Origin of the sequence: Mesobacillus maritimus (assembly GCF_019749255.1) — a bacterium.
Taxonomy (GTDB): Bacteria; Bacillota; Bacilli; order Bacillales; family Cytobacillaceae; genus Mesobacillus_B; species Mesobacillus_B maritimus_A.
In genome coordinates, this window is the sequence record NZ_JACWFH010000007.1 from 1 (window position 1) to 57,249 (window position 57,249).

The 57,249-nt window shown below is 39.4% G+C and carries 55 protein-coding genes, 18 tRNA genes, 1 rRNA gene, 1 pseudogene and 1 riboswitch (1 of these 76 only partly in view); of the genes and pseudogenes, 53 read left to right on the plus strand and 22 right to left on the minus strand.

The genetic code is table 11. The features are described from left to right. The first annotated feature begins 81 nt into the window (after positions 1-81). From rrf to H0185_RS03280, 19 genes are all read left to right on the plus strand, one after another. Positions 82-197: ribosomal RNA gene (gene rrf / locus H0185_RS03190) — 5S ribosomal RNA — on the plus strand. 36 nt (positions 198-233) lie between these two features. Next, positions 234-308, plus strand: a tRNA-Glu gene (locus H0185_RS03195). A gap of 41 nt (positions 309-349) precedes the next feature. Further along, positions 350-425: transfer RNA gene (locus H0185_RS03200), tRNA-Val, on the plus strand. A gap of 38 nt (positions 426-463) precedes the next feature. Further along, positions 464-539, plus strand: a tRNA-Thr gene (locus H0185_RS03205). Between the two features lie 29 nt (positions 540-568). Next, positions 569-641 (plus strand) — tRNA-Lys (locus tag H0185_RS03210). A 40-nt stretch (positions 642-681) separates the two neighbouring features. Continuing rightward, positions 682-763: transfer RNA gene (locus tag H0185_RS03215), tRNA-Leu, on the plus strand. Positions 764-796: 33 nt separating this feature from the next. Next, positions 797-871: transfer RNA gene (locus tag H0185_RS03220), tRNA-Gly, on the plus strand. Positions 872-890: 19 nt separating this feature from the next. Further along, a tRNA-Arg gene (locus H0185_RS03225) sits at positions 891-967 on the plus strand. A gap of 14 nt (positions 968-981) precedes the next feature. Next, positions 982-1,057, plus strand: a tRNA-Ala gene (locus H0185_RS03230). 19 nt (positions 1,058-1,076) lie between these two features. Beyond that, positions 1,077-1,150: transfer RNA gene (locus H0185_RS03235), tRNA-Met, on the plus strand. A gap of 8 nt (positions 1,151-1,158) precedes the next feature. After that, positions 1,159-1,251, plus strand: a tRNA-Ser gene (locus H0185_RS03240). Between the two features lie 19 nt (positions 1,252-1,270). Next, positions 1,271-1,347: transfer RNA gene (locus tag H0185_RS03245), tRNA-Met, on the plus strand. Positions 1,348-1,367: 20 nt separating this feature from the next. Further along, a tRNA-Asp gene (locus H0185_RS03250) sits at positions 1,368-1,444 on the plus strand. A 152-nt stretch (positions 1,445-1,596) separates the two neighbouring features. Next, positions 1,597-1,669 (plus strand) — tRNA-Phe (locus tag H0185_RS03255). 15 nt (positions 1,670-1,684) lie between these two features. After that, a tRNA-Tyr gene (locus H0185_RS03260) sits at positions 1,685-1,768 on the plus strand. 21 nt (positions 1,769-1,789) lie between these two features. Next, positions 1,790-1,865 (plus strand) — tRNA-His (locus tag H0185_RS03265). A gap of 14 nt (positions 1,866-1,879) precedes the next feature. Then, positions 1,880-1,954 (plus strand) — tRNA-Gln (locus tag H0185_RS03270). A gap of 18 nt (positions 1,955-1,972) precedes the next feature. After that, positions 1,973-2,046, plus strand: a tRNA-Gly gene (locus H0185_RS03275). A gap of 7 nt (positions 2,047-2,053) precedes the next feature. Beyond that, positions 2,054-2,127: transfer RNA gene (locus H0185_RS03280), tRNA-Ile, on the plus strand. Between the two features lie 106 nt (positions 2,128-2,233). Here the strand turns inward: H0185_RS03280 and H0185_RS03285 are convergent. Further along, the gene (locus H0185_RS03285) at positions 2,234-2,785 is read right to left on the minus strand and encodes a CBO0543 family protein (protein ID WP_221871165.1); all 552 of its coding nucleotides are present in this window, start codon (positions 2,783-2,785) and stop codon (positions 2,234-2,236) included. Positions 2,786-2,931: 146 nt separating this feature from the next. Continuing rightward, positions 2,932-3,129: riboswitch (cobalamin riboswitch) on the plus strand. Between the two features lie 168 nt (positions 3,130-3,297). Here H0185_RS03285 and H0185_RS03290 point away from each other — a divergent pair. The 5 genes from H0185_RS03290 (at position 3,298) to H0185_RS03310 (ending at position 10,495) form a co-directional block, all read left to right on the plus strand. Beyond that, positions 3,298-4,278 (plus strand): ABC transporter substrate-binding protein, encoded by a 981-nt coding sequence (locus H0185_RS03290; protein ID WP_221871166.1) that lies wholly within the window; start codon positions 3,298-3,300, stop codon positions 4,276-4,278. A gap of 37 nt (positions 4,279-4,315) precedes the next feature. Beyond that, positions 4,316-5,299 carry a FecCD family ABC transporter permease gene (locus tag H0185_RS03295; protein ID WP_425515810.1) on the plus strand — a complete coding sequence of 328 codons (984 nt, stop codon included), beginning with the start codon at positions 4,316-4,318 and terminating at the stop codon, positions 5,297-5,299. A 2-nt stretch (positions 5,300-5,301) separates the two neighbouring features. Further along, positions 5,302-6,762 (plus strand): heme ABC transporter ATP-binding protein, encoded by a 1,461-nt coding sequence (locus H0185_RS03300; RefSeq protein ID WP_221871170.1) that lies wholly within the window; start codon positions 5,302-5,304, stop codon positions 6,760-6,762. Between the two features lie 110 nt (positions 6,763-6,872). Next, complete coding sequence (locus H0185_RS03305; protein ID WP_221871172.1) at positions 6,873-7,466, plus strand: cob(I)yrinic acid a,c-diamide adenosyltransferase; 594 nt, start codon at positions 6,873-6,875, stop codon at positions 7,464-7,466. Between the two features lie 296 nt (positions 7,467-7,762). Beyond that, complete coding sequence (locus tag H0185_RS03310; RefSeq protein ID WP_221871173.1) at positions 7,763-10,495, plus strand: PAS domain S-box protein; 2,733 nt, start codon at positions 7,763-7,765, stop codon at positions 10,493-10,495. A 129-nt stretch (positions 10,496-10,624) separates the two neighbouring features. Here H0185_RS03310 and H0185_RS03315 read toward each other — a convergent pair whose 3' ends face one another. Then, positions 10,625-11,206, minus strand: a complete 582-nt coding sequence (locus H0185_RS03315; protein ID WP_221871174.1) for a hypothetical protein — start codon at positions 11,204-11,206, stop codon at positions 10,625-10,627. A gap of 112 nt (positions 11,207-11,318) precedes the next feature. Here H0185_RS03315 and H0185_RS03320 point away from each other — a divergent pair, with 112 nt between their 5' ends. Then, positions 11,319-11,861, plus strand: coding sequence for an HD domain-containing protein (locus H0185_RS03320; protein ID WP_221871176.1), 543 nt, complete (start codon positions 11,319-11,321; stop codon positions 11,859-11,861). A 25-nt stretch (positions 11,862-11,886) separates the two neighbouring features. Then, positions 11,887-12,912 carry an ADP-ribosylglycohydrolase family protein gene (locus H0185_RS03325; RefSeq protein ID WP_221871178.1) on the plus strand — a complete coding sequence of 342 codons (1,026 nt, stop codon included), beginning with the start codon at positions 11,887-11,889 and terminating at the stop codon, positions 12,910-12,912. Positions 12,913-12,986: 74 nt separating this feature from the next. Here the strand turns inward: H0185_RS03325 and H0185_RS03330 are convergent, their stop codons facing one another. The 6 genes from H0185_RS03330 to H0185_RS03355 form a co-directional block, all read right to left on the minus strand. After that, positions 12,987-13,427, minus strand: a complete 441-nt coding sequence (locus H0185_RS03330; RefSeq protein ID WP_221871180.1) for a hypothetical protein — start codon at positions 13,425-13,427, stop codon at positions 12,987-12,989. An 11-nt stretch (positions 13,428-13,438) separates the two neighbouring features. Continuing rightward, entirely contained in the window at positions 13,439-13,792 is a 354-nt protein-coding gene (locus H0185_RS03335) for an ASCH domain-containing protein (protein WP_221871182.1), read from the minus strand. 238 nt (positions 13,793-14,030) lie between these two features. Next, positions 14,031-14,879 (minus strand): manganese catalase, encoded by an 849-nt coding sequence (locus H0185_RS03340; RefSeq protein ID WP_221871184.1) that lies wholly within the window; start codon positions 14,877-14,879, stop codon positions 14,031-14,033. A gap of 156 nt (positions 14,880-15,035) precedes the next feature. Continuing rightward, entirely contained in the window at positions 15,036-15,332 is a 297-nt protein-coding gene (locus H0185_RS03345) for a YetF domain-containing protein (RefSeq protein WP_221871186.1), read from the minus strand. 249 nt (positions 15,333-15,581) lie between these two features. After that, complete coding sequence (locus tag H0185_RS03350) at positions 15,582-15,929, minus strand: spore coat protein (RefSeq protein ID WP_221871188.1); 348 nt, start codon at positions 15,927-15,929, stop codon at positions 15,582-15,584. 17 nt (positions 15,930-15,946) lie between these two features. Then, complete coding sequence (locus H0185_RS03355) at positions 15,947-16,225, minus strand: ferritin-like domain-containing protein (RefSeq protein ID WP_221871870.1); 279 nt, start codon at positions 16,223-16,225, stop codon at positions 15,947-15,949. A gap of 344 nt (positions 16,226-16,569) precedes the next feature. Between H0185_RS03355 and H0185_RS03360 the strand changes: the two genes are divergently transcribed. The 4 genes from H0185_RS03360 (at position 16,570) to H0185_RS03375 (ending at position 19,275) form a co-directional block, all read left to right on the plus strand. Further along, positions 16,570-16,854 (plus strand): YhdT family protein, encoded by a 285-nt coding sequence (locus H0185_RS03360; RefSeq protein WP_221871190.1) that lies wholly within the window; start codon positions 16,570-16,572, stop codon positions 16,852-16,854. Continuing rightward, positions 16,851-18,296, plus strand: a complete 1,446-nt coding sequence (gene panF / locus H0185_RS03365; protein ID WP_221871192.1) for a sodium/pantothenate symporter — start codon at positions 16,851-16,853, stop codon at positions 18,294-18,296. The genes H0185_RS03360 and panF overlap by 4 nt, the downstream gene beginning before the upstream one ends. A gap of 91 nt (positions 18,297-18,387) precedes the next feature. Then, on the plus strand, positions 18,388-18,765 hold the full coding sequence (locus tag H0185_RS03370) for a MazG-like family protein (protein WP_221871194.1): 378 nt from the start codon (positions 18,388-18,390) through the stop codon (positions 18,763-18,765). 78 nt (positions 18,766-18,843) lie between these two features. Next, positions 18,844-19,275 carry a DMT family transporter gene (locus tag H0185_RS03375; RefSeq protein ID WP_221871195.1) on the plus strand — a complete coding sequence of 144 codons (432 nt, stop codon included), beginning with the start codon at positions 18,844-18,846 and terminating at the stop codon, positions 19,273-19,275. A gap of 43 nt (positions 19,276-19,318) precedes the next feature. Here the strand turns inward: H0185_RS03375 and H0185_RS03380 are convergent, their stop codons facing one another. Both H0185_RS03380 and H0185_RS03385 read right to left on the minus strand, forming a co-directional pair. Further along, on the minus strand, positions 19,319-19,495 hold the full coding sequence (locus H0185_RS03380; RefSeq protein WP_221871197.1) for an H-type small acid-soluble spore protein: 177 nt from the start codon (positions 19,493-19,495) through the stop codon (positions 19,319-19,321). Positions 19,496-19,548: 53 nt separating this feature from the next. Continuing rightward, on the minus strand, positions 19,549-20,910 hold the full coding sequence (locus tag H0185_RS03385) for an FAD-dependent oxidoreductase (protein ID WP_221871199.1): 1,362 nt from the start codon (positions 20,908-20,910) through the stop codon (positions 19,549-19,551). 402 nt (positions 20,911-21,312) lie between these two features. Between H0185_RS03385 and H0185_RS03390 the strand changes: the two genes are divergently transcribed. The 6 genes from H0185_RS03390 (at position 21,313) to H0185_RS03415 (ending at position 29,717) form a co-directional block, all read left to right on the plus strand. Further along, positions 21,313-23,019, plus strand: coding sequence for a PucR family transcriptional regulator (locus H0185_RS03390; protein ID WP_221871201.1), 1,707 nt, complete (start codon positions 21,313-21,315; stop codon positions 23,017-23,019). 269 nt (positions 23,020-23,288) lie between these two features. Next, positions 23,289-24,479, plus strand: coding sequence for a M24 family metallopeptidase (locus H0185_RS03395; RefSeq protein ID WP_221871203.1), 1,191 nt, complete (start codon positions 23,289-23,291; stop codon positions 24,477-24,479). Positions 24,480-24,572: 93 nt separating this feature from the next. Beyond that, positions 24,573-25,757 (plus strand): cystathionine gamma-synthase family protein, encoded by a 1,185-nt coding sequence (locus H0185_RS03400; RefSeq protein WP_221871872.1) that lies wholly within the window; start codon positions 24,573-24,575, stop codon positions 25,755-25,757. A 231-nt stretch (positions 25,758-25,988) separates the two neighbouring features. Further along, the gene (locus H0185_RS03405; protein ID WP_425515808.1) at positions 25,989-27,200 is read left to right on the plus strand and encodes a M20 metallopeptidase family protein; all 1,212 of its coding nucleotides are present in this window, start codon (positions 25,989-25,991) and stop codon (positions 27,198-27,200) included. A gap of 13 nt (positions 27,201-27,213) precedes the next feature. Then, positions 27,214-28,269 (plus strand): homoserine dehydrogenase, encoded by a 1,056-nt coding sequence (locus H0185_RS03410; protein ID WP_221871205.1) that lies wholly within the window; start codon positions 27,214-27,216, stop codon positions 28,267-28,269. Positions 28,270-28,283: 14 nt separating this feature from the next. Then, a complete protein-coding gene (locus H0185_RS03415) occupies positions 28,284-29,717 on the plus strand; it encodes an aldehyde dehydrogenase family protein (protein WP_221871207.1) in 1,434 nt (477 codons plus the stop codon). A 31-nt stretch (positions 29,718-29,748) separates the two neighbouring features. On the opposite strand, the gene H0185_RS03420 is transcribed toward H0185_RS03415, so the two are convergent. Together H0185_RS03420 and H0185_RS03425 are read right to left on the minus strand one after the other, a co-directional pair. Beyond that, positions 29,749-30,054, minus strand: a complete 306-nt coding sequence (locus tag H0185_RS03420; RefSeq protein WP_221871209.1) for a spore coat protein — start codon at positions 30,052-30,054, stop codon at positions 29,749-29,751. Next, on the minus strand, positions 30,051-30,257 hold the full coding sequence (locus tag H0185_RS03425; RefSeq protein ID WP_221871211.1) for a hypothetical protein: 207 nt from the start codon (positions 30,255-30,257) through the stop codon (positions 30,051-30,053). Before H0185_RS03425 ends, H0185_RS03420 begins: the two co-directional genes overlap by 4 nt. A gap of 152 nt (positions 30,258-30,409) precedes the next feature. Here H0185_RS03425 and H0185_RS03430 point away from each other — a divergent pair, with 152 nt between their 5' ends. The 4 genes from H0185_RS03430 to H0185_RS03445 all read left to right on the plus strand — a co-directional run bounded on the left by H0185_RS03430 (position 30,410) and on the right by H0185_RS03445 (position 32,454). Further along, positions 30,410-30,619, plus strand: coding sequence for a spore coat protein (locus H0185_RS03430; protein ID WP_221871213.1), 210 nt, complete (start codon positions 30,410-30,412; stop codon positions 30,617-30,619). Between the two features lie 16 nt (positions 30,620-30,635). Next, positions 30,636-30,995 (plus strand): spore coat protein, encoded by a 360-nt coding sequence (locus tag H0185_RS03435; protein ID WP_221871214.1) that lies wholly within the window; start codon positions 30,636-30,638, stop codon positions 30,993-30,995. 20 nt (positions 30,996-31,015) lie between these two features. Then, positions 31,016-32,155 (plus strand): zinc-dependent alcohol dehydrogenase, encoded by a 1,140-nt coding sequence (locus tag H0185_RS03440; RefSeq protein WP_221871216.1) that lies wholly within the window; start codon positions 31,016-31,018, stop codon positions 32,153-32,155. A gap of 191 nt (positions 32,156-32,346) precedes the next feature. Further along, entirely contained in the window at positions 32,347-32,454 is a 108-nt protein-coding gene (locus tag H0185_RS03445) for a YjcZ family sporulation protein (protein ID WP_221871218.1), read from the plus strand. 65 nt (positions 32,455-32,519) lie between these two features. Here the strand turns inward: H0185_RS03445 and H0185_RS03450 are convergent, their stop codons facing one another. Next, positions 32,520-33,215, minus strand: a complete 696-nt coding sequence (locus tag H0185_RS03450; protein ID WP_221871220.1) for a YetF domain-containing protein — start codon at positions 33,213-33,215, stop codon at positions 32,520-32,522. A gap of 150 nt (positions 33,216-33,365) precedes the next feature. Further along, entirely contained in the window at positions 33,366-34,214 is an 849-nt protein-coding gene (locus tag H0185_RS03455; RefSeq protein WP_221871222.1) for an STAS domain-containing protein, read from the minus strand. A gap of 373 nt (positions 34,215-34,587) precedes the next feature. Between H0185_RS03455 and H0185_RS03460 the strand changes: the two genes are divergently transcribed. After that, on the plus strand, positions 34,588-35,154 hold the full coding sequence (locus tag H0185_RS03460; RefSeq protein ID WP_221871224.1) for a TetR/AcrR family transcriptional regulator: 567 nt from the start codon (positions 34,588-34,590) through the stop codon (positions 35,152-35,154). A gap of 102 nt (positions 35,155-35,256) precedes the next feature. Next, positions 35,257-37,746 (plus strand): annotated as a pseudogene (locus H0185_RS03465) (cytochrome P450); the annotation flags it as partial. Positions 37,747-38,047: 301 nt separating this feature from the next. Here the strand turns inward: H0185_RS03465 and H0185_RS03470 are convergent. Together H0185_RS03470 and H0185_RS03475 are read right to left on the minus strand one after the other, a co-directional pair. Beyond that, positions 38,048-39,256 (minus strand): dicarboxylate/amino acid:cation symporter, encoded by a 1,209-nt coding sequence (locus tag H0185_RS03470; RefSeq protein ID WP_343223072.1) that lies wholly within the window; start codon positions 39,254-39,256, stop codon positions 38,048-38,050. An 11-nt stretch (positions 39,257-39,267) separates the two neighbouring features. Continuing rightward, positions 39,268-40,485, minus strand: coding sequence for a threonine synthase (locus H0185_RS03475; RefSeq protein WP_221871228.1), 1,218 nt, complete (start codon positions 40,483-40,485; stop codon positions 39,268-39,270). A gap of 359 nt (positions 40,486-40,844) precedes the next feature. Between H0185_RS03475 and H0185_RS03480 the strand changes: the two genes are divergently transcribed. The 4 genes from H0185_RS03480 to H0185_RS03495 all read left to right on the plus strand — a co-directional run bounded on the left by H0185_RS03480 (position 40,845) and on the right by H0185_RS03495 (position 46,630). Next, a complete protein-coding gene (locus tag H0185_RS03480; RefSeq protein ID WP_221871231.1) occupies positions 40,845-42,695 on the plus strand; it encodes an assimilatory sulfite reductase (NADPH) flavoprotein subunit in 1,851 nt (616 codons plus the stop codon). A 25-nt stretch (positions 42,696-42,720) separates the two neighbouring features. Then, a complete protein-coding gene (gene cysI / locus H0185_RS03485) occupies positions 42,721-44,439 on the plus strand; it encodes an assimilatory sulfite reductase (NADPH) hemoprotein subunit (protein WP_221871232.1) in 1,719 nt (572 codons plus the stop codon). A 508-nt stretch (positions 44,440-44,947) separates the two neighbouring features. Then, positions 44,948-45,550 (plus strand): hypothetical protein, encoded by a 603-nt coding sequence (locus tag H0185_RS03490; RefSeq protein ID WP_221871234.1) that lies wholly within the window; start codon positions 44,948-44,950, stop codon positions 45,548-45,550. Positions 45,551-45,571: 21 nt separating this feature from the next. Further along, a complete protein-coding gene (locus H0185_RS03495) occupies positions 45,572-46,630 on the plus strand; it encodes an alpha/beta fold hydrolase (protein WP_221871236.1) in 1,059 nt (352 codons plus the stop codon). A gap of 106 nt (positions 46,631-46,736) precedes the next feature. Here H0185_RS03495 and H0185_RS03500 read toward each other — a convergent pair whose 3' ends face one another. Next, a complete protein-coding gene (locus H0185_RS03500; RefSeq protein WP_281427573.1) occupies positions 46,737-46,892 on the minus strand; it encodes an aspartyl-phosphate phosphatase Spo0E family protein in 156 nt (51 codons plus the stop codon). A 412-nt stretch (positions 46,893-47,304) separates the two neighbouring features. On the opposite strand from H0185_RS03500, the gene H0185_RS03505 reads away from it, so the two are divergent. The 4 genes from H0185_RS03505 to H0185_RS03520 all read left to right on the plus strand — a co-directional run bounded on the left by H0185_RS03505 (position 47,305) and on the right by H0185_RS03520 (position 48,309). After that, positions 47,305-47,493, plus strand: a complete 189-nt coding sequence (locus H0185_RS03505; RefSeq protein ID WP_221871239.1) for a DUF2187 family protein — start codon at positions 47,305-47,307, stop codon at positions 47,491-47,493. 107 nt (positions 47,494-47,600) lie between these two features. After that, on the plus strand, positions 47,601-47,753 hold the full coding sequence (locus tag H0185_RS03510; protein ID WP_221871241.1) for a hypothetical protein: 153 nt from the start codon (positions 47,601-47,603) through the stop codon (positions 47,751-47,753). 48 nt (positions 47,754-47,801) lie between these two features. Continuing rightward, a complete protein-coding gene (locus tag H0185_RS03515; RefSeq protein ID WP_221871936.1) occupies positions 47,802-47,981 on the plus strand; it encodes a hypothetical protein in 180 nt (59 codons plus the stop codon). 127 nt (positions 47,982-48,108) lie between these two features. Then, entirely contained in the window at positions 48,109-48,309 is a 201-nt protein-coding gene (locus tag H0185_RS03520) for a hypothetical protein (RefSeq protein ID WP_221871243.1), read from the plus strand. Between the two features lie 224 nt (positions 48,310-48,533). Here the strand turns inward: H0185_RS03520 and H0185_RS03525 are convergent, their stop codons facing one another. Beyond that, positions 48,534-49,028 carry an HIT family protein gene (locus H0185_RS03525; RefSeq protein WP_221871245.1) on the minus strand — a complete coding sequence of 165 codons (495 nt, stop codon included), beginning with the start codon at positions 49,026-49,028 and terminating at the stop codon, positions 48,534-48,536. A 137-nt stretch (positions 49,029-49,165) separates the two neighbouring features. After that, positions 49,166-50,776, minus strand: coding sequence for a phosphotransferase (locus H0185_RS03530; RefSeq protein ID WP_221871247.1), 1,611 nt, complete (start codon positions 50,774-50,776; stop codon positions 49,166-49,168). Between the two features lie 260 nt (positions 50,777-51,036). Here H0185_RS03530 and H0185_RS03535 point away from each other — a divergent pair, with 260 nt between their 5' ends. Next, positions 51,037-52,086: an ATP synthase beta subunit C-terminal domain-containing protein gene (locus tag H0185_RS03535; protein WP_221871249.1), complete on the plus strand. Its 1,050-nt coding sequence runs from the start codon at positions 51,037-51,039 to the stop codon at positions 52,084-52,086. Positions 52,087-52,173: 87 nt separating this feature from the next. Here the strand turns inward: H0185_RS03535 and H0185_RS03540 are convergent, their stop codons facing one another. From H0185_RS03540 to H0185_RS03550, 3 genes are read right to left on the minus strand one after another with little or no spacing between them, the layout of a single operon-like run. Beyond that, positions 52,174-53,541 (minus strand): aldehyde dehydrogenase, encoded by a 1,368-nt coding sequence (locus tag H0185_RS03540; protein WP_221871251.1) that lies wholly within the window; start codon positions 53,539-53,541, stop codon positions 52,174-52,176. Between the two features lie 52 nt (positions 53,542-53,593). Then, positions 53,594-54,793, minus strand: coding sequence for an iron-containing alcohol dehydrogenase (locus tag H0185_RS03545; protein WP_221871253.1), 1,200 nt, complete (start codon positions 54,791-54,793; stop codon positions 53,594-53,596). 32 nt (positions 54,794-54,825) lie between these two features. Further along, positions 54,826-55,443, minus strand: coding sequence for a TetR/AcrR family transcriptional regulator (locus tag H0185_RS03550; protein WP_221871256.1), 618 nt, complete (start codon positions 55,441-55,443; stop codon positions 54,826-54,828). A 185-nt stretch (positions 55,444-55,628) separates the two neighbouring features. Between H0185_RS03550 and pdhA the strand changes: the two genes are divergently transcribed. Together pdhA and H0185_RS03560 are read left to right on the plus strand one after the other, a co-directional pair. Next, positions 55,629-56,696 carry a pyruvate dehydrogenase (acetyl-transferring) E1 component subunit alpha gene (gene pdhA / locus H0185_RS03555; RefSeq protein WP_221871258.1) on the plus strand — a complete coding sequence of 356 codons (1,068 nt, stop codon included), beginning with the start codon at positions 55,629-55,631 and terminating at the stop codon, positions 56,694-56,696. Continuing rightward, positions 56,693-57,249, plus strand: the 5' portion of a protein-coding gene (locus H0185_RS03560; protein WP_221871260.1) for an alpha-ketoacid dehydrogenase subunit beta. 424 nt of this gene lie beyond the right edge of the window; 557 of the gene's 981 nt are visible here — the first part of the coding sequence; its start codon is at positions 56,693-56,695; its stop codon lies beyond the right edge, outside the window. The genes pdhA and H0185_RS03560 overlap by 4 nt, the downstream gene beginning before the upstream one ends.

Sequence of the window (57,249 nt, forward strand, 5' to 3'; positions counted from 1 at the left end):
ACTTTACTTCTTACACATTATCTAGTTTTGAAGGAATAAAGATTTTTGCGTAAGCAAAATATCTCACCTTTAATTAAATAGTCTGGTGGCGATAGCGAGAAGGTCACACCCGTTCCCATGCCGAACACGGAAGTTAAGCTTCTCAGCGCCGATGGTAGTTGGGGGTTTCCCCCTGTGAGAGTAGGACGTTGCCAGGCTAGCCTGAAAAGGCCCATTGATATTTCATTAAATTAGGCCCCTTGGTCAAGCGGTTAAGACACCGCCCTTTCACGGCGGTAACACGGGTTCGAATCCCGTAGGGGTCACCAATGTTTTTTTCTGACTATAGAAAAAAATAATCTTTTTTTTGGGAGGATTAGCTCAGCTGGGAGAGCATCTGCCTTACAAGCAGAGGGTCGGCGGTTCGATCCCGTCATCCTCCACCATAATTTTTTAGCGATAGCGAAAAAAACCAACAAGACTTGCCGGCCTAGCTCAATTGGTAGAGCAACTGACTTGTAATCAGTAGGTTGGGGGTTCAAGTCCTCTGGCCGGCACCACTTTCAACAAATAGTATCTTAAACATTTAGAGCCATTAGCTCAGTTGGTAGAGCATCTGACTTTTAATCAGAGGGTCGAAGGTTCGAGTCCTTCATGGCTCATCAAGTTATTCTTTCAGTAGAGAAAATAACTTTCCATCATGCGGGTGTGGCGGAATTGGCAGACGCACTAGACTTAGGATCTAGCGCCGCAAGGCGTGGGGGTTCGACTCCCTTCACCCGCATCATATTTTCAACTCTTAATGAAAATACTATTTGCGGAAGTAGTTCAGTGGTAGAATACAACCTTGCCAAGGTTGGGGTCGCGGGTTCGAATCCCGTCTTCCGCTCCATTGTAAAATAGTAAAGAAAGCGCCCGTAGCTCAATTGGATAGAGCGTTTGACTACGGATCAAAAGGTTAGGGGTTCGACTCCTCTCGGGCGCGCCATATTCACTATATTTGGGGCCTTAGCTCAGCTGGGAGAGCGCCTGCTTTGCACGCAGGAGGTCAGCGGTTCGATCCCGCTAGGCTCCACCAATTATCAATAGCATATTATGGCGGTGTAGCTCAGCTGGCTAGAGCATTCGGTTCATACCCGAAAGGTCGTGGGTTCGACTCCCTCCGCCGCTATTACATTTGGAGGAATACCCAAGTCCGGCTGAAGGGATCGGTCTTGAAAACCGACAGGCGAGTCAAATCGCGCAGGGGTTCGAATCCCCTTTCCTCCTCCATTATCTTTAATATTATTTCCGCGGGGTGGAGCAGTTCGGTAGCTCGTCGGGCTCATAACCCGAAGGTCGCAGGTTCAAATCCTGCCCCCGCAACCAAATTTATCTCATTATAAAATGGTCCGGTAGTTCAGTTGGTTAGAATGCCTGCCTGTCACGCAGGAGGTCGCGGGTTCGAGTCCCGTCCGGACCGCCATTTTTAAACATGATGATATGGCTCAGTAGCTCAGTCGGTAGAGCAAGTTGCTACCATCATTGAATAGGCTTCTGCGGCAACTTGCGAGAAAAACCGTAAGGTTATTCGAGCAATGGACATGTACTAACAAGAAAGAGAAGCAATAATTATTAGGCTCAGTAGCTCAGTCGGTAGAGCAATGGACTGAAAATCCATGTGTCGGCGGTTCGATTCCGTCCTGAGCCACCTTTACCTTTTAATGGAGGGGTAGCGAAGTGGCTAAACGCGGCGGACTGTAAATCCGCTCCTTCGGGTTCGGCGGTTCGAATCCGTCCCCCTCCACCATCTAAAAACAAAAATATTATGGCGGTCGTGGCGAAGTGGTTAACGCATCGGATTGTGGCTCCGACACTCGTGGGTTCGATTCCCATCGATCGCCCCATACATAATAATGATTGGGCTATAGCCAAGCGGTAAGGCAACGGACTTTGACTCCGTCATTCGTAGGTTCGAATCCTGCTAGCCCAGCCATTTAAATAATAAAGTAATGCGGGTGTAGTTTACTGGTAAAACCTCAGCCTTCCAAGCTGATGTAGTGGGTTCGATTCCCATCACCCGCTCCATTATTATGGGCCTATAGCTCAGCTGGTTAGAGCGCACGCCTGATAAGCGTGAGGTCGGTGGTTCGAGTCCACTTAGGCCCATTAAGATAAATGATTTTGTATTCTTTTAGGTGATTGCTTTATTGCAATCACCTTATTTGTTTAAAGGACGAAGAAATGCTTCACCGACTATGTTCAACTTTTTACTCTAAACTTCCGAAAATGCCTTTCTTTTAGTAAGCCAATCAGCAAATAAGTAGATTACGGCATATATGGGCACTGAAAAACTATATTTCCAACCTGTTAATACATAAAAACCGAGCCAGACAAAAATCGGCTCACCAACATATGAGGTTAAAGCCCCAAAGAAAATGCCCTTTTTCCAAGGTGCTATATGGGGTTTAGTTTGGATAAGAAACATAATTGTCACAGGGAGCATACAAAAGTTGAATGGCATCCAAGCTGGGAAGGAAGGAGTCAATTTTCCACTATAAAACCAAAGCCCCATTGCTACTCCAATGTAATCCAAAATTAAAGAAATTAATATAACAAAAACTCCTGCATATAAAAGTCGATGTGTACTTTCTTTTTTATGATAAAAAATCCAAAATCCCCATGCCACAAGAGAAAATAGAAAAGCTAACCACCAATCCCAATGGAGGAAGGTATCTTCTAGCCAAAGCCGCCCATATTTTGTATGTAATTCATGAAAGTGATTAAATAGATTACCTACTTGATTCACCTTTTCTGTTTTATCCATTTTGGTCACCCAATCAATTTTTCATTAGTATGTTTGAACCATGTCCATATCATGTATTTTGTAGAGAATTCGACAGTTTTATAAAAAAATAGGAAATAATCTGCCCATTAATCTTTTTATAGGTGTATAATTCTTTTTAGTGGAAAATTTCATAAGGAAGAATAGGTGTCTTTAAAAAAGAGAGAATCTTTTTAAGACTTAATAGGGAAGTTGGTGAAAATCCAACGCGGTCCCGCCACTGTAATTGGGAGCTTACTGCATATACCACTGTACAAAAGAGTATGGGAAGGTGCAAATGAGCAATGACCATAAGCCAGGAGACCTGCCTGTTCTTAACACCACAACAACCTACGTGGATAGGAGGTGTTTGACAGGACTACATACTTGCGTAAGTACCTATACAAACATCTCCATGGTTTTTGGAGATGTTTTTTTATTGCAAAGGGGGACAATAGACTTTCTTAACGTAAGAAAAAAGTATTCGTAGAATAAAAAAATGGAGGAAATGACAGATGAAAAAGCTATACGCATTATTACTATTACTAATTGTTACTTTAGGGGTTCTTTCGGGCTGTGGAGGTAATGCTGAGGATCAAACCAACGAAACACCAGTAGCTGAGGAGAAAGAGGAAGCAGTACAAAAAGAATCTGTCTTTCCTGTTGCAATTACCGATGCTCTCAAGAATGAAGTGGTTATTGAGAAGAAGCCAGAAAGAATTGTTTCGCTGATTCCAAGCAATACAGAGATTGCCTATGAATTAGGTCTTGATGAGGAAATTGTTGGTGTGAATGATAATGATAATTATCCTGAAGCAGTGTTTGAAATAGAAAAGGTTGGCGGTCTTGAGATTAATATAGAAAAGATTATTTCGCTAGAACCTAACCTTGTTTTAGCTCATGAATCTACTGCTAGTAGTACGGAGGCTGGGTTGCAACAGTTAAGAGATTCCGGAATCGCTGTCCTTATTGTGAATGATGCGCAAAACATTGATGAAGTTTATGAAACGATTGTCATGATAGGAGAAGCAACAGGGGAGAAGGCAAACGCTGAAACGATTGTCGCCGATATGAAAGCGAAAATTGATGATATTGCAACAAGGGCAAAAGAGATAGAAGTAGGAGAACAAAAAACAGTCTTTGTTGAAGTATCTCCAGCTCCAGAAATTTATTCTGTAGGGGTTAATACCTTTATGAATGAAATGCTTCAAATGATAAACGCTAAGAACGTCACAACCGATGAGGGTTGGGTTAAAATCGATCCCGAAGCGGTAATTGAACGAAATCCGGATGTAATTATCACCACTCACGGATATTATACAGGAGACCCCATTTCAGAGGTAGTCAATCGAGATGGTTGGCAGGATATTACTGCCGTTAAAAACGAGCGAATTGTAGATGTCCATTCAGACATCGTGACCCGTACAGGTCCACGGATTGCTCAAGGAGTAGAGGAACTTGCAAAAGCGGTTTACCCAGAAATTTTTGACAAATAAATCTACAGCTTATATTCTGGCAGCCGTTTTTCTTGTCATGGCCATGCTAATGGGGATTTCGATAGGGACAGTTTCTGTCCCTATCTTCGATATCTTCAGGATCATTAGTGCTAATATTTTTCACCTACAACTAGATGAAAGTATTAATCCCATGCATAGTAATATTGTCATGAACATTCGGCTGCCACGGGTTATTTTAGCAGGTTTAGTTGGAGCATCGCTTGCGATTGCGGGCGCCTCCTTTCAAGGATTATTAAGGAATCCATTAGCAGACCCTTATACATTAGGTGTTTCCTCTGGTGCATCCGTAGGTGCTGTCATTACCCTTTTCTTTGGAGTATCGCTTCCATTTGCTGGCTTGTTTACGTTGCCATTATTAAGTATTATATTTGCTTTTCTAACCATCATAATTGTATTGATTTTTGCACGAAGAATTGACCGTGGGATGAAGGTAGAGACCATTATTTTAACAGGTATTATCTTTAGTTCGTTTCTAGGTGCGTTGATTTCCCTGATGATTGCTCTGACGGGTGATGAGTTAAGACAGATTATTGGTTGGCTATTGGGAAGCGTTTCAATGCGAGGGTGGGACTATATTCAAATTATTCTTCCATTTTTTTTAGTAGGTTCATTGCTGTTACTTATCAATGGGCGAGAACTGAATGCAATGTCCTTTGGTGAAGAAAAAGCTCAGCATATTGGCGTGAATGTACAAAGGAGAAAAATGCTAGTGCTCATTGCGGGTTCCATTTTATCTGGAGCAGCAGTGGCGGTTTCTGGGACCATTGGGTTTGTTGGTTTGGTCATTCCCCATTTAACTAGATTATTGTGGGGGCCGGATCACCGGCATTTATTGCCTCTATCGCTCCTGACCGGGAGTGGGTTTCTCATCCTTGCTGATTTATTGGCTAGAACCATTATCGCACCAACAGAACTTCCAATTGGAGTCATTACCTCGATAATCGGGGCTCCGGTCTTTGCCATCATTTTAATGAATAGACGGAATGAAAGAAGAGGATAAAGATGCTCAGCATACAACATCTAACAGGCGGCTATGCAGGGGAAACCATCCTAAAGGATATTTCTTTTGATGTACATACTGGAGAATTGTTTGGAATTTTGGGACCGAATGGAAGTGGGAAGACGACCTTGTTAAAAATGTTAAGTGGTGTGATCCCATTTTCTGACGGAACCGTTATGATAAAGAATAAATCTCTAAAAAGTTACACAGCAAAAGAATTGGCGAAGACTATTGCTGTGCTTCCTCAGCATTCTAGTCAAGCCTTTTCTTATACAGTTAAAGAGACCGTTTCACTTGGGAGATATGCTCATCAACAAGGGTGGTTTCAGAGTTGGTCTACACATGACGAAACCGTGGTACAACAAGCAATGGAGCAGACAGGAGTTGCTGAGTTTGAAAACCAAGATATTCAACAACTTTCGGGCGGAGAACGCCAACGTGTTCTTTTGGCACAGGCTCTTGCTCAAGAACCTGAAATCTTGTTGCTCGATGAGCCTACAAATCACCTTGATTTATCCTATCAGAAAGAGTTGCTAGACTCTTTAAAAGGTTGGTCAAAAGAAAGAGACTTAACGGTCATTTCCATTTTCCATGATTTAAACTTAGCTGGCCTTTATTGTGATCGACTACTCTTGTTGGAGGATGGTCGTATAAATTTGAATGCTTCTCCGAATAAGGTCTTGCGCGAGGAAAGAATTAAGGAAGTTTATCGAACCAATATACAGAAACAGCCTCATCCAAGTGTCCCTGCACCACAATTGGTTTTATTACCAGAAATCGAATCTACTCAGGATAAGCTTGTTTTCATTAATGATTCGATGCTAGAGGTGGAAGAAGATTACCTTGCTTTACGATCACCGATCCCTCTTCGAACGATGTCTTCTGGTGTAGTTGGTTCCGGTATTGGCTGGCATCAGGTATTTGTTAATAGGCATATCAATAAACAAGTTCAATATCATCATCCTCAAAACGACATGTTCTCATTTATGAAAGAGAATGGCTTTGAACCGGATGAAACCGTTGGAATGATGACTTCAGTCTTAATTGAGAACGCTAGTATTCAGTTCATAAAGGAACGAGATTTCTCTGTACTAATTGTAGTGACAGCGGGAATTGAGAATGCGACAGATGTATCAAGAGGAAGTGAGCACCCATTTCAGTTATCAGCTGGCACCATTAATATTTGGGTGTTTGTTAACGCTCATCTAACAGAGGGTGCATTTATTCAAAGTATGATGACTGTTACCGAAGCGAAAACGAAGGCCATGTATGATCTTGAAGTTAAAGATAAAAAAACAGGGACTATTGCAACCGGAACCCCAACCGATAGTATTTCAATAGCCGCAACACAAAATGGACAAAAACTCGATTGTGCGGGAACTACGACACCATTAGGAAATTTAGTTGGAAAAGGTGTTTATGAATGCACGGTTCAGGCAATTAAAAATAACCGAACTAGCTAAGCTTATTCAAGAAAAGTGTGATTCCATGATTTCAGTAAAAAGTTCAAAATATAGGAATTCTAGCTACATTTTGGCAAAAGTGCTAATCTTAATTAAAGGGGGATTTAAGAATGAAATTATATACACGAACTGGAGATAAAGGCAAAACGAGCTTAATTGGGGGCAGAGTGGATAAAGATGATATTCGCGTAGAAGCCTACGGAACGGTTGATGAAGCGAATAGTTTTGTTGGTCAGGCAGTAACACAGTTGGATCAAGCAATCTTCCAGGATATACTTTCAGATCTCGAAAAAATTCAGCATGAGCTTTTTGATTGTGGCGGTGATCTAGCGAATGTAACAAAGCAACGGGAATTAAAATTATCAGCGGATTCAATTACGTACTTGGAAAGTCGTATTGATGAGTTAATTGTAGAAGCTCCTGAACTTGAGCGTTTTATCCTGCCAGGAGGAGCGCCAGCAGCAGCTTCCATTCATATTGCTAGAACAGTGACTAGAAGAGCAGAAAGATTAGTTGTTTCGTTAATGAAAGCTGACCCTAATGTCCCAGAATTACCGCTTCAGTTTTTAAATCGTTTATCAGACTATTTTTTTGCGGTTGCCAGAGTCATAAACTTTAGATTGAATCAGAAGGATGTAGAATATCTCCGTAGTGCAAAGGTCTTTCGTGATGGAAAGAGAAAGTCAGATAAAGAAGTGAACTAAATACTCATTAGAAGAACATAGTAGTATAAATTCATGTACAGGTAAATCAATTGTAGCTAGGCTTTAGAGTCTAGCTTTTTTATATCTTTTTAAATAATATTAAATTGGATGTAGGGGAGCCCACATTTAAAGTATTCCTCTTTTATAAAAGAAAATTTTACCAATCAAACCATACTAGATTAACAATTTCATATACGAAGAAAATGGTATAATATTTTAGAGCATTTAATTCTTCTATTTATTTTGAATTTATTCTAATAAACTATTAAATAGGAATCTTCTAGGAGAGAAATACTATGGGAACTTTTAATGAAACAATTAACGATTGTGTACATTCCGATATCGTATCAATAGATGAAATGAGATCAATTTTTGAGTTGCAGTCCTTATTTATAAATAAAATTACGGCAGGGGAGTCATTAACTAACATTCTAGAAAGCTTATCAACATCACTTGAAGAATATTTTAATAGGAAAATGTACTGTTCAATTCTCTTCCTTACGAAAGAAAATACCCTTACCGTAGGAGCAGCCCCTAATGTTCCTAAGGAATTTCTTGAGGCGATACATCCGATAAAAGTTGGCCCTAATGCTGGAACATGTGGGGCAGCAGTTTTTCGTAATGAACATGTCATTACTCCAGAAATAGCAGGAGACTCTTTGTGGGGAGATCTTGCTGAGATTGCTTCCAGGTATGGTTTTCAAGCGTGTTGGTCGTTTCCAATAAAGAGCAGGGATGAAATTCTTGGTAGTTTCGCTTTCTACCATACAAAAAAATGTAAGCCAACTTCTTTTGAACTTGAACTTTTGAAAACCTTTGCGAACCTGGCAGGGTTTGCGATTGAAAGAGATATACGGATAAAACTTGAAAAACAGCTTATAGAAAGTGAACAGCGATTTAAATCGCTGTTTGACCATTTTCCACAACCGATCCAGATCCTTTCGTTAGATGGCAACTTTTATGGGTTCAACAACAAAAATGAATTAGTGTTTGGCTATAAGCAGGAGGAATTATTAGGGTTGAATTTTCTTCCATTTATTATTTCTGATAATAAGGAAGAGGTAGAATCTCATTTTAAGAAGGCAAAAGAACAGGGAATCGCTCAACATATTGAATGCCAAGTTCACCATAAGAATGGGAATGAGCTTACTGTTAATCTGACGTTCTTGCCGATGGATGTAAAAGGCAAGGTGGAGGGAATTTACGTTATCTCACGGGATATCACCTATGAAAAACAGCTTGAAGAGGAGCTTCGTGTTAGCCATAAGGAAATCGACCATATTTTAAATAATCATCAAGGTATGATTTTTAAATTTATACAAAATAACGGAAGGTTCATTCATTCCTATGGAGCAGGCCAACTATTTGAGCGCTTGGGAATGCCTTTACATGATTTTGTGGGAAAATCTTTATATGATATCCTCCCCGCCGAGGAAGCAGATCGAAAGGTTTTTTATTACCAACAAGCATGGGAAGGGAAACAAAGCAGCTACGAGGCAAACGTGAATGGCATCGATTATGTGGCAACACTTCAGCCCATTTACGAAGATGGTCAGGTTGTAGAAGTAATTGTTTCGTGTAGTGATATAACGGAACTAAAAAAAACTCATGATGACTTAAGGAAAACGAAAGACTTGCTTGAATCTTTTGTGCATAATACGGTTGATGCGATTGCGACGATGGATGATGAAGGAACCATTACTTTTGTCAACAAGGCGTATGTAGACATGTTTGGAAGTCCGGCAGAAGAGTTAATAGGAAAGGGAGTTCAGAGCATCCCCGAAGGCTATGAAGAGGAGTTTTGGGGACTGGTCGATATGGTTTATTCAGGTGTTGAAGTAAAAGGCTTTGAAACGTATCGTAAGAAAGTGGATGAGAGCTTAATTCCAGTCAGTGTCACTCATGCCCCACTTAAAGACAGAAATGGTGTGATTAACGGGTTCTCGGCAATTATCCGTGACATTACTAAACAAAAACAGATAGAACAAGAGCTTGAAGAGAACAAACAACGGTACCAATCATTGTTTTATTTTAATCCAGATTTAGTATACAGTCTTGACTTGAATGGGATTGTGACGAACATAAACCCATCTGTACAAAGATTAATCGGATACACGCCAGAGCAAATGATTGGTGAGAGTTATATAGAGTTTATACAGGATCAACATTTGTGCCATACAATGAAAAGTTTCCAAAAATCGATACAAGGGATTCCGCAAACCTATGAAACAGCATTGATTCATAAAAATAACCGTGGTGGAATCTTTCATGTAACCAACATCCCCATTATCGTAAACGGAGAAATTGTTGGGGTGTACGGAATTGCTAAAGATGTTTCAGAGCTAAAAAGGGCAGAGGAATTCTTGCGAAAGTCTGATCGAATTGCCGCAATTGGTCAACTTGCAGCTGGAATTGCTCATGAAATTAGAAATCCACTTACTTCTGTTAAGGGCTTTTTACAGTTTATGCAAGAGCAAAGTACCGACCAAGATTATTTTGAAATTATGCGTCGTGAAATAGAACGGATTGAATTAATTACGAATGAATTTCTTATCCTTGCCAAGCCGCAAGCAAAGAGTTATAGTCAAAAATCAATCGAAGAGATTCTTAGTGGATTTATTCCTCTCGTAGAGACTCAGGCAAAACTGAGTAATATTGATATTATAATGGAAATCGAGCAAGGTCTTCCGGATATTTATTGTGATGCTAATCAGATTAAGCAGGTCTTCTTGAATGTAATTAAAAATTCAATGGAATCCATGCCATCCGGAGGAACAATCACCTTTACTGTTCAGAGAAAAGAAGGCCATGTTCAAATTATCATTGAGGACCAAGGATGTGGAATTCCCCCAGAGCGCCTAAAAAGAATTGGTGAACCATTTTATAGTACAAAGGAAAAGGGGACTGGCCTGGGTCTGATGATTATTTTTAATCTAATTAAAGAGCATAAAGGTAGTATTGAGATAAAAAGCCAAGTGGCACAGGGAACACAGGTTGAAATTTGTCTCCCGTTTTATGAGGCCGTCTAAGAAAAAGATAGAGCTCCATCCTAGGTAACGCATAGCCTAGGATTTTTATCGCCTTAATATATACGGTAATTTTATTATGTAAACTAATTTTAATGAAAAATAAAAAGGGGAAGTGAAGTTCCCCTCTTGTTATCTTGAATTTTTTCCTCCTAAGCTTACTGTTACACTAACTTCCCCTTGCTCGTTTTTATTAAGGAGGACCACAAAATTACCAGGTTCATCTCCCCTAAAACTTTGTTTCGGAACTTGTTCCTTTAGTGACGCACTATAGTATTGAATAACCTCTTGGTCTGTATCCGCATTAGTTCGTCTAATTTCTACAGCGTCCATAGGAATCCGATCTCTTATGTAAGCATCCATTTCTTCTTCACTCATGGACTCGCCAGGTTTATAAGCAAATTGATACTGGACGTTCACTGCGCGATGAGACTCAAAAGTAACAATCATAAACTCTCCCTGGTATCTGGCAATCTCAAAATCGCCATCGTTTCTACCATAAGCTTGTTCAAATTGCTTTCGCACTGCTCCAATTCCAACTTCCTTTGAATGAAGCGGAGTAGCTTCTGGTTGATTTTGTGTTTTTGCCCGAATTTCCTCTCTTGAAGGATTATTTAAGTCTTCAAGTACAACAATTTCCTCATCATCTGCATTACAACCCGTTAAAATACTGAAAAGGATGAACGAAATGGCCACGGATAACATTCTTTTCATGTACCAATCTTCCTTTCTAACTATTGTATTTTCTATCATTCCCCAAGCGAACAATAAGTATGAAAAGGTGATAAAATAAAGCAAGTAGCTTTTTCAAAGGGGGAAAAATCAAATGGATTTAATTGAAAAGGCAGTTCAAGTAGCGACGTTAGGGCACGATGGTCAATATCGAAAGAACTCGAACATTCCTTACATCTCCCATCCTGTCGCAGTCGGTATGATTTTAATGAAAGCCGGTTATCCTGATGAGCTGGTTGCTGCAGGAATTCTACACGATACAATCGAAGATACATCGATTACATTAATGGAAATTAACCAATGGTTTGGTGGCAACATAGCTAAGATTGTCGAAGGCTGCTCAGAACCAGATAAATCGTTATCTTGGGAGGAAAGGAAGGAACATACCATCCACTTTCTTGAACATGCTTCTGAAGAGATTCGGATTGTTAGTTGTGCAGATAAACTACATAATATTCGGTCCATCCTTGACCGTTATGTTCTAGAGGGAGAAGAGGTATGGTCGATTTTTAAGCGGGGCAGAGAGCAACAAGAATGGTATTACCGAAGCGTTCTCAATAGTCTAAGCCATCAGTCAGATTTTCCTTTGCTGGAGGAACTAAGTGCGGATATTGAAAATCTTTTTGTGTTAAAGTAAATCCAATGGAAAGGCGAGGAACCTGATGAATACTTACTTTCGTGGCTGTTTAATTGGTGGTGCTATAGGCGATGCACTTGGGTGGCCAGTTGAGTTTATGCAACTAAAAGAAATTAAGAAGAATTTTGGTGACCAAGGAATAACGAATCTTATGGTTGCAAAGAACGGATATGCTGAAATTACTGATGATACGCAAATGACGATTTTTACAGTAGAAGGTTTGTTAAGGGCAGAAAATCGCAGAAGTAATCGAGGAAATGTTCATCTCCCATCAATGGTTCACCAAAGTTATTTACGATGGCTTGCTACACAAGGTGTCGATAGTCAGGTGAATAAAGATGGGTGGGTTTACGGATTAGATTCGCTTCATACAAGACGAGCCCCTGGTAATACCTGTTTGAGTGCATTAGCAAGTGGGCTAATGGGTGAGATCAAGAAGCCGATAAACGGAAGCAAAGGCTGTGGTGGTGTGATGAGGACGGCTCCAGTTGGTTTATTCTTTAACAAGAAAGCTGCGTTTCAATATGGATGTGAGCTTGCAGCGATTACTCATGGACACCCAAGCGGTTATCTATCTTCCGGCGCACTAGGTTACCTGATTGCTGCGATCATTGAAACATCAAACCTTCCCCAAGCAGTTGAGGGGATGTTAGAGGAATTAAATGCATGGCAGCAACATGAAGAGTGCACGGCGGTAGTTACCAAGGCTGTTCAGTTGGCAAATGATACTATTCCTGACTCTAAAGCTATTGAAATTTTAGGCGAGGGATGGGTCGGAGAAGAAGCTTTAGCAATCAGTATCTACTGTGCGCTAAAACATCAAAATAATTTTCAGACTGCGTTAATCACCTCTGTGAATCATAATGGGGATAGCGATAGTACTGGAGCCATCACAGGAAACATTTTAGGAGCTTTGTTAGGAATGGAAGGCATCCCAGAGCAATGGGGGAAACAAGTGGAGTTATCAGCTGAACTCTTAGAGCTGGCAGATGATTTGTTTAAGCGTTATGATGAAAGCCAAGTATGGCAAGGAAAGTATCCAGGGCGGTAGTAATTAGACCATAGAAAAGGCGACTAGAGCAATTGTTAGCACTAGTCGCCTTGGTGACAGGCACCTTCCTGAATTTACCATAACACAGGTTTGACGACCATAAACCATAGCATTATTAATAAGAGCACTATGTAATTCCATAGGGTCCGTTTTAACTTGGCGGCTAATCTGATTTTGTCTTTGTTTTCTTCCTCAAATTTCTTTAGGATGGGAGAAAACGCACGTGCGAGGAAAAAAATCGATAAGAACATCACCGCAAGAGTCATAAGAATCCAGGGGGTTCTCCATGTCCAAGGACCAATGATAATTAATAGGACCCCAGACACTACAAGGATATGCCCCATATGTTTTGTAAGCCGAACAACGAACCGGAAAATACTCAAATAGGCAGATAAAGCCTCTCCCGTTGCTTTTTGTAACTGGTTGCTAATCGGTAATAGAATGAAGAAAGGTCCGATTGAACCAATTGCACTAAGAACGTGAATAAAAATGAAGATGCGGTAGGAACTATCCATTTTTATTCATATTACTCTTCAACAGAGCTAAATTCATGGACCCATACACGCATTTGAGGTAGCCAGGGCATACCAGGGTGGTAAGATAGAATAGAGTCGCGGTATTCCTCCACCGTATTGAATCCCTCTTGTCGAGCATGTTCATCTGTCAATTCACCTAAGGACTGGGAATAGACGCGCTCAACAACAAATTTCTTCCCTTCTAAGGTCATTATCTCGCCTACGTCAGCGTATCGACCATTCCGACGTGTCGCTGTTTTTTTACCCTCAAGAACTTTTTGCACATCACTCGGCATTGTCACAAGTCGTTCAATTGAACATGTTTTTGGGGGAAGCTGGTTATTTTGATCTTCTTGGTTTGTCATAAGTTAAACTAAACTCCTTTCATGGTAAATACCATTCTAATGTACCACATTATCACGATATAGTTTGCACATTTTTTTGTTTTATTAGCTGAACGTGAATGTTTCTAGCTAATAGCCTTACCCTAAGTATAAAAATGAAAGAAGTTTGCAACTTTGCGCAAACTTCTTTCATTAAGGCTCTGGTTTAAATAAAATATGTTGCTATCGCTTTAATTTTCATGGCTTAATTCCGTAGGTTTTACTGTGCTGGAGGAGGTGGTGGAGGCATGTCTCCTGGTAATGTTCCATGTACATACAATGGAGCAGGATCGAGAACTGGAATTTGTCCCATTGCTTCAGGATTCGCAATATATTCAAACTCGCCTTTGCCATCAAAGGAAGGTCCAGATGCCCATCGCCCTTCCTTACTTTCGGTACCCTTAGAGAAATCATAGAATGTATGTGAGACTTCTTGTTTTTCATATTCCTGATTAAAAGTACTTGGTACGACAATACCTTCACGTTCTTCTAGTTCATGAATGGCCGCTATCCATTGGTTTTGATGCATTGTATCTCGAGCGATTAAAAAGGATAGCATATCACGAACCCCTGGGTCATCTGTCATTTCATAAAGGCGGACGGCTTGCAGTCTTCCTTGAGATTCCGCATTGAGGTTTGCTCTAAAATCAGCAAGTAAATTTCCGCTCGCAATCGTATAACGAGCCGTCCACGGATACCCGACACTATCATCTGGCTTTGCTCCTAGACCACCAACGATTGCATGCTGTGGGTTCATCCCACCCATAACCGCACCAATAATCGGGTCTTTTGCTGCTTGTTCCTGCTCTTCAACCGGTGCATGGTCAAGAAGCTGAGCAATCATGGTAGCAAGCATTTCAACATGCGCGATTTCCTCTGTCCCAATATCAAGAAGCATATCACGATATTTTTGATCCGCACGGCAGTTCCAGCCTTGGAATAAATATTGCATCATGACAGAAATCTCACCAAACTGCCCGCCAAGAATTTCTTGTAGTTTTTTTGCGTAAACCGGATCTGGACGTTCTGGTTTTGCATTGTATTGTAGTTCCTTAATGTGATAGAACATGAAATCCCTCCTTGTTAAAAATGCCTTCGAAATTATTATTTCGTTAACTGAAGGGGAATATGTAAAAAAAAACCTTCGGAAAAAAGAAGAGAGGGGTGTTCCTACTCTAATTTTCCAAAGGGGACCTAATTCCTATAAAATAGTAATCTGAATTATTTAATGCAGGTAATCATGATGTTGGTTAATGTATAATGAGCCATCCTGCTGAACCTCCGCATACAACACGTCTGAAACCGATTGTACTCCTAATCGTAGCAATTGTTGATGAAGCCATGTGTGGTCCAGTTTTAATTTTTCAAGGTTATTGGAATTAATCACACCATTTGATATAACCTCGGTACGGACGGGGTAGTGGATGCTATCAAAATGACTCATATCCACCAAATGATTTTCTTCAGTCTTTTGTTGTAGCAGAGACTTTACCGCTTGAAGGAGTACTTGTTGAAGCCCCATTCCTAAATACCACCTTTAGTTTCATCTTGTAAAAATGCGTAATTATTTCCTTTGTCTACTGTATTATAAGAAGAATTTATAAAAATGCAAGTGAAATTTTATAATGGAATGTTTTTCTTGTCTTTTCTCAGTTTTTATAACCATTGAGATTTACTATTTTTACACTAACAGGCTTTTCTTCAGATATGATTTCATACAAAAAAAGGCTAAGGAGTTGATCTTTAGCCTTTGGTCATGAATGTTCATTTATTATTGATAGGGGAATTGAGCGGAATAGTTGCTAAACTGCTGATAGGCTTGGTCAATTTTTTGCTGTTCTTCTGCCTCAAGCTTATAAACCCCATTTTTAAACATTAAATTAAAAAGGACACGACAACTATCATGGGTCTCCTGGAGAATTTGCGCCATATCGTTATATAACTGTTCGTGACTCGCTTCACGAACGGCAATGTTCAAGCTATCGGTTAAATACTTGCAGGTACTTAATCCGTCATTAATAAAATCACGGTCATTCATTTCCGGACCTTTGACCTGTGGCAAATCAAGACCCTTCGGATTTTTAATTGTATTCGTGCTTTGCGATTGTTGGTTTTGCATAACTTTCACCTCGTTTTTTAATGCTGTTGATTTTGGTTTGGACTAGGAACATTCGCCATTGCCGCATTATTGTTTACTTGGAGATGTGATAGTAACCTCTGATAATGGTTTTGATGCATTCTCCCCGCATTATCAAGGGCTTGTTTCATTTCTGGATCATTAACCTGTTGAGCCAAATGGTGAAACTTTTTTAGTGCAAGTAGTTCCCAAGACAAAGCATCCTTTAAATACAGCATGTCCTTTGTCGTAATAACTTGAGGCGGTGTCGGCATAGGTGATTGTTGTGTGTTATTCATCATTCTGCTCCTATCTTTTAAGTTTATCATCGGTTAGAATGAGCAAAATAGGGATTATTTATTCTAAATCCTGTTATTAAGAACTGTTTTATAAAAATGTTAGCAACATCCTTGTTGTAAAAAAGTGATGCACCAAACTTTTGGACGACATTACTATGGTGTGTGCAATTTTTTCTTTAAAAAAAGTATAAGCCCAAATTAAAACACAATATAATTGGAAGGTTTGAAAAAAATATTACTATAATATGCAGGTTTATATTAAAATACAAGGGTGAACTGCTAGATTTGTTATAAGTGAGAACAAATTTTGCAGACAGAGCAAATAGCTGAAAGGAGACAAAGTTATGAAACACGGAATCGACGAGCATGATTCACGCTTTAAAATAGCCCGTAGAGAAGCTTGGATTGGAATTATTCTTGTCATTATTAATTTTGTTTGGTGGTATGGATTTGCCTATGGGTTGGGTTCCGAATCAGTTGAAGAATATGGCTATGTTTTTGGGCTGCCAGCTTGGTTTTTCTATAGCTGTGTTGGAGGGTTTGTTTTAATGGTGGTCCTAGTGACCTTGGCCGTCAAATACCTCTTTAAAGAGGTCCCATTTGATGATGAACAGGAGGAGACGAGTTGAACTGGTCTGTCATTGTTCCATTACTTCTCTTTTTGGTCATTATATTTATCATTGGATTTTGGGCGAGTACATATTTAAAAACCTCTGATTCTTTTTTACAGGAATATTTTCTAGGTGGACGACAATTAGGTGGATTTATTTTAGCGATGACGATGACAGCCACTTATGGGAGTGCCAGTAGCTTTATAGGTGGACCAGGGGCAGCATATACTCAGGGATTAGGATGGGTTTTGCTTTCTATGGCACAGCTTGCAACGGGATACTTTGTCCTGATGATCCTTGGCAAAAAATTCGCCATCGTCACTCGAAAGTATAAAGCCGTCACATTGGTAGACTTTTTAAAAGAAAGGTATGAAAGCAAGTGGGTCGTACTATTATCGGCTGCTAGTATCATCATCTTCTTATTTTCGGCAATGGCGGCACAGTGGGTTGGTGGTGCTAGATTAATTGAGTCGATTACAGGTTTATCTTATACAAGTGCGTTGTTCCTCTTTGCCGCTTCCGTCATGATTTATGTCATTATTGGTGGCTTCCGAGCAGTCGCGCTTACAGATGCAGTTCAAGGATCGATAATGTTTATTGGAACTCTAATTTTGCTTATTGCTACGATCATTGCAGGTGGAGGGATTCCGAACATTATTTCTGATTTGACTGCTGAAAATCCAAACCTGATTAGCCCTTATGGTTTTGATGGAGGCTTAACTCCATTATATGTTTCATCCTTTTGGATTTTAGTAGGAGTAGGGGTTGTAGGGTTACCCCAGATTACTGTCAGAGCCATGTCATATAAAAATGCAAAATCCATGCATCGAGCGATTATTATTGGAACCGTTGTAATTGGCTTTATTATGCTGGGAATGCACTTAATTGGTGTATTTGCACGGTCAGTTCTTCCAGGGATAGAAGTAGCGGATACAGTGATGCCGCTGTTGACAATGGAGGTACTTCCATCGTGGCTTGCGGGACTAGTACTTGCTGCTCCAATGGCAGCAATTATGTCGACGGTAGACTCGCTTTTACTACTTGTCAGCTCTGCAGTTGTAAAGGATGTATATTTAAACTACATTAAGCCAGATGCAAGCAATCAAAGAGTGAAAAATTTGAGCTTTGGCGTTACAACGGTTCTAGGCGTTCTAGTGTTCCTTATTGCTCTAAGCCCGCCAGACTTAATCATTTGGCTCAACTTGTTCTCCTTCGGTGGTCTTGAAGCTGCTTTTATTTGGCCAGTTGTGATGGGACTTTATTGGCGTTCAGGTAACAAATATGGAGCAATAGCTTCAATGGTTGTAGGAGTAGGTTCTTATATGATTATTCACCTCTACTTTCCGAATCCTTTTGGCATTCATACCGTCGTCCTTCCAATTTTATTTTCGCTGGTAGCGTTTGTCCTTGGGAGCATGATTGGGAAACAGCGTCAAAAAGCTTCCGCTTATGTTGCATAAGGTAAATGACTAGTATACGTAATTCAAAAGGGATGTCCTAAAAAAGGATATCCCTTTTCCACAAAAATTGATTTTTTTGGAGGTTATGGGGATGAAAAAAGTACAAGCGTTTTCTAAGGAATTTCAAAGCGAAATGGGCTGGACGATAAGTGAAGATTCATTTGAAAAAAACAGGACGTCATTATTAAACAATTATATGTTGTTATCTACGGAGGTTGCGGAGGTAGCTGAAGAACTACGGAAAATGTTTAATCTGACTTATCGTTCAATTGAAGAGGGCTTAGATGAGGATACAGCCTTTGAAGAAGCGAAGGCTCAGGTGAAAGATGAAATTGGTAAAGAGCTTGCGGACTGTATCGCTTATTTAATGAAGTTTTACAATTACTTTGAACTGGATGCGGAAAACAGCTTCTATGACAAAATGGACGAAGTTAAGAATCGTAAAAATAAAGATGCGACTAATAAATAGTAGGGTTTTCTTTGCCATTGTTTAATATTTGCGTTTTTCAAAAACGATGGAGATTTATCAGATAGGGAGTTGTTGAAGGTGAAGTTGATATTTTCTCTTTTGGCGTTAACAGGTGGATTAGCAATGGGGATTCAAGCCATTGTAAATGGTGGATTAGGGAAAAGAGTTGGGGCTATTGAAGCTTCGTTTATATCGTTTTTAGTCGGAACGGCGGCATTGTTTTTTCTTGTTCTCTTTTTTGGGAAAGGAAATTTGCTAGCCATCTCTGAAGTTCCAAAGGGACAGTTAATTGGTGGATTATTAGGAGCTTTTTTTGTCCTTGTGCTTGTGTTAGCGACACCCAAAATTGGTGTGACCGCAACTCTTATATCCGTGATTGTTGGGCAATTGCTGATTGGATCCTTAATTGATCACTTTGGTTTGTTTGGGGGTGAGAGGTTCCCTTTAGATTTGAAGAAAAGCCTCGCACTCTTGCTGATGCTTGCCTCCATTTATATATTCCAAAAATAGCAAAGAGCCAGTCCCTTCATTCTAATGAGGCTGGCTCTTTTTCCTATTCTTCTAAGCCATCAATACTAACAAGTTGTTTCTCTTCATGACTTCCTCTTGCTGATATAACAGCCATGCTAGAGGTCTGATCAACACTCTCAATCCAGATAGGAACTCCATGGAAATGGACGGCAATTTCTTCATCCGAAGTGAGGATTTCCTTTACACGTTCTAGGTCCATATGCATTTCACCTCAGAGTTATATTCCCCGAAGTATTTGGTGATTATGTGAGGTTATTCCTCTTTTACTGAACTTTTTAACCATATAGCTTTTAATACTTTTGGCGAAAATAACGTCACTGGGTGTGCTTTTAGATGCAGCACAGAGATAAATTGCTCGTAGACCTGTTTGTCGTGTGCACAGGCTAATACCACTTTTTTAATAAAAGATTGTATCACGGAAAGCCCGAATAATTTTTTCCCCCTTGTATGTACGAAGCGGAAATCCTCTACTAATGCAATAAGCCAAGGTACCATTAATACTTTGCTAAACCCACGGTGCGCCATTTTCGAGATGTTGTTTAGACTTTGATTTTGTTGACATTGTACCAAAACGCTTTGCAGTGCGGATGCTTCTAGGGCTGAGAGACTCATTCCTTGAGCGAAAACAGGATCGATTCGGCAGAAAGCATCGCCAATGACGACAAGCCCATTAGGAAGTTGCCGATGTTTTTCGTAGTGGAACCTTCTTAATTTAGGAAATTGGTAAACACTCACATCCGAGGCAGGGATCCCATTTTTAATTGCCTCGTAAATGGGTAAATGGTCAAGACTCGCTGCGTGTTCTAGAAATGATTCAGCAGTTGTGACGGGTTTTTCCATGCCATAGCCGAATAACGTGACCATCCACTTATTATCTTCAATGCGATAGATCCCACCCCCAAATGTTTGCTTTGGTGGATTTGGGTAGACGAGTAGACCTTTCCACTTGTTTTCAATCGGTGAAAGAGATTGATAGATTCTACTAGCGTAGTGAAGGTCTACTTTGACCTCGGTCTTTTCTGGAGAGGGTAATCCCAGTTTACTTAGCCATTGTGGAGTTAAACTGGCTGCCCCGGAGGAATCGACAACCACCTCTGCTTCCAATTCTGTAACAATGCCTTCCAAATCTTGATAAACAACCCCACTGACCTTTGAATGATTCTCAGTAGTAAGGAGTTGTAAGACCTTGGCCCCATCTATGTATTGAATGTTTTGAATCATCTTAAGCCTGCGCTGAAGGTGGTATTCTAAAAAGGGTCTACTTTGCTGAACAGTTCGAATTCCAGAATAATGGCTAACTTTCCAGCTTCCATGATGATACCAGGAGATATCTTGAGAAAAATCGGAAGCTACAGATCCAGCTGCAAGTAGTTCCTCTATGAACCCCGGGAAAAGCTTTTCGAGAATTTCCTCCCCACTTTTTAACAAGGCATGTCCATGCGCCCCTTGTGGGACCCCTTTTCGTATAGTGGGATAATCTAAAGCAATATCTTTTTCAATCATGACCACTTCATGAAAGAAATCAGACAATACCTTTGCCGTAAGAATACCTGCGATGCTGCCTCCAATTACGATTGCTTTCTTACCAAGCTTAGTTGTTGTTCTTGTTGTCATTCATAATAAGCCTCACTTTTTTTAATATCTATTAGTATACCAAGTAAGAAAAATATGCACCATCTAAAAAGAGGGAAGGTGAATATTCCTTACTTAGGGTGAAATTCATATTATATGTCAATAAACAATACATATGTACTATAGTCAAAGGTTAAGAGAGGGGAATTACAATGAATTTCTCCAGAGAATAAGCTACACCAATAAATCGCCATGTTTTGGTACCAAGTAACCAAAATTGCATAAATACCACACTATTCCAGTTTAAAAATTTTTGCCATACTTGTTTCTTAAATTCAGAGATAGGACATTATCGTGGGTAAAAAAATAACCTTCATTTCTGTCTTGCTTAATATATTTTGGTCACATTTTGTACATGGGGATCTTAGATCAAGGGGGGATCGTATGAAATTGCAAATCGGTGATGTGTTAAACCTGGATATTATGAAAAATGCAAGATTGCGAACAGGTGAAGAGCACATTAATAACCGACATGTTCAGTGGATTTCCGTGATTGAGATGCCTGTGGAGAATTTTGTGCGCAAAAACGAACTCGTATTAACTACCGCAATCGGCTGTGGTCAAGATGTCCTTATACTAAAGAATTTCGTTCAAGATATCATTGCTTCGGAGGCTTCTGCATTAATTATCGCCTTAGGCAGGCATCTTTTTGATATCCCTATAGAGGTATTAGAGCTAGCAGAAAAAGAAAATTTTATTTTAATTGAAGTTCCTTGGGAAGTGCGTTTTGCAAATATTATTGAAGAGGTGATGGGGGAAATTAATCATCGTCAATTTAGAGAGAGAGAACGATCTGAAAAAGTTCAACAAGAGTTATTAAGATTCATTATCCAAGAGAGAGAACTAAGCTATATATTACAATATATTGAAAGAAAAGTTGGCCATCCTCTTGTTATTACGGACCGGGCCGGAAATATACAAGAAAAGCGTAACCATATAAGCAGACTGATAAAAAACTGGGAAGATTATGTGTTACAAGGAGTCATCCCAACTAAGCAAGTAAATTCATTTCTACCGCATGACCCCATGTTTAGGAAACTTCAATTTATTGAGGTTGGAGATATATCTGTTCTGCAGCTGCCGATTATTCAGGTTTCTGGGTATATCCAAGGATATCTGTTTTTATTAATACCGCCTTATGTAGCCATTGATACCTTTTTAACAAACTATATTGTCGCTGTATTAGAGCACGCCACAACGACAATATCCCTTTGGTATTCTCGTAAAAATGCCATCGAGGAAACGAAAATGCGCCTGCGTAGTGATTTTGTTTTAGAATTAGCAGAGGGGAACATCCTATCGTGGGATCAGGCAAATTCAAGGGCAAGGTTATTAGGATACAATTTAAAGTTGCCGTATTTTTGTATAGTTGGTTATCCAGAAAATTTACGTAAGATTTTTGATAAAAGCAAGAAACCGACGGGATCCTTTGAAGAGTGGCTAGAGAGTATGATTCGTTATATCGAAGAGGAAATAGTTTATGCCGCCCAATCGTTAAATCGAGAAATTATCATGACTTATCACGATGGGCATCTGATTCTGTTTATCGAAAAGACTCTAGGTCAAAATAATGAAAAACCAACACCTTTTCTGGACCTTATTGAACGGCGCTTAAGGAATTTACTTCCAGATGTTCTCCTTTCTTGGGGAATTGGGAATCATCATGAAAAGTTAACGGGATTTAAGCAGAGCTATGACAATGCCAACTTAGCCTTAAAGCTAGGAAGACAAAAAAATGGTCCAGGCAATCGGACATTCCATGAACAAACACGAATCGACCGAATTCTTTTAAGCCTTGGAAAAAATCTTGAAATGAAAGAAGTCATATTTGCAACAATTGAACCTCTTATTCAGTATGATAAGCAACGAAACATGGATTTAATTGGGACCTTAAGTATGTATAATCGCTGTCAAGGAAATGTTAGTCAAACAGCCAGACTATTAAATCTGCACAGGCAATCTCTGTTATACCGCTTAAGGAAAATTGAATCGCTAACAGGTTTATCTATTGTTGATCCGGATGATTTATTTCTATTAGATTTGTGCATTAAAAGCTGGAAGCTTAGCCATTTAGTTAACACGGATGTTTAAATAAGCAATGAGTATAAATTAGTTGATAGGGACGGTCCTTTGATGAGATTCGAAGGGCCGTTTTTATATTAAATAATATAGCATTTAACCATCAACAAGTATGTTCTAGTCGTCATCGTTAGCATTCCTTTCAGCTACTTTGACAAATGTGGCAATAAAAACTTCATACAAATTGACGAATGACCAAACTTCCACTGTTTCATTAGGATAAGAGCAAGGAGATAGTTCTATTAGCTAGACACTTGGAGAAGGGTAGGAGGAATGTTCCTATGGAGTTTGGAACAGCGGAGTATCAAATGAGGATTCGCAAAACAAAAGCGAAAATGACAGAAAAGGGAATAGAAGTATTGCTTATTACGGACCCGGCAAATATAAATTATTTATCAGGCTATGATGCGTGGTCATTCTATGTCCATCAAATGCTCGTCATTATTGATGATGAAGATCAACCATTATGGATTGGGAGAGAGCAGGATGCAAACGGTGCGAAGTTAACAACATGGCTTTTTCATGAAAATATATTTCCATATCCTGATGAGTATGTTCAATCCACAATAAAACATCCAATGGATTATGTGGCGGAGATTTTGGAACAGATAGGCCAAAACAAACGATCTATTGGAGTTGAAATGGAAAACTACTATTTTTCAGCTAAATGCTATGAACGATTGAAAATAGGATTGCCAAATGCCACCTTCAAGGATGCCTCTCTACTCGTAAACTGGGTTCGTTTGATTAAGTCTAATAAAGAGATAGAATTCATGAAACGGGCCGCTAAAATAGCAGAACTATCCATGTTGAAAGGAATTGAACGAATCGATGTAGGGATTAGAGAATGTGACGTCGCTGCAGAGATTTTCCACACACAAATTAAGGGCACAAAAGAATTTGGAGGAGATTACCCAGCGATTGTTCCGCTTTTGCCTTCAGGTGAGCGAACATCGACACCGCATCTAACTTGGACGGATGATCCCTACGAAACCGGAGATATTGTCACACTCGAGTTGGCAGGCTGTTATAAGCGCTATCATTCCCCGCTTGCCAGAACTGTGAGCATTGGAAAACCAGCGGAAAAGGTTCAAGCTTTATCAGATATTGTTGTGGAAGGATTGAATAATTGCCTAACTATGATCAAACCTGGCATTGCCTGTGAGGAAATTGAAGACACTTTTAGGAAAACAATCGCTAAAATCGGAGCAACAAAGGAATCCCGTCTTGGTTATGCTATGGGTCTAAATTATCCACCAGATTGGGGAGAACATACCGCTAGTATCCGCAAAGGAGATAAAACCATTTTACAGCCAAATATGACCTTTCATCTTATTCCGGGGATTTGGTTGGATCAATATGGCTTCGAAGCAAGTGAATCAATCGTCATTACTGAAAATGGCTGTGAAACATTGGCTTCACTACCTAGAGAATTATTTATTAAAGATGGATTTTTAAAGAGTATTAGTTAGTTTTAAAAGATATCGGGTTCATTGGGGAGGTATTAGCGGCCCAAAATATTTTACTCTGTTAAAAAAGTGAGGAGTGATCTTGTGAAAAAGAAGATGAAAGCAGGAACACAGGCTGTATGGGCAGGAGAAAAGGATTATTTAGTTCATGGCGCCACACAGGTGCCTGTCGTACTTAGCGTTGCCTATGGCTATGACGATATGGAGGAATGGTATGACGTTGCAACCGGAAAGAAGAAGGGACATATTTATGGACGAAATACGAATCCAACAGTTCAATCTTTTGAAGATAAAGTGAAAATCCTTGAAGGAGCACAGGCAGCGACCAGCTTTTCTACTGGGATGGCGGCAATCAGTAACACGCTTGCAACCTTCTTGGTCCCAGGAGACCGGATTGTTTCCATCAAGGATACGTACGGTGGAACGAATAAAATTTTTACCGAGTTTCTTCCGCGTCAACAGATAGAAGTAGTTCTATGTGATACCGGAGACCATGAACAAATAGAGAAAGAGGTGGCAAAGGGTTGTAAAATCCTTTACCTTGAATCACCTACAAACCCTACAGTCAAAATTACCGATATTGAAAGGATGGCGAAGGCAGGGAAACAGGCAGGGGCTTTAGTGATTGTCGACAATACTTTTGCCACGCCTTTGCTCCAAAATCCACTCTTTTTAGGCGCTGATTTGGTGATCCATAGTGCGACTAAGTTTTTAGGCGGTCATGCGGATGCTTTAGGTGGAGTAGTTTGTGGTTCTGAGGAACTGGTAGAGAAGATATACCATTACCGAGAAATCAACGGAGCTACTATGGATCCTATGGCAGCCTATCTTATGCTACGTGGGATGAAAACACTACATCTCCGAGTACGTCAACAGTGTGAAAATGCGATGGCGCTTTCAAAGTATTTGCAAACAGAGAGTTTAGTAGAAGGTGTTTATTATCCTGGGCTAGAGACGCATCCAAACCATGAGATTGCCAACAAACAAATGAAGGATTTTGGCGGTATGTTGAGCTTTGCCGTCAAAGGTGGTATCGACACAGTAAGGGTTTTACTTCCGAAACTAGAATTTGCAAATCGGGCTGCGAACCTCGGAGCTGTTGAAACAACGGTGGGTCCTGCACGGACGACAAGTCATATTGAATGCACTCCAGAAGAGCGTGCCGCAATGGGAATACCAGAGGGACTGATCCGCGTTTCGTGTGGGATTGAAGAACTTGAAGATATTATTGCTGATTTCCAGCAAGCATTTCTACATGTTAAGAATCTATTAAAAGTTTAATAGGAAAATTGACCAATTTATTCTGTGGGCCGTACTGATTTTTTTATTGGTTTTTCAATGGATGAATTGGAGCGGAAAGTGGGAAGGAAACCAGTAGGATGAAAGAGACTCTTCTCAAGAGTCAAGTGACGAGGGGGAAATCCCTAACTGCCCGCTGAAAAAAAGCGAAGTGGCTTGAGAAAAAAATTAACGACCATGTATGAAGCATACTTCATAGAAAGGAGGGAGCGAGTGTTAAATCAATCTGAATCAGTAGTTGAAAAATCAAATAAGCTTTTGGATCAATTAATCGAATGGCGTCGGATGTTTCATCAATATCCCGAACTCAGTTTTCAAGAGTACGGGACTTCCCGTTATATTGCGGAATCACTAAGGGATATCGCTGGGATGAAGGTTGAAACCGGAATTGGTGTTGACACGAGCGTCATCGGAACTTTAACTTCAGGTGAAGGTCCCACTATTGGACTTCGAGCAGACATAGACGCCCTTCCGATAAAAGAACGAAATTCGGTGCCTTACGCTTCTAAAAATGAAGGTGTAATGCATGCATGTGGGCATGATGCTCATACAGCCATTCTGTTAGGAGCAGCTCATGTCCTAGGCGAATGGTTTCAAAATGGAAAACTTCAGGGTACGGTCAAATTTGTTTTTCAACCAGCTGAGGAAAATACCGATAAACATGGTTTAACAGGTTCTCCGTATTTGATTCAAGATGGTGCATATGAAGGGGTTGATGCCGCGATTGCCCTTCATATGTGCCCTTGGCTTCAAGTCGGTGCCGTTCAAATAAACGATGGATATAGTATGGCAAATATCGATGTATTTCATGGGAAAATTTTAGGATCCGGTGGTCATGCTGCATATCCTGAGCGCGGTAATGACCCTATATGGATGCTTGGGCCAGTTTTGCAAGCACTCTATGGAATTGTTTCACGGAAAATATCTGCCTTAGATGCAGGAGTTGTGAGCGTAGGGCAAGTCCATGCTGGAACTGCAAGCAATATTCTTCCCTCGGAGGTTTTAATTGAAGGGACGATTCGTAGCTATTCCCCGGAAACTCGAGAGCTCCTTTCTGTTGAATTAGATAAGGCATTTTCAATCGTAAAAAACCTAGGAGGAGACTATTCGCTAAGGATTCAAAAAGGTGAACCGGCTTTAAGGAATTCTCCGATTATTAATAATTGGATATCCGTAACGATTCAACAACTTTTTCCTGATTTTATGATCATTAAACGTCCCTTTGGGATGGGAGGAGAGGATTTTGGCTATGTGACTGGAAAGCTTCCAGGTGCGATGTTTTTCCTTGGATGTGGTCAAAAGGATGGAATCCAACGAGAATTGCATACTCCTTTCTTTGACCTGGATGAAAATTGTCTTCCGGTAGGGGTCGCAATTCTTTCAGAAACGGCGATGAAATTTTTAAAGGGGGAAGTTTCGCTATAAGGGGGAAACCAGATTGAGACAGAAACTAGCATTTATCGGCTTTGGCGTTGTCGGTCAGGGTTTAGCAGAAATTTTACGAAATAAACAAGCGTTTTTACAAAAAGAGGAAGACTTTGAGACGGAGATTGTTGCGATTTCCGATTTAACGAAGGGATCGATTTACCATCCAGCTGGGCTAGATATTGATAAGGTGTTAAAAGTGTTAAGGGAGACTGGGAATGTAGAGAATTATCCAGATATTAAGGGTTTAGTGAAAGGATGGGATAGTCTTAGGACGATTACCGATAGTAATGCGGATACAATCGTTGAAGTTTCCTATACAGATGTAAAAACTGGTCAACCGGCTATCAATCATTGTAAAGCCGCATTTGAGAGTGGGAAAAATGTCGTTATGACGAATAAAGGTCCTATTGCTCTGGCTTATAAACAGCTGTCAGATTTGGCAGAGAAACACGGTGTTAGCTGGGGCTTTGAAGGGACAGTTATGAGCGGGACACCAGCATTGAGAATGCCGAAGCTCACACTTGCAGGGAACGAAATTACAGAGATTCGTGGGATTTTAAATGGCACGACAAATTTCATCTTAACAAAGATGGAAGAAGAAGGCGTTACGTATGAGGACGCCTTAAAACAAGCACAAGAATTTGGGTATGCAGAGGCTGACCCGACAAGCGATGTGGAAGGGTATGATGCATGTTATAAAATTGTCATCTTAGCTAATTATGTCATGAATGCTCCTTTAAAAGTAGAGGAAGTGGCTTGTACGGGGATTTCAGGAATTACCTTGGTAGACATCCATGAGGCAAAGGCAGAGGGAAAGCGTTGGAAGCTGTTGGCGAAAGCTTATAAAGAAGGAGGGAAGATAACCGCTTCAATTGCCCCAGAAAAATTGGAAATGACCGACCCGCTTGCTGCAATCAGTGGTGCGACAAACGCTATTAGCTATGAGTGTGACCTTTTAGGAACCGTGACCTTAAGTGGTGCAGGAGCAGGAAAAGTCGAAACAGGTTTTTCCTTGTTAATAGACCTTATTAACATCAACCGGGAAATGAAGCATGAAGATTATTGAAGGGCGTGAAAGTGATGAAGGCGAAGGTGACTGGAAGAAAGATGTTTTTCGCTGGGAAATGGGTAGCGAGAAGTAGAGTCATTAAAGTATACGACCCACAAGATAACAGCCTAATAGATACTGTACCTGCTGCGACTGTTGAAGACATTCTTAAATGTATTGATGAGGCTAAAGATGGAGCAAAGATTGCTGCTCGTTTACCAGTTCATAGACGAATGTCTATTCTTCAAAAGGCGGCAGATTATATAGAGAGTAATCAAAAAACCTATGCCAATACAATTGCGCGTGAGGGGAGCAAAACCATCCGTGAAGCAACAAAAGAGGTGGGTAGATGCATTCAAACGCTTAGAATTAGTGCAGAAGAGGCAAGAAGGATACATGGGGAAACCATAGCTTTTGACCAAATGCCAGGAAGTGAAAATCGATTTGGCTATTATCAACGCGTTCCAATTGGGATCATTGGTGCGATTACTCCTTTTAATGACCCACTTAATCTTGTAGCTCATAAAGTTGGTCCAGCAATAGCTGCTGGGAATGCAATCATTGTAAAACCTGCCACGGTCACACCCTTAAGTGCTTTGTTGCTTGCTGAAGCATTCGCGGAAGCAGGTCTCCCAGAGAAGGTTTTGTCCGTTATCACTGGATATGGAAATGAAATTGGGGATGCTCTTGTTACTCATCATGCTGTACGGATGATTTCTTTTACCGGTGGACTTAATGCCGGTGAAGAAATTGTACGAAAGGCAGGGTTGAAGAAGGTTAGTATGGAGCTCGGATCAAATTCCCCGGTTATTGTGTTAGAAGATGCTAACCTAGAGGATGCTGTTAAGGCTACCATTGCTGGGGCTTTTTGGGCTGCAGGTCAAAATTGCCTTGGGGTCCAACGAGTGTTCATTCAAGAGAAGATTATGGAACCTTTCCAAAAGGCCTTTGTTCAGCTTACGCGTCAATATCACATTGGGAATAAACTCTCTCCGAAAACAGATATGGGACCCCTTATCAGTGAGTTGGAAGCCATCCGAGTGGAGACGATGGTGAACGAAGCGGTTGAAAAAGGGGCCGTGCTGCTAACAGGAGGAAAACGTGATGGAGCATACTATTTGCCAACGGTGATAACAAATGTTCCTGAGGATTGCACGATTGCTAAAGAAGAAATTTTTGGACCAGTAGTTCTTCTATATTCTGTGAAAGACCTAGATATGGCAATTAATACAGCAAACAGTGTGAATTATGGGTTACAAGCAGGTATCTTTACCAATGACGTCCATAAAGCTCATGAAGCCATTTCACGATTGGAAGTTGGTGGAATCATGATAAATGATAGCAGTGACTATCGAATCGATGCCATGCCATTTGGAGGTGTGAAAAAGTCGGGTCTAGGCCGTGAGGGAATATCATTTGCTATCCAAGAAATGACAGAGGTCAAAGTGGTCTGCTTTAAATTATAAGAAGAGGGCACCATCAGGATGGTGCCCTAGGTTAATCCATATTCTCTGCAAGATTTAACGCCGTATCAGATGCGGTTAAATCGACATTGAGCTGTTCTCCTAATAAATGTGGGTGATAATAGCCTTTTTCAATCATATAATTTGTCATTTTCTCATGAGTGTCAATTGCAGTTCTTAATTGTTCTCTTAAGGCAGCTCTCAGTTCTGGAGTAGCTGTTTCCGTAATCGCAGCTGAGTAATCTTTAATAGAAGCCTTTACCGAAATTAGAAAGTCCGTTGCAATAACCTGATCGGTAATGCCGCCCATCCCCATCAAGTTCTGAATGAGTTGATTCATTGTAGTTCCTCCCGCTTCGTCAAGAACTGCTGTATTTGTTTTATATGCTGAGAACAAGTATCGGCATCCTGCTCAAGAATCGCTTTTAATTCGGGGTCTTGTACTAACTTACTCATCGTACTTGTCTTCGTTAAGCTAAGGTGTTTCAATGTCAGAATCTCATGAACATCTAGTGTTTCATGTAGTCCTAAATACTTGATCATATCCTTCACTCCATTATCGCTTTTTGCTCTTTTATCATCTCTATACAAGTGAAATTTATGCTGGTTACGAGTTGTCAGAATCTCCCACGCCATAGAAATGAGATGTTGGGGAAAATAGGGTGGATGATATAAATGAAACTGGAGGTAGGTGTATGACAAAGGAAACATTAGCATTACATGAAACCCTTGAAACCCATGAAATACTCAATTTTAAAACGGTTTGTTTACTAAGATCTAAATTAATGCAGGGTTTATGCTTTGATAACGAGTTAAAGCAATTAATGGAAAAGGATGTCCAGCAATCAATCACTGCAATTAATGAGCTTGCTGGGTACTATAAACATAATGAATTATTACATTAATTCTTGAGGTGAAAAGATGAAAGACTATTTGGACCCCAGAAATGCAGAGGGGATGCCTAATTTAGCTGACTCTGCATTTGCGCTGGACTTTTTATTATCGGTGAAAAATGGAATACGTAATTACGGATTTGCGATTTCAGAGACTGCCAGTCCGGAGCTTAGAACTATTTTGACTAAGCAAATGGAAGCAGCGATGGATTTACATGCGGAAATTGCTGATTTTATGATAAAAAAAGGTTGGCTGAATCCAAGTGATTTTAAAACCCAGTATGAAGTAGACTTAAAAGCCGCTGAAACAGCGGTACAGATTGCTCAGATGAATTTATTCCCAATGGATACAGACCGAAGAGGGATGTTTGCGACACCTAATAAATAAGGAAGGAGGGATAATTTCTAATGAAAGCTGTGACATATCAGGGTATTAAAAACGTAGAAGTAAGAGAAGTAAAAACCCCAGATATTAAGAATGCGGATGATATTATTGTAAAAGTAACGACTTCGGCGATTTGTGGATCTGATTTACATTTAATCCATGGCATGATTCCCAATTCACCAACAGATTTTGTTATCGGGCATGAGCCACTTGGCATAGTCGAAGAGGTTGGCCCTGAGGTAACAAAAGTTAAAAAAGGGGACCGTGTCATTATTCCTTTCCAAGCAGCATGTGGTCATTGTTGGTATTGCAATCATGACTTAACGAGTCAGTGTGACAATTCCAATCCTCATGGTGAGATGGGTGGTTTTTTTGGTTATTCAGAATTAACTGGTGGAATTGCAGGCGGCCAAGCTGAATATCTACGTGTTCCTTATGGCAATTTCACACCTTTTAAAATCCCAGAGAATTGCGAAGTAGAGGATGAAAAATTAGTATTGCTTGCAGATGCAGCAGGAACTGCTTACTGGAGTGTGGACCATTCGGGAGTAAAAGAAGGAGACACTGTGGTGATTCTCGGATGTGGACCTGTTGGGCTATTAGCACAAAAATTTGCTTGGTTAAAAGGTGCAAGCAGAGTCATCGCGGTTGATTACATTGATTATCGCCTACAGCATGCTAAAAGAACCAATAAAGTTGAAATAATTAACTTTGAGCAACATCAAAACACAGGTGAATATATTAAAGAAATTACTAAAGGTGGCGCAGACATTGTCATTGATGCTGTCGGGATGGATGGAAAATTCACGCCAATGGAGTTTCTAGCAACTGGGATGAAAATGCAAGGGGGAGCGATGGGCGCGTTGGTTATCGCTAGCCAAGCTGTCCGTAAAGGAGGAACCATTCAAGTAACAGGTGTATATGGTGGCAGATACAACGCCTTTCCACTCGGGGATATTTTTCAGCGTAATGTGGACTTAAAAACTGGACAAGCACCTGTTATCCCATATATGCCACTTCTATACGATTTAGCAAATCAGGGAAAGGTGGATATGGCTGATATTATTACCCATGTTCTACCTCTCGATCAAGCCAAGCATGGTTATGAAGTCTTTGATACAAAGACTGAAGATTGCATCAAGGTGGTATTGAAACCGCATTAAAAAAAGGAACTGCTAACTAACTTCATTAGTGGGCAGTTCTTTTCTATTTTGTAAGGTACCATTTCCAAATGTCTCCTCATCAAAATGAGATCCTTGAATCTAGATTCCACCTCCTTTCTAATCAAAGCCCAATCATAAAGAAGCTGTTATGCATAATTTAGTAGTGACCGAAAAAAAGTGGAGGTGGAAAAATGAGCGGTAAAGGTGGATATGGAGCAGGCTTTGCTTTGCTTGTGGTGTTGTTTATCCTATTGATTATTGTTGGTGCTGGTGGTTATGGACGAGGTTACGGTTGGTAATCTTCTTCTAACAAAAAAGCAAGCTTCTAATGAAAGCTTGCTTTTTTTATGGAATGGCTTAGACATTAATGGAGTAAATTGTTTTTAGCGTCAATTAAAAGAGTGCCGTCCTGCTGGACTTGAGCGAAAAAAACATCGGAAACGCTATTTACTCCAGCATTTTGAAGTTGCTGTTCTAACCACTTTTCATCAAGGTTCAGTTTTGATAAATTGTTTGAAAGAATTCTACCATCTGTAATGACTTCAGTTGGCAGTGGATACTGTTTTGTTTGGGTCATGATGTTCATGTCACTCTTAGTTAAAGGTTGTTTTGTTTCCTTAGGCATAACCGATAGTTTCCCGTTAGTTTCAAATATCGCGTAGTCAACATCGGCTAGAGAGAATATATTTTTCTGCCTAAGCATCGCGTTTAAAGCATCTACATCTAATCGACTTTTGCGAAGGGCTCTTTCAACAATTTTACCTTCTTTTATTACGATAATAGGGTCGCCAGTGGTAACCTTCCTCGCTTCTTTTGATTTAATATCAATAACATCCATAAGAAGGGTAAAGGCAGTCCAACCAGCAAGTGCGATAACCCCATTTCTAATACTTGTATTTGGGCTAACGACCAGGTTGGCAGCTATAGAGCCTATCGCAATTGCTGAAGTGAAGTTAAAGAACGTCATTTGACTAACTTCTTTTCGACCCATTATTCTAGTCATGGTAAATAATACGACAAAGCCGATAGCAATACGGGTGATTAATTCTAAAATATTCATGTAAACCCAATCCCTTTACAACCAGTATGAGTTCATTATTTACAATTTAATTGGTTATTATACGAACTTTTAAAGGGTGGTAAGGGGTATCCTTTGCTGTTCTTTCATAAGGATTTCACTCGTGTGATTTTGATAGTGATTTGCACGAACTTACATAATATTATCTGTGGAATCTACGTTCAAATACTTTTTTAAGGTTTGCTGCAACGTACCTCTTGTATCTGCCTTTTCAGTAAAAGATATACCAGAATGAATCATATTACGGACCAATTCTGGCCGAATCCCCGTTATAACAGCTTCGCACCCCATTAATGAAACTCCGCTAAGTACTTTTTGAAAATGGTCAAGGATGTCTTTTTCCATATTTACAATTCCCGATAGGTCAATGATCAATGTTTGAACTTTAAGATTGGCAATATCAATTAAAACTTTTTCTTCAATCGTCTTAATTCGGTAGGAATCAATCATACCAATCAATGGTAAAACGGCCACTGTCGGGCTAACAGGAATAATTGGTACAGATAAATGCTCAACCAACTTCCTTTGTGAACTAATTAATTCATCTTTATAATTCGAGTAACTAAGGAAAAAAGTATTAAGAAATTGATCAAGCTGTTCATTAATCTGCTTTTCTAAATCATAGAATCGGTCGAGTTCGTTTGAGTTGTTACTCAGCTGATCGTACTTATAAAGAAAATGCCACAGAGTTCTCCGAATTGCCTGGACCCATTCTAATTTAAATGCCAACGTCATAGAATGCTTGGCCCAAACAATTCCTTCTTCATTCGCAAATTGAACAAGTTCCTCTTCTCTTTGTTTGACAACATATAGCACCAGTCTTTGGGCATTAACTAAAAGATCGATATTACCCTTTTTCAATATGTCTTTTATTTTTGAAGCAACATTAACGGCTTCGGATAATAGCTTTTTTTCAAAATGTTGTTTGTTCTCTGTGATAAACTCAGCAATTGAGGTTCTTTCGTTAAACGTTAATTCCATTGTGACGCAACTCCTTCAATTCATGGTGATCTATTTATCCTGATTTAAGAGTATTTCGACATAGTTCATGAAAATCCTTCCTAACCGATCTTTTTTTACTATGTAATTTAGTAAAAACAGATTATGGGGAAAAGTGGAATTAAGGAAAAGGTATGCTCCGACTCCTAAATATTTGCTTGTCCCTTAAATATTGGAAGGATATTCCTATGAATTGGAAGTCCTCAGTTGAAATTGGTGGAAAATAGCGATACGTGAGAAATTTGTCGGAATTTGTTGCCAAATTTTACAACAGAAAGTATTGTTTTAATTTTTTTAATAATGTATAAATTTAGTTAGTGAGTGTTTACTAACCATAGTTGAAAGTGGGGAAACGATGGGGGCTAAATCAGGTACAAAGAAAAAGATTATTGAGAAAGCACGTAAACTATTTGCTGAGCGGGGCTTCAATGGAGCTACAACTGCTGAGATTGCTCGACATGTAGGGGTTTCGGAAGCAGCACTTTATAAGCATTTTAAAAGTAAAAAAGAAATATTCCTAGCCTGTATTACGCCATCTGTTGTTGTGAAAATTGATAAAACCGATGAACCAGATATTTACGACATTATCCAAGCAAGGATGGAATTGGTTAAAAGCAATCTTGACAGTTTTAATATTCTTTTTAGGGAATATCCTTATCACCCTGAACTCGCAAAAATGTTCCTAGATCAAGTCTATACACAAGATAAACATATGAAACATCTGATGAAGAAGGTCTCAAATGAAAATCTTACGCCTGCACAATCCCTGATGTATGAAATTGGAATTACGAGCGCAATCTGGGCCATTCTTAATTTTGAAAAGGTCCAGGAGGAGGTAATCTCAGAGAAAATGCCTTTGGGAAATGTGGCGGATGAAATCGCTAAGTTTGTAATGAGTGGTGTATCAGGAAAAAAAGATTAATGAGATCAGTTGTTTCAGATACCTTCGAAATCGAAATCAAAGAAAAAATGGTCGCTAGAAAGTCAAACTTAGATATAAAAATAATGTTTGGGGGAAAAATTCATGGAAAAGATCGCTGAAATTCCACAACCGAAAACATATGGTCCACTTGGAAATGTTCCGTTACTGGACAAAGACGCACCAACCTTATCTTTAATGAAAATGGCTGATGAGTATGGTCCAATTTTTAGAATGGAGTTTTTTGGTGGATTTTCTACCATTGTTCTATCAGGACATGAATGGGTAGCGGAAGTATGTAATGACGCTAAATTCGATAAAAGTCTTGCCGGTGGTCTTCATTTTGTTCGAGCATTTGCAGGAGACGGCTTGTTTACAGGGAAAACACAGGAATCCAATTGGCAGAAGGCTCATAATATCCTCGTCCCTTCATTTAGCCAACAGGCAATGAAGGGATACCATTCAATGATGGTGGATATTGCCCTCCAGCTTGTGCAAAAATGGGCTCGCCAAAATCCAAATGAAGGTATTGATGTACCTGATAATATGACAAGACTTACACTTGATACAATCGGCTTATGTGGGTTTAACTACCGATTTAATAGTTTTTATCAAAAGGAGCATAATCCGTTTATTATCAGTATGGTGAATTCTCTAGATGAAGCGATGCATCAAAGTGTTCGCCTGCCAATTCAGAACAAGCTGTCAATTTCGAAGAAAAAGCAATATGAGTCAGACATTAAATCGATGTTTTCTCTTGTAGATGAACTAATCGCTGAACGTAGGGCACAGGGAGACCAAGGGGAGACCGATTTACTTGCTCGTATGTTAACTGCAAAGGATCCGCAAACGGGGGAACAATTGGATGATGAAAATATCCGCTTCCAAATCATTACCTTCTTAATTGCGGGACACGAAACAACGAGTGGGCTCCTATCCTTTGCACTATATTTATTACTTAAAAATCCTGAAGTATTAAATAAGGCTTACGCAGAAGTAGACCAAGTATTAACTAGCCCAATCCCATCATATAAACAAGTTACTCAACTTAAATATATTCGTATGATTCTCAACGAAGCATTGCGTCTTTATCCAACAGCACCACAGTTCACGCTGTATGCTAAGGAAGACATGGTGCTTGGTGGAAAATATCCTATTAAAAAGCGTCAAAATGTTGTGGTTCTTCTTCCACAGCTTCATCGAGATAAAAATGCTTGGGGAGAGGATGCCGAGGAGTTCCGTCCAGAGCGCTTTGAAGATCCGAAAAAGGTTCCGCATGATGCGTATAAACCATTTGGAAATGGACAGAGAGCGTGTATCGGCATGCAGTTCGCCCTCCATGAAGCTACTTTGGTATTAGGAATGATTTTGCAGCATTTTGAAATGATTGACCATACCGATTATCAATTAAAGATCAAACAAACAATGACGTTAAAACCAGATAATTTCACCATGAAGGTAAAATTGAGAGATAAGAAGATACTAGATCCATTCTTCGCATCAACTACTGAAACGAAGGAGATCCAATCAAAGCCAGTACCTGCACAGGGTACCCTTCATGGTGTAAACAATCGTCCGCTTCTTGTTCTATATGGTTCAAATATGGGGACAGCAGAAGGAGTAGCACGGGAAATTTCTGATCTTGCAAGTTCCTATGGAGTGACAAGTGAAGTTGCTACCCTTGATGACCATGTGGGGAAAATGCCTACAGAAGGCGCCGTTATCATTGTTACTTCTTCTTATAATGGGAAGCCACCAAAGAATGCTCGTAAATTTGTAAAGTGGCTCGATACTGTTGAGCCAGGTCAATTGAAAGGTGTTCATTATGCGGTGTTTGGCTGTGGGGATAAGAACTGGTCGAATACGTACCAAAATGTACCGACGTTAATTGATGAACAGCTTGCTCTTAAAGGTGCAACTCGTTTCTCAGCGCGCGGTGAGGCAGATGCTAGCGGTGAATTCGATAAGCAACTTGGTGATTGGAAGAGTCGCTTGTTAACTGATACCTTGAATGCCTTTGAGTTAACACTTGATGGTACAGAGAATCAAGAGGTAGAAGGTCTTAAGATACAATATGTAACTGGTTCTGCAAAGTCAGAACAGGAAGTAACGACTCAGTTCCCAGAAGGAGAATTAGATGCCTCTAAGCTATCTTTCCCAGAAGGGGTGACCTATAAAGTAGGAGATAAGATTGGAGTATTCCCAATCAATGACGTAGATTTAGTCAACCGCATCCTGGGGCGCTTTAAATTGAACGGAGAGGATGTTGTTGTTCTTAAGGGAAGTGAGAACCTTGTGAACCTACCTCTAAATCAACCAATCACGCTTTCCACTCTTCTTAAGAATTATGTGGATGTGAAGCAGCCTGTTACGCGTAAACAACTAAAAGATCTAGCTGCTCATACGGTCTGTCCACCACATAAATACGAATTAGAATCGATGGCAGAAGAGGGAATATATGAGCATCGAGTCTTGGAAAAAGGGATTACCATCGTTGACCTCTTAGAGAAATATGAGGCATGTGAAATGTCATTTGAGCACTTTTTGGAGATTGTGCCGACATTAAAGCCAAAATTTTATTCTGTTTCAAGTTCAAAAGAATCAGTCGTCATCTAAAGTTCGAAAATGTCCCATAAGCATTGTGGGACATTTTTTGAGTTCTAAAGTATTCAAATGAGGTTGTGAAACATTCGGAAGGTGGTTCTGAAATAAAAATAAAGGTTGCGAAAGGTTCGGAAGGGGTTCCGACGAATCTTGTTCACCAAGGGCAAAGGGATTTTTCTGCATTCTAGGGTTCCGAATGCCTCGGAAGGGAATCCGAAGTACTATGAAACAACTTAAATGAAAAAAGGACGAATCTAATGTTCACTCGAGCACATAGGATTCGTCCTTTGTTTTATGCAGCTTTTTTAAGATTTTTCTTGTTCTCTGATTCTTGAACGACTACTGCAGCTGACGCATCTCCAATGACATTTATGCTTGTTCTAAACATATCTAGGATTCGATCAATGGCTGCTACAAGAGCAATCCCTTCAAGTGGCAGATTAACTGATTGGAGAACCATCGTAAGCATAATTAGACCTGCGCCAGGAACACCCGCTGCTCCAATCGAGACCAGCACTGTCATAAACATGACCGTAATCAATTGCATGATAGTTAGTTCGATATTAAAGAATTGAGCAATAAAGATGACGGCAATTCCTTGATAGATGGCTGCACCATCCATATTAATTGTTGAACCAAATGGAAGAACAAAAGAACTAATTTCCTTTGAAACACCCAAATTTTCTTCCGTGTTTTTGATTGAGAGCGGCAATGTGGCTGAACTACTTGCAGTTGTAAAGGCAAACAGACCAGCAGGTGCAATTCCTTTTAAAAACACTAGTGGGCTCATTTTACCTAAGGTACGCACAGCGATGGAATAAGTAACAAGTAATTGTATAGCGCAAGCAATCGCAACGGCAAGAATGACTTTTACGAGTGGCAAAAGAATGTCAAGTCCATAATTTCCAACAATCGGAGCCAAGATCCCGAAAATTCCTATAGGTGCCAATTTCATGATCACACCTGTGATTTTGTACATGACAAGAGCTAGTGCGTCAAAGAAATTTGCTAATGGCTTCGCTTTTTCTCCAACCGCTGTAATGGCTAATCCGATTGCAATCGCAATGAAAATGATTTGTAGGATATTGCCTGTGCTTAGTGATTCAAATGGATTCACAGGGATAATATTCAAAATCGTATCTATTACACTTGGAATCTCTGTTTTTTCTGCACTTTCGGTTGGTAATGTGATATCAAGCCCTTTCCCTGGTGAAATACCAAAGCCGACTAAAAGGCCAATCACAACCGCCATAAAGGTGGTTCCCATAAAATAGGTAATCGTTTTGCCGCCAACAGACAAGAGTTTTTTTATATTATTCAAGCTAGTGATACCAGTAATAAGGGAAGCTAAGACTAATGGAACAACAATAAATTTAATTAACCGGAGAAAAAGGTCTCCTAATGGTTGAACAACTTCAATCTTTGGCCCAAATATAGCACCTAAAATAATCGCAAGAATAAAACCAATGAAAATCTGCGCAAGCATTCCAAACTTTTTCACAAATGGCCTCCTTATCCCGTAATTACATCTTCGGGCTGTAATAATGGAACATTGGAGAGATCAACGGATTCCGGATATTTAATTCCTTGCCCAGTATTTAAGCAGATGACTTTGTCGTCTGCGTTTATCCAATTTTGTTCACGCAATGTTCGTGCAGCTGCAAATGTTGCTGCACCTTCAGGGCAGATAAAGTTTCCTTCTAGTTCCGCAACATCTTTTTGTGCTTGTGAAAGATCGGCTTCGGAAACTGCAACTGCACAACCATCTGTTTGATAGATAGCTTCAAGAACGAGAAAATCTCCAAGCGCCTTTGGCACATTAATTCCAAACGCACTAGTTTCTGAGTTTTCCCAGAACTCTGACTCGGTTTTTCCTTCTTGCCATGCTTTGACAATTGGGGCACACCCTTCAGCCTGTACGGCTACTAATCTAGGTAATTTTTCTGATGAAATCCAACCTAACTCACGCAATTCAAGAAGGGCTTTATAAATACCGATTAGTCCTACACCGCCACCTGTTGGATACAGAATCACATCAGGTATTTCCCAATTTAACTGTTCTAAAATTTCATAGCCCATCGTTTTCTTTCCTTCAATTCGATAAGGTTCTTTTAACGTGGATGCGTCATATATTCCTTTTTCCTTTACTAGCTTCCCGACTATTTTCCCGGCATCGCTTATTAATCCATTTACTAAATGAAGGTCACCGCCAGAGATGGCAACTTCCTTACGTGTGATGGTAGGTGCATCCTCAGGCATTACAATGGTCGCTTTTATACCTGCCTTGGCAGCATAAAGGGCCCAAGCAGCACCAGCGTTCCCATTAGTGGGCATCGCTAGTTGCTTTACACCTAGCTCTTTTGCCTTTGAAACTCCAACGCTAGCTCCACGTGTCTTAAAGGATCCTGTTGGAATAATGCCTTCGTCTTTAATATACAAATTTTTGATATCCATTTTCTTGCCTAGTTCTTTCATATGAACAAATGGAGTCATACCTTCATCTAACGATACGACGTTCTCTTCCTGTTTGACTGGAAGTATCTCATGGTATCTCCATAAATTACCTTTTCGGGTAGTTACATCTTCCTTTTTTAGATTAGCTTTAATTTCATTCAAATTATAGCGTACCAACAATGGGGAACCACATTGGCAAAGTTGTTGAACTTCATGTTCTGGATAGACTTCCTGGCATTTCGGACATTCTAGGTGTGAAACATAACTAAAAGACATAACAAATCCTCCTATGATATCTAATTGCTTAGTGTTCTTGTTTACACTATTTTTCAAATTTTCTATATTGGTGAATTATCTATGTTAAGATTAATAATAGTATTCCTACTTGTCAACTTGTATTTATTTTAAAAGCATACTCTAAAAGCTAAAATGTCCCATCGGGTGCTTTAGACTTGTGACTTGTGACAGGAACTGATGTATAAACATAAAATAATTCATAAAACCAACTTGACTTATAGGAATAGTATAATTATGATGAAATTATCATTTTTGACTAAAATGTATGGGAATTATGAATCTATCATTTATAATGACAAAGTATGACAAGTTTAGATTTCTTTGTGAGGTGGATATTGTTGCAACTTCAGGTATTGAACAGTCCGTTTAATCAGGAGCAAGCAGAGCTCCTTAATCGATTATTGCCTACTTTGACTGAATCACAAAAGGTTTGGTTAAGTGGCTTTCTTGCTGCATCTCAATCAGTTTCACAGGCGGCTGTGCCGTTAGAATCAACAGGGGCACAAACTGTAGAAGCTCCTACTCCGAACGTAGTTAAAAGTGTTCCAAAAGATGTAACCATTCTTTATGGTTCACAAACAGGGAATGCGCAGGGGCTAGCGAAAAAAGCTGGTGAAAGTCTCGAAGGAAACGGGTATCAAGTAACGGTCTCAGCGATGAGCGATTTTAAACCGAATAATTTAAAAAAGGTTAACAATCTTCTTATTATTGTGAGCACACATGGAGAAGGCGAGCCACCAGATAATGCGATATCCTTTCATGAATTTCTTCATGGAAGAAGAGCACCAAAGCTGGAGGAACTTCATTTTTCTGTGTTGTCACTCGGAGATAGTTCATATGAGTTTTTCTGTGAAACTGGCAAACAATTTGATAAAAAGTTGGAAGAACTTGGCGGCACAAGGCTTTACCCTCGCTTTGATTGTGATCTTGATTTTGATGAGCCAGCGGCTGAATGGCTTGAGGGCGTGCTAGCAAGCCTTAACGAAATTCAAGCGGGAAGTGAAAATCAAGAAGTAGATGGCTTAGGTTCAATCTTGCCAGCATCACAAAAAGTGGAATCTGTGTATTCAAGAACCAATCCATTTAAAGCGGAAGTGCTGGAAAATCTTAATTTAAATGGGCGTGGCTCTAATAAAGAAACACGTCATCTTGAATTATCACTTGAAGGGTCAGGTCTTACCTTTAAACCAGGGGATAGTTTGGGAATCTATCCAGAAAATGATCCTGCTTTAGTAGAGATGCTTCTTGAGCATCTAAGCTGGAGTCCGGATCAAACGGTAACCATTAATAAACAAGGGGATATTCGATCCCTTAAAGAGGCACTGGTTTCTTATTATGAAATTACCGTCCTTACAAAGCCACTTCTGCAGAAAGTTGCAGACCTATCAAATCAAGAAGACTTACGTAAGCTATTAGAACCGGGAAATGAAGAACAACTGAAAACTTATCTAAATGGTCGTGATCTCCTTGATTTAGTCCGGGACTTTGGACCATGGGGGAATACAGCTCAGGAGTTTGTATCCATTTTACGGAAAATGCCAGCACGTCTGTACTCAATTGCAAGCAGCTTAGCAGCTAATCCCGATGAAGTTCATTTGACCATAGGTGCAGTCCGTTATGATGCTCATGGTAGAGAACGAAAAGGAGTGGCTTCAATCCTATGCGCTGAGCGTTTACAAGCTGGTGACACTTTACCGGTATACGTCCAACATAATGATAACTTTGCACTTCCGGAAAACCCTGACACTCCCATTATCATGGTGGGGCCTGGAACTGGGGTAGCGCCATTCCGTTCGTTTATGCAAGAGCGTGAAGAAATCGGTGCTGAAGGAAAATCATGGATGTTCTTTGGGGATCAACATTTTGTAACGGATTTCCTCTATCAAACAGAGTGGCAACAATGGCTTAAAGATGGGGTCCTTACGAAAATGGATGTTGCATTTTCACGTGATACTGACCAAAAGGTCTATGTGCAGCATCGCATGCTTGAACAAAGCAAGGAATTGTTTACTTGGCTAGAAGAAGGGGCAGTTGTGTACATCTGTGGAGATGAAAAACATATGGCCCACGATGTTCATCAAACATTGCTTAAAATTATTGAAACAGAAGGCAGTATGGACCACGAACAAGCAAAAGAATACTTAGCACAAATGCAACAGCAAAAGCGTTATCAGCGTGATGTATACTGATTGGATTTGAAAGGAGTTTAGCAACATGGTGAAACAAGTATTAAAGGCACCAGAAGGCTCACCAAGTGATGTTGAGCGTATAAAAGAGGAAAGTAACTATTTACGTGGTACATTAAAGGAAGTCATGCTTGATCGACTTAGCGCTGGAATTCCTGATGATGACAATCGTTTAATGAAGCATCATGGGAGCTATTTGCAAGATGACCGAGACCTTCGGAATGAACGGCAAAAACAAAAATTAGAACCAGCGTATCAGTTTATGTTACGTGTCCGTTTGCCTGGTGGAGTTGCCACACCTTCACAATGGCTTGTTATGGATGAACTTGCGAAAAAAAATGGAAATGGCACTCTGAAAATCACAACTAGACAGACATTTCAGATGCATGGAATCTTAAAATGGAATATGAAAAATACGATTCAGGAAATTCATGGAACTCTTTTAGATACAATTGCTGCCTGCGGTGATGTAAACCGTAACGTATTATCTACCGCGAATCCTTATCAATCTGAAGTCCATACCGAAGTCTACAATTGGGCGAAAAAATTGAGTGATGATTTGTTACCTCGGACAAGAGCGTATCATGAGGTATGGTTAGATGAAGAAAAAGTAGCTGGTACCCCTGAAATTGAAGAAGTTGAACCTATGTATGGCCCGCTTTATTTGCCAAGAAAGTTTAAAATTGGTATTGCCGTTCCACCATCAAATGATATCGATGTCTTTTCACAGGATTTAGGTTTGATCGCAATCGTGGAAGATGGAAAGCTTATCGGGTTTAACGTCGCAATCGGTGGTGGAATGGGGAGTTCACATGGAGATAAAACGACCTATCCACAGCTTGCCAAAGTAATTGGATTCTGTAAGCCGGAGCAAGTATATGAGGTAGCGGAGAAAACGATTACCATTCAGCGTGATTACGGAAATCGTTCCGCTCGGAAAAATGCTCGCTTTAAGTATACAGTCGACCGCCTAGGATTGGAAAATGTCAAGGAAGAACTTGAAAGCAGACTAGGCTGGAGTCTAGGAGAAGCGAAGCCTTATCATTTTGACCATAACGGCGACCGCTATGGTTGGGTGAAAGGGGTAGGAGGAAAATGGCATCTTACCTTATTTATTGAAAATGGCCGCGTTGCAGACTTTGATGATTATAAATTGATGACAGGCCTACGGGAGATTGCTAAAATCCATACCGGTGAGTTCCGCTTGACTACGAATCAGAACTTGATTATTGCAAATGTAACAAGCCAGAAAAAGAAAAAGATTAACGAACTCGTTGAACTATATGGATTGTCTGATGGCAAGCATATTTCTGCACTTCGTCGCAGTTCAATGGCATGTGTTGCTCTCCCAACATGTGGGTTAGCGATGGCCGAATCAGAACGGTACTTACCACAATTAATTGATAAGATTGAAGAGATTGTTAACGAAAGTGGACTACGTGATAAAGAAATTACGATCCGTATGACGGGTTGTCCAAACGGGTGCGCGCGTCCAGGACTTGGCGAAATTGCCTTTATGGGCAAGGCGCCAGGGAAATACAATATGTATCTAGGCGCAGCATTTGATGGCAGTCGTTTAAATAAAATGTATCGGGAAAACATTGGGGAAGAAGAAATCTTAAGCGAGCTTCGTGAGATCCTTCCTCGCTATGCAAAAGAACGAAATGAAGGCGAACATTTTGGTGATTTTGTGATTCGGGTTGGGATTATTGGAGAAACAACAGACGGAACCAATTTCCATTCATAATTGTTAAAAAAGAGACGGGATTTAATTTTCCTGTCTCTTTTTTTAATAAAGGTTGACACAATGTTGGTTATTAATTAAAGATGGATTTCCCCAAGGTCGTATTGTAAGGTTGTTGCTACCAGTCTACCACCAATTATAAACACAAGTTAAGCTAATCAGTGCGAAAATTATAGTTTACTAGCTGCGTTCTAGTAAATTAAGTCTACAACTTAAACAACAAAGAAAAAAGGATGATAAAAAGCCTAAAATATTTCTTCGATGTTTTCAAAATATTCATATTTACATCCAAAAGCTCATTGTTTCATACATCTTTTAGGTGTAAAATATTAGCAAGATGATCATTAATGCACTGATTGCACAGTCATTGAATTTATTGAAAAGGGTTGGTGGTTTAGGCTTAATCTTAAAAATGGATATGATAGGTATCGCTTTTTATTTTTCGCTAGGAAATGAATGAGTATTCATTCAACTCACGGATATTTTAATCTACAATACAGGGGTGAAGGACATGTCAGAAGAACAAACAAATAATCCTTATGATTCATTTAGACGTCTTAGTGTGATGTGGGAAAAAGGATTAAATGATATATTGCTAACATCACTCGATAATAAAGAATTGATCCGTATGACAAATCTAGGAGTAGGCATGCATTCAAGGTATATTCAAAGGCTTAAGAGAAACCAAGAATTAATGGCAAATATGATGAACATCCCAACTAAACGTGATGTTGCCAGTGTGGCGAAACTAACCGTACAAGCGGAAGAAAAGGTCGACACACTCCAGCAGCAAATCTGGACTTTACAAGATAGTTTCACTTTAGCCAATAAAGAGCAACAACAATTTATTAAAGAGATGATGGAATTTAATCAAAAGCTCAATAAAGAGTGGGAAAAGTTATCAACTGACTTTACAGAAGCAAGGAAACTTACTGGTGAACTCAAGAAACTAAAAAAAGAGTTGACGGCTTCAGAAGAAATAAAGGCAGCTTTAGAAGATGTTAAGAAAGAGTTAGTTCATCTAAGGGAAACAAAAGATGAGGTCGATCAGTTAAAAAAGCTATTGAAGAAAGAAAAAGAAGAAGCAGTTCTTATAACTGGCGGAACAAAATAAGGGTGAAAGGGAGTAGGACGGATGGCAGCGATAACAAAATGTAAATTACCAGTAACGAATTTGGAAACTGAGAGGGACCGTTGGCGTAACCTTTATAAAGTTTTGAACGAACCGAAGCCTGAGATAGTCCCTTCACCTAGACAAGCCGTATGGAAAAAAAATAAGTCAGTTCTGTGGTATTACCCAGCCCAAGAAAAAAAATATGATATCCCTTTATTTTTGGTGTATTCACTTTTAAATAAACCCTATATCCTCGATATTTCGGAAAAAAACAGTGTGGTTGGCAATCTTACTAAACAAGGTTACGATGTGTATATGTATGATTGGGGCTCCCCAGGGCTAGAAGATAAGGATATCTCGTTGGACAATTATTTATTAGATTATTTAGAAATGGCGATAAGAGTTGCGTTAAGACATGCCAAAGCACCAGAAATTTCATTAGTAGGTTACTGCATTGGTGGAACATTATCAGCAATGTTAGCGTCGATTACAGATCTTCCGATAAAAAACCTAGTTTTAGCTGCTGTTCCGATTGACTATAGTAACTTTATTCTACCGGATAAATGGGTAAAGGCGATACAGAGTGGGAGCTTGAGTCTTGACCAAATGATTGATGCCTATGAAGTCATTCCATCTGAGTTTTTATATGCAACATTTTTAGCTTTGCAAGGGTTTAATATTGGACCGAACGTCAATCTTGTGACACGTGGCCATGACCATACCTATGTGGATAAGTGGCGCAGAATGGATAAATGGACAAAAGACGCGGTCACATTTTCTGGTTCTGCTTTTAAACAAATGCTAAATGATTTATATAAGGATAATAAGCTGGTTAAGGGTGAAATGGTCATTGGGGGGAAAAAGGTAGACTTGAGTAATATTAAATGCAGTCTATTGGTTATCACCTCAACAAGGGATGAATTAGTTCTAGAAAGCCAGAGCCTTCCTGTTATGGACTTAGTTAGTAGTGAAGATAAGACCTATCAGCTAGAAGAGGCTGGTCATGTATCCATTTGCTTAACTGGCCAGTTTGCTTTTGCAGTTGCCCCATGGCTCGAGACCCGTTCAAATTTAAATTAAAAAAATAGTCAGTAAAAAAAGCGGGAGGGTCTACTCTCGCTTTTTTTTACTGCAGAAAGGATACGAGTTGGATACTTAGAGAAGCACATAAACAATTGTATAAGGATTAATGCTTTGTTTTATATTTCATTGCTAGCATGATTAATTTATCAAGATCTTGACTTATTTTTAAGGCTTCATCAGATGAAATACCCTTTACCGAGGCTAAATTGGTCATTTGATTTCTTTTCACTTCGATGATTTGTTGTAAATTTTCGTACATGGTTAACAAAAAGACCACCTCCGAGTAATAACGAATGTTTGTTGTTGAAAATAATGTTATCACAGTATAAAACTATATTACTAGGTTAACTTGTGTTTTTTTACCATATTTATGAACAAATTATGACAATTTGAAACAATGACTTCCATGAATCCTACCATATATATAAATTAGCAACCATAATACTTTTTCCGGTTCATCTATATAAAGTATTGCCTAGTTCACTTAAAAATTGTCTCCTAAAAAAAGATGTAAGAAATCTTTACATGAATGATGATAAATATGTGAGCCTAGATTATATTAAAACTAATCAGAATATAAAAATTGAGAATAGCGTGAAACCCAATTGTCTTTTTAGTTACGATAAGTTACATCTTGGTTCTATAAAATTATTAGATAAGGAGAGAGCGATATGGGAACGAGAATAGCTGCTGTTGGTGATAACATTGTTTCAATCAAAGGAATAAAGGGAAAAGTAGAGAAAGTAAAAGAAAACTCCGTGATAGTGGAAATTATCGAAAACCTTTCGGAATATGAATTTATAAACAATCGAACAGTGGTTTCTCATAAAAATTATATGGTCATTGATTTTGTGCAGTAGGTCTCCAATTCGGAGGCTTATTTATGTTTATTCCAAGCCTAGGTCATAAATTTTGTTTTTTAGTGGAAAACTAAAAATAAAAGGAATGAAATGAGCGGAGGGAAGAGATGGATAAAAAAGCAAAATTAACTCAGTTATTACAAGAATATGGGTATCCTCAAGAAGCTATTAATGATTTTATGAAGGATACTGAGGAGTTAAATTATGAAGAGGCGAGGAAACGGATTTTGCCTTATAAAGATATCACTGCAGAAAGATAACTGCCAATTTCAACAACCTTATTTGCAAAGGGGAGGCTTACTAATTATATGAAAGAGAACAGTATGAACAATAAACATGATGGAACACACACAAATCATGCTGATAAAAAGAAACCAGAAAATGGGCTTTATGGGATTGCAGCAGAAATGAGTCTCCAATCGGTTAATTTTGCAACAACGGAAAATGCTTATTTAAATGAACATTTCCAAGAAGAAGCAGACGATTAAAGTCTTTTAACAATGTGAATGATATTTTTGCTTGTAAGTTTCCCTTACAGGCTTTTCGTATTTTTCCCATTTTACTGCCATTTTTGGTAGTGAAAGTGGTATAATGGAAGGAAAGAGGGGGGATTGTATGGTTATTCATCAAAATATGTCACCTAAGGCGGTTATTGAAATTTGGGGTAACACGCTTGATGTGTTTAAAAATTATTCTGTACCCATCTCTGGAAATCCATTAAATTCTTTGGTTCATGAAGAGACATTGCCGCAATTACTTGAGGAGTTAAATCAAACAATAGGTAGCCCGGTCACTGGTCCTATGGAGAGTAACTAATACATTCTTTGCGATAAAAATATAGCATAATCTATTTTTTACAATTGGAAAAAGGGAGCTTGGGATACTCAAGCTTCCTTTTCTGTGTTTTTTTATTTTTATTTCTATGATAAGGAAAATGGTTGAACTATGTTTTCCTTGAAAATTAGGGTGAATGCGAATAAGTTTTTAACCGATTTAAGTTAATTGGCATTTGAATGGTAACTTGATACATTCAGCTTTTTCTACAATAAATCATGATTAAGGGCGTGTGATAGGGATTCAATCGCTTGCCTAACTTCTCTTTGATTTTCAAGTGTATTCATTTTTTCTCTAGCATGAAGGAGGACGGGACGAACGGATTCAATCGAGCGTCCAAATTGGTACATCCAATCATATCGAGGAACCATCCAAGTATGAAAATGATGGGTTGTGTCTTCATTATAGAAATAATAAACATGTTCTATTCCTAATAGCTCTCTTTGAGCCTTACGAAGTTTCTGGAGGATATTCATATAATCCTGCATCTCAATTTCTGTTAATTCATCTAGACATGTAAGGTGTCGTTTTGAAGCAAGGATGACTAACCCCTTTATTGGGTACGCAACATCTTGATGAGCATGAAAATATTCTGTTTCAATAATGGTACCACCATCAGGAGTAATGATCCCATTTGTAATTGCACAGCTTAAACATTCAACTTCAACTGTTTCCCCATTTGCCAATATAATCGTTCTCATTCGGTATCTCCTTTACCAATTCTTTTCGGAAGTCATGCCCCAAGAAATTTTTTGTTAAATTTGAATTAAAACATTTAAAAAGTGGCTAATAATAAAGGCATTATCACCAACAGTAACTTTAATAGGGGATACACGAATTAGTTTAGCTCTTTTTTCTTAATGCCTTCAGTGAAAATCCGCAACGGAGTGGTTATTTTCCACGATTTACTGTTTATGATATTCTGTAGTCTCTTATGCAAATATTTGTGTTCGTCCTCCACAATGGAAAGCCTTTGTTCTAATTGTTTTATTTTAACTTCCTTTTCTCTCAACTCTTCACTTAAAGAGTGTTGTTTTTCAGTCATTTCATTTTCCCCCATTGTGTTTTTGAACTGCATGACAAGTACTTCTAAATCCTCTAAGGCAGGAAGGAGGTCACTTGATATATTGGTTTCGATTCCAAGACGTCCTATTTTTTGAAAATAAAAGAGAATAACCGCATATAGAAAAAAGATACGTTCAATGGTGCTTAGCCTCTGACCGTTAGGATTATCATCTAAGTAAAGAGTCTTTATTGTAGAATAAGGAACTAGTAAACTAGTTAAATATCTAGCAATGTCAATAAAATGAGGTCCAATTGTATAAGTGCTCCAATCAAGAATTCGTGGTAACCCATCGTTTTGATTAACAATCACATTTTGATAACCGAGATCTCCATGTAATAACCCATAATGTTTTGTGGGGTGAATATAGTTGTATAACTGATTCCTCATAATGGACTCTTCTAACCTGGTGATTACCTGTGTTGCAGCTTTTGGATATTTTTGTTGCTTAATGATTAACTTTAATGAATCAAATAGTTTAGTATTATATTTTTTTTCGTGAATGTGAGTAAAAAAGTGGACAACAGAAATCGCCCTTCCTCTTTTAAATTGATAAACGTAATTGGGGCGCGGGTAGTTATGTATAACCTGTTCATACCGAATCGAAGAAATTTGTTGGCTTAGTTGGACTACGGCCTTTAGAGGCTGTTTGTCATTTTGTATGGAATCAATCATCTCAATGGTTAAATACAAGATACCGTCAATAATTTGGGAATCGATATATTTTGGGGTAAAACCCTTTAAATGGGTGAACTCTGTACATACTTGCTTATAGAAGCTCTCTTCACGACCAGCTCCAGTTTTTTTATTACTATAGGGCGAAATTTTCGTGAAAAACCTTTTTCCCTGATAAGTATGGATAAAACCACCTAGATTGTTTTTACCATCTACATAGATATAGTTTGATTTTACATCTGAAGTGTTTTCAGCAAAACCACTCTGTATATTTTTAACTAACTTATTAAATGGGATTTGGTGCTTACATTCCAGACCATTTTTATAAGCTGTTTTTGCTTTTTTTCGATTAGATAAAAAAGAATAGGTTCTCCCTAAATAGAAATGGTAGTCTGCTAGTTGTGGCTGCCAATTTACCAAGGTTTTCGCCACGTTATTCGCGGAAATCCAATCACCTAAAAAATCGTACAAATGGTAAAATTCTAGCAATACGGGTTCGCTATTTGGGTGCTGTTTCATTCCCTTTTTTAAAACCTCTTTTGCCGCATTAGTTTGGCTAATTATTCGAAGGCTACGTGCATATGAAACAAAAACGGTATCCTCACATTGTTCACTATTTTCATGCAAGTATTGTTTATAGCAATCAATTGCATTTTGCCATTTATGCTCTCGTTGAAATTGTTGAGCTTGTGTTAATAAAGGTGTTTCCAATATTTTCACTTCCTTATTACTGTAAATTTATCAGGAACTACTAAATAAAGTCAATGTAAACAAAAAGCTTTATTTGGATATAGAGGTTTGAGGAGAAAGTAAACCCTTTGAATGGGAGAAAAGCCTGAAGTTACAAAATACTGTTTTATTTTCTGAGAAGCATATTTTCCACGAAGGGTAAAAATAATTACTTTATAAAGTAATTATTAGTTGCTTTAAATGGTAATTTATATTACTCTTTAAAGTAAGGAGGGGATAAATTGGAAAAATTGAGATTAAATGTACCTTTATTACGAAAAAGGGTACCAAATTTAACAAGTGCTGCCCGGTCCGTTGGATTACGCCCGGCGACTGTTTCAAATCTATGTACGGGGAAAATACCTGTTGGTCGATCAGAGGTACGTACTTTAGTTGCGCTTGCCTCATTAGCACAATGCACTCTGGATGAATTAATTTTAAGAGGGGAGACGGTGGAGATGATTGAAACGAAAATTAAAACGGTGGATTTGTTTGCACCCATTGTCAAAGGGGGCACGGTTGGCCTCGTTGCCCGACCTGGTATGGGACAATTAGTCGTACTTGCTGAGTTGTTTCACAGATTAAAAAAAGAAGGATATAAAACCATCTTCCTTATGCCTGAGGAAAATCATCCAGAATTGATGGATTTAACTGGGGAAGTAGATGTAGTAGTGGACAGTATCGATAAAGCATATGAGGAAATGAAAGCAGTTGCTCCAAAACAAGATGTTATATTCACTGCAGATCGTTCACATGTTTTAACTGGAGAAATTTATGACTTACAACAAAAGATAGAGGAAACAGAAGTACAATCTGTGACGACAATCCTACTTGATTTAAAGGGTGCATCTGTAGATGAAGATTTACCATATGGTCCACTTGAAACCTTATGGCAATTTGATGCCGATCTTGCTGCTAGGCATAAATTTCCTGCTGTTAACCCAATTTACTCTACATCTTCCGTTCTTGAAGTTGCTCATCTAGAACAAACTCATCTTACCGTTCAACAAAAAGCCCAAAAACTATTGCGTCGTTATCGTGAATTACGTTCCTTAGTAAATGTAAAGGGAATAGATGGAATCCCAGCATCTGAAGTTCAGGTGTATAACAGAGGGGAACGTTTAGAAGCCTATCTTACACAACCATTTTTCGTTGCGGAAGACTTTACGGGAATTAAAGGGGAAGAAGTTGCCCTTGAAACGACCTTAAACGATATTCGCAAAATTATTGATGGTGGAGCCGACTCTCAGACAGTTGAATCACTCAATTTTATTGGCAAACTATCAGTTTAATATAATCATTCATTTTTGATGATATGTGACTCAAAATGAAAACGAAAACAGAAGGCTAGGCACCCTCAAAAATGAGCGTACCTGGCCTTATTTTATGAATTTTTTTATTTTGGTTAGACCGTCTTTTACATTCGGATAACGAAAAGGAAGGTCGAACTTTGTCGTTTGTTTTAAGATGCTTTTTTCATGGGAGAAGGTATAGAAGCTCCCTTTTCCGTGATAAGATCCAATTCCACTTGTTCCGACTCCTCCAAAGGGAAGGTGTGGAGATCCGAGATGATAGACTGTATCATTTAGACAACCGCCTCCAAATGATACTTGATTGAGCACCTTTTTCTGAATGCTCTCACCTTCCGAAAACAGATAGAGTGCAAGAGGTTTTGGATGGTTCTCAATGCCCTTAATCACATCATCTATGGACTCGTATTCTAAAACTGGGAGGATGGGACCAAAAATCTCGTCCTGCATAACTGGATGCTCCCATGTAATTTCGGTTAATACTGTCGGTTCGATTTGCAATCTTTTTTTATTTGTGTTGCCCCCAATGAAAAGCTTGCCATTATCAAGAAAGGAGGAAAGTCTTTGAAAGTGTTTTTCGCTCACGATTCTCGTAAAATTACGGTTTTCGAGTGCTTCGCCATATAAATCTTTAATCGCCTCTTGGAAAAACTGCAAAAATGGCGCTTTAATGGATTTATGAAGATAGAGATAGTCTGGTGCGACACATGTTTGACCAGCGTTAACAAATTTCCCCCAGGCAATTCGCTTAGCGGCCAATTTGAGATTAGCATCCTCGTGTACAATACAGGGACTTTTCCCACCTAATTCTAAGGTAACCGGTGTTAAATTTTTTGCTGCGGCTCCCATAATAACTTTCCCAACCGAAACGCTTCCTGTAAAAAAGATATAATCAAATTTTTCTTCTAGTAGAGCCTGGCTAGTTTCGACGCCACCCTGAACAACGGTAATATATTCTTCAGGATATATCTCAGAGATGAGCTTGGCAAATACTTCTGAAGTGGTTGGTGTTAACTCAGATGGTTTGATAACGGCACAGTTCCCTGCTGCAATTGCACCAATGAGAGGGGCCACGGCCAGTTGAAAAGGGTAATTCCAGGGAGCAATTATCAGCGTTACACCATATGGTTCAGGATAAATATAACTTTTAGAACCTATATGGGTAATGGGTGTTTTAACTTTTCTCGGTTTAGCCCAAGATTGCAGGTGGTTGATGGCAAACTTAATTTCCTCCAGAACAATCATAATTTCTGTTGTATAGGCATCGAATTCGGATTTATTCAAATCAGCCCTCAAAGCATCCATAAGTGGTTGTTCATTGGCTTTAATTTTGCTACGTAATTTCTCGAGAGCATCAATTCGATAGGTTAGGTTCTTCGTCTTTTCTGTTCGGAAAAAGGATTGTTGTTTGGTTAGTATCGAGCTGTATGGACCCATCTAATGAACAGCCTCCATTCTATTGAAAGTGTTTTTAGTATAATAAATATATTTACTCTTTAATGATTTGGTAAAGTGTCAGTAACTCTTTTTTTGATAAGATTTTCGGAACTGGGTAGAGTGGATTTGCTTCCTTATATGCTCGATCCACCATAAATGGAAGGTCCTCTTCGTTGATCCCACTGACCTTTGTTGGGATATCCATCTCTTTATTTAGGCTTTTAATGGCGTTAATAAATTTCTGGGCTTTCGTTTCAACAGAATCAGAAAGGTCAGTTATTTTAACTAAATCGGCAAGCTCAGCCAATGGTTCATGTGCACTCTCCCCATAGTAATCAAGGACATGGGGCAGGATAATTGCATTTGCAAGCCCGTGAGGAACAGAGTAGAATCCTCCAAGGGTATGGGCAATGGCATGGACATAGCCAACATACGCACGTGTAAAAGCAATGCCAGCTAAATATGCCGCTTTTTGCATTTTCGTTCGTGCTTGAAGGTTCTTCCCATTATGATAAGCTTCAGGAAGGTAGTCAAATATCAATTTTACCGCATCTCGGCTGCACTGTCTTGTTTCGCCCGTATTGCTTTGTCCAATGTAAGCCTCTACAACGTGGGTTAAAGCATCCATTCCAGTTGTAGCTGTCAGATGAGGCGGGAGGTTGATGGTCAATAGTGGATCTAGTACCGCGTAATGGGGAATGAGGGCCATGTCATTAATTGCATACTTTTCAAGAGTTTTGGTGTTTGATATCACCGCCGCAACGGTGGCTTCACTCCCGGTACCCGCAGTTGTTGGAATCGCAAAGAGAGGTGGGATTTTTTTTCGGATTTTTAATTCGCCTTTCATTTGTGGAATGGTCTTTTCTGGTCTTGCTATACGGGCGCCGACACCCTTTGCGCAATCTAGCGGGGAACCGCCGCCAAAAGCGATAATTCCCTCACAGTGTTTAGCGTAATAGAGTTGAAGCGCCTCCTCGATGTTTTCGATCGTTGGATTTGGTACCGTCTTATCATAGATGGCAACGTCCAGGTTCTCTTCTTTTAAATCTTGGAGCAATCGATCCATCAGCCCAATAGAAGTAATCCCTTCATCAGTGACAATTAATATACTACCAATCCCCAGCTCTTTAATCACTTTAGGAAGTTTACTAACAGCATTTTCGCCCTCAATTAATTGGGGTTTCCGCCATGGGAGTAAGGGAGAGACAAGCTTGAAAGTCCGTTGGTACAATCTGCAATAGACTTTATACATCAATTTTCCCCGCTTTCATTCATAATAAAAAATCACTTATATAATCCATTCACATACATTTGTGCAAGACTTTCACTAATTGTTCGATAATCTTTATCTGTTTTATTCAAGGCAATTTTCCACATGTATTTTTCACCTGTGTAAAATAAAACCCCAGCCACAACCTCTGGATCAAAGTCACCGTGATGCGTTAGTCCCTTATCCATCGCTTGTTGAATGTTTATTGAAATGCGTTTGATGAATTTTTCTATGAACTCCTCCCATTTTTCATTGATTATATGCGAGACCCCTATTGCTTCATGAAAAACTTTCAGAGCTTGCTGATGTTTAATGGCCAGCTTGAGGAACATTTCAATGTTCCCGCGAGTGAGGATAAGTGAGTCCTCTTTGGAATTTACATGATAAGCAACACTAGCAATCTGGTAAAATTCCTTTAAGATTTCGTCAATAATAATGAAGAAAATTTCTTCCTTTCCTCCGGGGAAATGGGTATAGGCTGTTCCGTATCCGGTCTTAGCTTGCTTTGAAATCATTGATATTGTTGTATCCTTATAGCCGTTTTCGAGAAATAGAGTTTTTCCTGCTTCAATAATTTTGCTCTTCGAACTTTCACCTCTCATTTTTCTTTTATCTGTTTGCTCGCGCTCCATATGCATACACTCCTCAAAGTAATCATTCCTAGAAGAATTTTTCGCTGGTATTATAAAAATACTGAAAACTTTAAACTTTTAAAAAATAAATTGACTTGATCATATCATAAACACTATACTAAAATCAAAAGAAATTGACACTATATCAACTTCTTTTTAATAGATTATTAGAATGGAGGATGTTTATGTGGATAGAGCCTAATGAAACAGAGGTTAATAGGGTTCAGGTTCTTAATGAAACAGGGAAACTAGTTCGTACATACCCTCAGATTTGCGATGAAGAACTTTTAGGACTTTATAAATGGATGGTTCAGGCAAGAACGTTTGACCAACGAGCTTTAAAGCTTCAACGGCAAGGAAGAATTGGTACTTATGCACCAATGATTGGCCAAGAAGCTGCACAGATTGGAAGCGCTTTTGCTTTAAAAGAGCAGGATTGGATGTATCCAAGCTACAGAGAAGTAGGTGCCTCCTTAGTACATGGTGTGTCGATGGAAAACTTTTTCTTATATACAATGGGCAATTTGCAAGGTGGGACTTCTGCGAAAAATGCGAATGTTTTCCCAGTTCAAATCATTATTGGTGCACAGTGTCTTCATGCAGTTGGCGGAGCGTGGGCTTCAAAGTTACAACATGAAAATAGTGTAAGCGTTGCGTATATTGGGGATGGTGGGACATCGCAAGGAGATTTTCATGAGGCCTTAAATTTTGCAGGTGTCTATAAATTGCCAGTTGTCTTTTTTGTGCAAAATAATCACTGGGCCATCAGTGTACCTAGGTCTAAACAAACGGCAAGTAGCACGATTGCCCAAAAAGCAGCCGCTTACGGGATTACAGGGATTCAAGTGGATGGAAACGATGTACTTGCGGTTTACTCAACCATGCAAGAGGCGTTAAAACGTGCCCGTGAAGGGAAACCAGTATTAGTCGAAGCTGTTACTTATCGACAAGGACCGCATACCACCGCGGATGATCCTACAAAATATCGCCAAAATACTGAGGTAGAATCATGGCTTGAAAAAGACCCTCTTAAGAGAATGAAAGCGTTTATGATTGACCGAAACATCTGGGACGAGGAATTAGATCAAAAAGAATTTGAAATAGCGAATGAAAAGGTTACAAAGGCGTTTCAACTGGCTGAGAATACCCCGAATAGTAAAACCGAAGAAGTGTTCGATTTCGTATTTGAACAAAAAACAAAACAGTTACAGGAGCAAAAAAGTTCAATTGGAACAGAGGGGGTTTTGAAATGACTTCTATGACCATGATTGAAGCAATAAACCTAACACTACGAAAAGAAATGGAACGGGACAACAAAGTGGTTTGTTTAGGAGAAGATATCGGGAAAAACGGTGGTGTTTTCCGTGCTACGGATGGATTGCAAGCTGTATTCGGGGAAGAACGGGTAGTTGATACGCCAATTGCAGAATCTGCAATTGTTGGTGCAGCGGTCGGCATGGCCACACGGGGGTTACGTCCAGTAGCAGAAATTCAGTTCCTTGGCTTTATCTATGAGGCGATGGATCAGATGGCGGCGCAAGCAGCACGGATTCGTTTCAGATCAGCAGGTACCCTCAATGCTCCAATGGTTGTTCGTGCACCGTTCGGGGGTGGAGTGAGAACCCCTGAATTACACTCTGATAGTTTAGAAGGATTATTTTTACATTCTCCAGGTTTGAAGGTTGTAATGCCAAGCTCTCCTTATGATGCGAAAGGGTTGCTAGCAGCTGCGATTCGAGACAATGATCCTGTGTTGTTTCTTGAACCAATGAAATTATATCGTGCGTTTAAGGAAGATGTCCCTGA

Bases quoted from the DNA above. Each gene is read 5' to 3' on its own strand.
- H0185_RS03550 (WP_221871256.1), bottom strand. From the start codon at position 55,443: ATGGAGCGCGAGCAAACAGATAAAAGAAAAATGAGAGGTGAAAGTTCG.
- H0185_RS03300 (WP_221871170.1), top strand. From the start codon at position 5,302: ATGCTCAGCATACAACATCTAACAGGCGGCTATGCAGGGGAAACCATC.
- H0185_RS03495 (WP_221871236.1), top strand. From the start codon at position 45,572: ATGGCAGCGATAACAAAATGTAAATTACCAGTAACGAATTTGGAAACT.
- H0185_RS03425 (WP_221871211.1), bottom strand. From the start codon at position 30,257: ATGATCAAGTATTTAGGACTACATGAAACACTAGATGTTCATGAGATT.
- H0185_RS03460 (WP_221871224.1), top strand. From the start codon at position 34,588: ATGGGGGCTAAATCAGGTACAAAGAAAAAGATTATTGAGAAAGCACGT.
- H0185_RS03515 (WP_221871936.1), top strand. From the start codon at position 47,802: ATGAAAGAGAACAGTATGAACAATAAACATGATGGAACACACACAAAT.
- H0185_RS03475 (WP_221871228.1), bottom strand. From the start codon at position 40,485: ATGTCTTTTAGTTATGTTTCACACCTAGAATGTCCGAAATGCCAGGAA.
- H0185_RS03450 (WP_221871220.1), bottom strand. From the start codon at position 33,215: ATGAATATTTTAGAATTAATCACCCGTATTGCTATCGGCTTTGTCGTA.
- H0185_RS03505 (WP_221871239.1), top strand. From the start codon at position 47,305: ATGGGAACGAGAATAGCTGCTGTTGGTGATAACATTGTTTCAATCAAA.
- H0185_RS03430 (WP_221871213.1), top strand. From the start codon at position 30,410: ATGACAAAGGAAACATTAGCATTACATGAAACCCTTGAAACCCATGAA.
- H0185_RS03510 (WP_221871241.1), top strand. From the start codon at position 47,601: ATGGATAAAAAAGCAAAATTAACTCAGTTATTACAAGAATATGGGTAT.
- H0185_RS03370 (WP_221871194.1), top strand. From the start codon at position 18,388: ATGAAAAAAGTACAAGCGTTTTCTAAGGAATTTCAAAGCGAAATGGGC.
- H0185_RS03355 (WP_221871870.1), bottom strand. From the start codon at position 16,225: ATGAATAACACACAACAATCACCTATGCCGACACCGCCTCAAGTTATT.
- H0185_RS03340 (WP_221871184.1), bottom strand. From the start codon at position 14,879: ATGTTCTATCACATTAAGGAACTACAATACAATGCAAAACCAGAACGT.
- H0185_RS03290 (WP_221871166.1), top strand. From the start codon at position 3,298: ATGAAAAAGCTATACGCATTATTACTATTACTAATTGTTACTTTAGGG.
- H0185_RS03360 (WP_221871190.1), top strand. From the start codon at position 16,570: ATGAAACACGGAATCGACGAGCATGATTCACGCTTTAAAATAGCCCGT.
- H0185_RS03455 (WP_221871222.1), bottom strand. From the start codon at position 34,214: ATGGAATTAACGTTTAACGAAAGAACCTCAATTGCTGAGTTTATCACA.
- H0185_RS03395 (WP_221871203.1), top strand. From the start codon at position 23,289: ATGGAGTTTGGAACAGCGGAGTATCAAATGAGGATTCGCAAAACAAAA.
- H0185_RS03400 (WP_221871872.1), top strand. From the start codon at position 24,573: ATGAAAGCAGGAACACAGGCTGTATGGGCAGGAGAAAAGGATTATTTA.
- H0185_RS03320 (WP_221871176.1), top strand. From the start codon at position 11,319: ATGGATTTAATTGAAAAGGCAGTTCAAGTAGCGACGTTAGGGCACGAT.
- H0185_RS03335 (WP_221871182.1), bottom strand. From the start codon at position 13,792: ATGACAAACCAAGAAGATCAAAATAACCAGCTTCCCCCAAAAACATGT.
- H0185_RS03520 (WP_221871243.1), top strand. From the start codon at position 48,109: ATGGTTATTCATCAAAATATGTCACCTAAGGCGGTTATTGAAATTTGG.
- H0185_RS03525 (WP_221871245.1), bottom strand. From the start codon at position 49,028: ATGAGAACGATTATATTGGCAAATGGGGAAACAGTTGAAGTTGAATGT.
- cysI (WP_221871232.1), top strand. From the start codon at position 42,721: ATGGTGAAACAAGTATTAAAGGCACCAGAAGGCTCACCAAGTGATGTT.
- H0185_RS03540 (WP_221871251.1), bottom strand. From the start codon at position 53,541: ATGGGTCCATACAGCTCGATACTAACCAAACAACAATCCTTTTTCCGA.
- H0185_RS03315 (WP_221871174.1), bottom strand. From the start codon at position 11,206: ATGAAAAGAATGTTATCCGTGGCCATTTCGTTCATCCTTTTCAGTATT.
- H0185_RS03295 (WP_425515810.1), top strand. From the start codon at position 4,316: ATGGCCATGCTAATGGGGATTTCGATAGGGACAGTTTCTGTCCCTATC.
- H0185_RS03490 (WP_221871234.1), top strand. From the start codon at position 44,948: ATGTCAGAAGAACAAACAAATAATCCTTATGATTCATTTAGACGTCTT.
- H0185_RS03440 (WP_221871216.1), top strand. From the start codon at position 31,016: ATGAAAGCTGTGACATATCAGGGTATTAAAAACGTAGAAGTAAGAGAA.
- H0185_RS03330 (WP_221871180.1), bottom strand. From the start codon at position 13,427: ATGGATAGTTCCTACCGCATCTTCATTTTTATTCACGTTCTTAGTGCA.
- H0185_RS03390 (WP_221871201.1), top strand. From the start codon at position 21,313: ATGAAATTGCAAATCGGTGATGTGTTAAACCTGGATATTATGAAAAAT.
- H0185_RS03325 (WP_221871178.1), top strand. From the start codon at position 11,887: ATGAATACTTACTTTCGTGGCTGTTTAATTGGTGGTGCTATAGGCGAT.
- H0185_RS03305 (WP_221871172.1), top strand. From the start codon at position 6,873: ATGAAATTATATACACGAACTGGAGATAAAGGCAAAACGAGCTTAATT.
- H0185_RS03285 (WP_221871165.1), bottom strand. From the start codon at position 2,785: ATGGATAAAACAGAAAAGGTGAATCAAGTAGGTAATCTATTTAATCAC.
- H0185_RS03445 (WP_221871218.1), top strand. From the start codon at position 32,347: ATGAGCGGTAAAGGTGGATATGGAGCAGGCTTTGCTTTGCTTGTGGTG.
- pdhA (WP_221871258.1), top strand. From the start codon at position 55,629: ATGTGGATAGAGCCTAATGAAACAGAGGTTAATAGGGTTCAGGTTCTT.
- H0185_RS03545 (WP_221871253.1), bottom strand. From the start codon at position 54,793: ATGTATAAAGTCTATTGCAGATTGTACCAACGGACTTTCAAGCTTGTC.
- H0185_RS03435 (WP_221871214.1), top strand. From the start codon at position 30,636: ATGAAAGACTATTTGGACCCCAGAAATGCAGAGGGGATGCCTAATTTA.
- H0185_RS03500 (WP_281427573.1), bottom strand. From the start codon at position 46,892: ATGTACGAAAATTTACAACAAATCATCGAAGTGAAAAGAAATCAAATG.
- H0185_RS03380 (WP_221871197.1), bottom strand. From the start codon at position 19,495: ATGGACCTAGAACGTGTAAAGGAAATCCTCACTTCGGATGAAGAAATT.
- H0185_RS03415 (WP_221871207.1), top strand. From the start codon at position 28,284: ATGAAGGCGAAGGTGACTGGAAGAAAGATGTTTTTCGCTGGGAAATGG.
- H0185_RS03420 (WP_221871209.1), bottom strand. From the start codon at position 30,054: ATGAATCAACTCATTCAGAACTTGATGGGGATGGGCGGCATTACCGAT.
- H0185_RS03385 (WP_221871199.1), bottom strand. From the start codon at position 20,910: ATGACAACAAGAACAACAACTAAGCTTGGTAAGAAAGCAATCGTAATT.
- H0185_RS03310 (WP_221871173.1), top strand. From the start codon at position 7,763: ATGGGAACTTTTAATGAAACAATTAACGATTGTGTACATTCCGATATC.
- H0185_RS03345 (WP_221871186.1), bottom strand. From the start codon at position 15,332: ATGGGGCTTCAACAAGTACTCCTTCAAGCGGTAAAGTCTCTGCTACAA.
- H0185_RS03350 (WP_221871188.1), bottom strand. From the start codon at position 15,929: ATGCAAAACCAACAATCGCAAAGCACGAATACAATTAAAAATCCGAAG.